Below are 57671 nucleotides of genomic sequence, written 5' to 3'. Positions count from 1 at the left end.
GGCCGTGTCGGCCCCGATCCGGAGGGTGCGGCCGATCTCGGTGAGCGCGGCGGTGAAACCGTGGCGCTCAAGGAATCTCGCGCCCGCGTCGGGGCGGCTCGGGCCGCCTTCGACCGCGGCCCAGACGGTGACGACGACCTCGCTGCGGCGCTCCTCACGGGCGAGCCGCAGCAGGTGCTCGAGGAGCGCGGTGCCGATCCCGCGGCGGCGCCGGCCGGGATCGACGGCGAGGTCGAGCTCGGCGTAGTGCGCGTTCTCCTTCTGCGGCAGGTAGACCCAGTGCTGGCCGAGGACTCTGCCGTCCTCGACCGCGGCGTAGCAGCGGAACTCGGAGTCCGGCGGCGGGTGCTCGAGCATCCCGGAGTAGCGGTCCTCGGGGACGGGCGGGTGCTCGGGGGTCTCGGCGGCGCGCACGGCCTCGAAGACCTCGTGGACCTGCCGCAGCAGGTCCCGGTCGGCGGGGAGGACGCGGCGGATCTCCGGCGTCACACGGCCTCCAGCTTGCGCTGGTACTCGGCGTTGGCATCGACCGTGGTGTAGTTCAGCAGCTCGTTGATGGCGATCATCGGGGCGTTGACGTCGGCGTTGTCGGTCCAGATGTACTCGACGTGCGGGAACCGCTCGCGGATCTGGCGCAGGTTCGCGAGCTTGAGGAGCAGGCCGAGGCGGTGGCCGCGGTGGGCCGGGTCGACGATCGTGATGGCCTGGTGGGCGTCGCGGTAGTCGCCCTCGTCGACGCCGACCTCGGTCCAGGCGACGATCTCGCCGGCGGCGTCGAGGGCGACGGAGTGGGCGATGACCCGGCCCTCGGCGGCGTAGACGGCTTCGCTGGCGCGCAGCTTCTCAGGGGTCACGTGCTCGATCTCCATCTCGATCTCGCCGAGGGGGATCTCGTTGATGATGGTGGTCTCCATGCGGCACATGGTGTCGAGGAGGTCGTCGGGGACGGGGCCGATCCACTGGCGCACCTCGTAGGCGTCGCCCGCGGCGGCCAAGGCCTTCGCGTACTCCTCGGCTTCGCGTTCGGCGCCGAGCGGGTCGACGGGGCTGCGGCGGTTGACCGTGGTGAGGGCCTTCTTGTAGCCGCGGTCCTCCAGGAGCCGCGCGAAGTCCTCGTGGCGCTCAGGACCGCCTTCCCAGTAGACGGGTGCGCCGGTGAGCACGGTGGTGCGCCCGTGCTCGGCGCAGGCGCGCTCGACATGGTCGAGGAGGGCGCTGCCGATGCCGCGGCCGCGGTGGTCGGGGTGGACGGCGCCGAAGCGGACGATCGCGAGTTCGCGGTTCTCGTCGGTGAAGAAGGTGGTCCGGGTGTGACCGAGCAGCGCACCGTCCTCGACGCACGCGTACCAGTGGTTCTCGCGGCCGGGGAGGGCGTGGGTGAAGAGGGTCTTGAAGAACCGCTCGACGGGGGCCGGGTTCTCCGGGGTGTCCGCATGGTGGGCGGCCGTGATGACGGCGAAGGCCTGTTCGATCAGATCGTGGTCTTCGGCGCTGAATTCGATGATTTTCACTGGGACAGTGTGCCCGGTGCGGTCCAGGGTCACAATCCGGTTTCGGTGGACGCATCGAACCTGTCTGTTCGGTCAGGTGTAGCCAACCGTTCGTACGATGCGGATCGCTGCCCGTTTTCCCGTCTTGACGGGTATCTCCACTCCACTGCCCGCTCCATCTAGAACGGAACCCATCGTGACCGGATCGTCCGTCCCCCCAGGGGAACCGCCCGGGCCTCCCCCGCCGCCGCCCACGCGGCAGAGCGAGTTCGAGGACTTCGTGCGGGCCCGGTCCGGGGCGCTGTGCGCCTCGGCGTACCTGCTGACCGGTGACCGGGGGCTCGCCGAGGACCTGGTGCAGGACGCGCTGGCGCGCACCTGGCGGTCGTGGAAACGCCTGCACCGCACCGCGAACGCCGAGGCGTACACCCGCCGCACCATGTACCACCTGCACGTGAGCCGCTGGCGGCGCACGAAGGTCGCCGAGGTCTCGACCGAGGCCGTCCCCGAGCGCCCCGGCGACGAACCGGACACGGCGCTGCGGCTGGCGGTGCACGCGGCCCTGCTCTCGCTGCCGGCGACGCAGCGCGCCGCGATCGTGCTGCGCTACTTCGAGGACCAGACCGAGGCGTCGGCCGCCGCGATCCTCGACTGCCCCGTGACCACCTTGCGCGCCCGCGTGCAGCGCGGCCTGCGGCGGCTGCGCAACGGCTTCCCCGAGCTCGTGCTCGGCGGGGACCCGGGGACCCATCTCGCGCGCTGGGAGACCGAGTTCGCGAACGTGAGGGGAGAGGCCAATGCCTGACTCGATCCGCGAAGTGCTGCAAGGCATCGCAGGGGACGGAGCGCCGGAGCGGGACCTCGCCGCGGGCGCGTACCGCAAGGCCCGGTCGATGGCGCGGCGGCGGCTCGCCGCGGTCGCGGTCGCCGCGATCGCCGGGCTGGCGATGGCGGGCGGCGCGACCGCCGCCCTCGTCGACCGCGACCGCGCGGACGAGCTGCCGCCGGCTGACGACCCGACCGTGAGCGGGACGGCGACGCCGTCCGATCCGGAGACGACGACGGAGACCGGGTCCGCCTGCGGTGTGCCCGAGGACTGGTCCGGTTGGGGCCCTTCCGGTTCGATGGGCGAGCTGACCGCGATTCCGGACGGGCTCGTGTTCGAGGTGAGCCAGGACGACGTCTCGTCCCAGCCGACGTTCTTCCGCTTCGAAGGCGAAGAGGGGAGCGAGGTCCTGCGGGACGGCGAGTACCACGTGGCGCCCGACGGGAACCGCTTCGCGGTCGGCGGCGCGGAGGAATGCGCCGGTTCGCTCGCGTCCCTCACCGGGGACAAGATCGACGAGCTCGGGATCTTCACGGTGCAGTGCGCCCCGTCCTGGTCCCCCGACTCGGACCGGGTGGTGCTCAACCTGGCCGACGCCGAGAGCACCGGCGCGTACCTGCTCGACGTCGCGACCGGCGAGGCCCTCTCCGACCTTCCCGAGGAGGTCGGCTGCTCGCCGCGCTGGTCCGCCGACGGCGAGTACCTGGTCAGTTCGGACGGCTCGGTCGCGATGCGGCCGGACGGCGGCGGCCGGGTCGAGCTCGCAGGGGCGGCGGTGTGGAGCGCCGACGACGGGTTCACGGGCCTGTCGTCGATCTCGGCCGATCTCAGCCGGGCGTGCCTGCAGTACGACGACGGCGAGACCGGCGCGGCCGGGCACACGCAGGCGGCCCGCTGCGACCGGTACGTGGACACCGCGACCGGCGAGGTCCTGGACCTCCCGGTGGACGCCGAACGCCCCAACGCGGTGTTCCTGGCGGACGGCTCGATGATCGTGTGCGACGACCGGTACGGCCAGATCGTCCTCACCCTCGTCGACGCGGACGGCACGGTCCTCGACACCCGGACGCTCCCGGGCCAGGGCACGGGCGGGACGATCCTGCGGGGCTACTTCACCACGCTGTAGGACCCCGGGACGCATAGAAGCCGCTGTCCTTCGCTCGGAAGGGCAGCGGCTTCGGCTAGTCGGTTAGAGCGCGCGCAGGTTGGCGGCCTGCGGGCCCTTCTTGCCCTGCTCCACCTCGAACTCCACGCGCTGGTTCTCCTCCAGCGAGCGGTAGCCGCTCCCGGTGATCGCGGTGAAGTGGACGAAGATGTCGGGGCCGTTGTCATCGGGAGCGATGAAGCCGAAGCCCTTTTCGGAGTTGAACCACTTAACAGTGCCTTGCGCCATTACTGCGTTTCCTTGCTTTGATTTCCAGGCCCGCCCTCCGCCCGCTCCGGAAACCCGGTGCGGCCTGCGGCGACGCGGCCTGTGTGTACTGCCATCGCTGGCCTTTCACCACTTCGGCGAAAAATACTCCGAACCGGCTTCTGCACCCTACAATACCCCGACCTCCTCGAACTGGGTCTTGTACAGCTCGGCGTACAGGCCCCCGCGGGCCACCAGTTCCTCGTGGGTGCCCGACTCGGCGACCTTCCCCTCCTCGAGGACCACGATCGTGTCCGCCCGGCGCACCGTCGAGAGGCGGTGGGCGATGACCAGGGAGGTGCGGCCCTCCAGGGCGGAATCGAGGGCGCGCTGGACTGCCGCCTCGGACTCGGAGTCCAGGTGGGCGGTGGCCTCGTCGAGGATGACGATCGGCGGGGCCTTGAGCAGGACCCGCGCGATCGCGAGGCGCTGCTTCTCGCCGCCGGAGAACCGGTAGCCGCGCTCGCCCACGACCGTGTCGAGCCCCGATTCGAGGCGGCGCACGGTGTCGCCGATCTGGGCCCGGTCCAGAGCCTCCCAGATCGCCGCGTCCGTCGCCTCGGGCCGGGCGTACTGGAGGTTCGCGCGCACCGTGTCGTGGAAGAGGTGCGCGTCCTGGGTGACCATGCCGATGTGCGCGGCGAGTGAGGCGGCCTTGAGGTCGCGCACATCCACGCCGCCGACCTCGACCGCGCCCTCGGTGACGTCGTACAGGCGCGGCACCAGGGTCGCCGTGGTCGTCTTGCCCGCGCCCGAGTGGCCGACGAGCGCCACGAGCTGCCCCGGCGCGACCTCGAAGGAGACGCCGTCGAGGATCTGGCGGCCGTTGTCCGACCGGTCGGGCCGGGCCAGGTCCTCCAGGCTCGCCAGGGAGACCTCGTCCGCGCCCGGGTAGCGGAACCGCACGTCGCGGAAGGCGATCGACGCCGCCTCGGCGGGGAGCTCCCGGGCGTCCTCCTTCTCGCGGATGAGCGGCTGCAGGTCGAGGACCTCGAACACGCGCTGGAAGCTCACGAGCGCGCTCATCACGTCCACGCGCACGTTCGACAGGGCGGTGAGCGGGCCGTACAGGCGCGTCAGCAGCAGTGCGAGGGTGACGACGGTGCCGGCGCTGAGCTGCCCGGCGAACACGAGCGCGCCGCCGAGGCCGTACGCGAGGGCCTGCGAGAGGCCCGCGACGAGGGTGAGCGCGACGATGAAGGTGCGGGCGTACATCGCGGTGGTGATGCCGATGCCGCGCACCCGGTCGGCCTTCTCTGCGAACTCCGAGGACTCGGTCGCCGGTCGGCCGAAGAGCTTCACGAGCATCGCGCCGCCCACGTTGAACCGCTCGGCCATCTGCGTGTTCATGGCCGCGTTCAGGTCGAAGCCCTCCTTCGTGAGCGCCGCGAGCTTGCGGCCGACCCACTTGGCGGGCACCAGGAACACCGGCACGAGCACGAGCGAGAGCAGCGTGATCTGCCAGGACTGGAAGAACATGACGCCGATGATGAGCGCGACCGCGATGCCGTTCGAGACCAGCCCGGAGAGGGTGCTCGTGAAGGCGCGCTGCGCGCCCATCACGTCGTTGTTCAGGCGGGAGACGAGCGCGCCGGTCTGGGAGCGGGTGAAGAACGCGACCGGCATCGACTGCACGTGGTCGAACACGACCCGCCGCAGATCGAAGATGATGCCCTCGCCGAGCTTCGCGCCGTACCAGCGCATGGCGAGGTTGAGGAGGCCTTCGACCGCGGCGAGGCCGGCGATGACCGCGGCGATCGTGACGACGCCGCGCTGCGTGCCGTCAGGGCCGGTGAGCTCGTTGACGATGTCGCCGGCGAGGACCGGGGTGGCGACGCCGATCGCGGCGATGAGCGTCACGAGCGCGATGAAGAGCCCGATGTCGCGCCGGTACGGCTTCGCGAAGCGGATGATGCGGCGCTTGACGCCGCGGGAGAGTTTGACGCCTTTGAGGTCGTCCGCGCGCCGCATGGAGCGCATCGCGTCCCATCCGGCGGGTCCCATCGATGACACCGGGCCTCCTGTGTTCAGGTGTGCCCAAGTGCGTCGTCGGCCGCGCTCGTCGTCCGCCTGCGAAGCGGAGAGCGGGGTGGGCTTGGGCTTGCTGCTGTCTCGTCGACACCGTCAACGCCCCGCCCGGCCCGGTTTATTTCCTCGGCCCCTTGCGGGCGCCTCCCCGGGTGCGCAGCTCGGTGCCGGACTCGGCCAGGAGCCGGTGCACGAAGCCGTAGGAACGCCCTATGGTGGAGGCGATGTCCCTGATGCTCTGCCCTTTCTCGTACTCGACGCTCACGAACTCGGTGAGCTCGCGGCGCTCGTCGCCTCTCACCTGGCGGTTCGGGTCGGTCCTGGCGGACTCGGCCGGGGGGAGGCCGGGAACACCACTGCTGCGGGGTGGAACCTCTGGTGCCATGTGTCCTTTCCTATGCACGGAGGGTAATGAAGGTGCGTTGTGAAGTTTGCCGGAGTTTTCTCGCCCGGCGGTCGCTTGTGTCGGATACCCGATAGTTTCGTAACGTGACCGCACCGCAGAGCTCGTACACCGACCGGGTCGACGCCGTCGACGCCCTCGCCCCGGCCCGGCAGCGCCATGGGCGGCTGCGCGACATCGGCATCTGGATCACGCTGCTGGTGGCGACCCTGACGCTCGCGTCGGTCGCGGTCGAGACCTCGTCCGAAGTGGTCGGACCCTCGACGCTGCCCTGGTGGCCCGCGCAGAACCTGACCTTCCACGTCACGGTCGGCATGGTGGTCGCCCCGCTGACGGCCGCCGCGGTCCTCGCGGTCGCCTCGCGGCCCGCGGCGGCGCGCATGTCCTGGAACACGCTCCTGGTGCTGTCCTACCTGGCCTCGATCACCTGGGCCGGGGCGCTGCACACCAATGTGGACCCCACGACGATGACGACGGCGACCGCCGGTGCGCGGCAGGCGATCGCGCTCCTCGTGTCGTACACCGGATCGCAGGCGGGCCTGGCGATCACGGTCGTCGCGATCTCGTGCCTCTCGGTGCCGCTGACGCTCGTCGCGGTCAAGTCCGTCGCCGGACCCGTTGCGGCGCGGGCGCTCTCGCCGGTGCTCATCCTCGGGCCGTGGGCGGCCTGGACGACACTCGGCATCGACGGGATCGCCGCGGCGGCGTGCGCGGCCGTGCTCGCGTGCGGCGCGATCGTCTCGGAGCGGAAGGTCCGGGGCACCGACGCGTTCTGGGGCGCTGCGGCCGCGGGCGGCCTGCTCGGGATCGCGGCGCTCTTGTCCTACGGGGCCGCGTGGTTCGCGGTCTCGCTGCTGGCCGTCTTCTTCGCGCGGCGGCGGTCCTCGCAGATCCTGGTCGCGGCCGGTGCGGCGCTGGCGGTCCTGGGATTCGCCGCGGCCCTGGGGAACTCGTGGCCGTACGGGCTCGTCGACACCTACAACGCGGCGATCGGCGAGATCGCGGCGCACCCGGGGCAGCTGTGGTGGCTCGCGCTCATGCCCGCGCTGGTGTGCGTGGCGTGCGGCCCGGCGATCATCGAGAGCCTGCGGCGCTTCGGGTCGAGCGCGGCGTGGCCGCTGATGATCGGGCCGCTCATGGCGCTGATGATCGCGCCGCTGAGCGGATCGAACCCCGAGCAGCCCGAGTACGGCTGGATCGCCTTGTGCCCCTGGCTCATCGTGGCCGCGACCGCCCCCCGCATCCACGGCCTGCGCGCCCCGCTCGGCTTCGAGCGCAGCAAGCGCTCCGTGCGGGTGCCGCTGGTGACCGCGGGAGCGGGCGCCTGCGCGGCGATCGTGCTCATGTATTCGGGATGAGCAGGGCCTCCGGCTGAGCGCGGCGCTCAGGCCAGCTCGACGAGCTCCATCAAGTCGTCGGACCACAGGTCCTCGTCGCCGTCGGGCAGCAGGATCGCGCGCTCGGGGCGCAGCGCCTCGACCGCGCCCGGGTCGTGCGTGACCATCACGATCGCGCCGCTGAACCCGTCGACCGCGTCGAGCACCTGCTGGCGGCTCGCCGGGTCGAGGTTGTTCGTGGGCTCGTCGAGCAGCAGCACGTTCGCGCCCGAGCACACCAGGCTCGCCAGCGCCAGCCGCGTCTTCTCACCGCCCGAGAGCACGTGCACGGGCTTGTGCACGTCGTCGCCGGGGAACAGGAACGCGCCCAGGATCTTCCGCAGGTCCGCGTCCGGCAGGTCCGCGCCCGAGTCGGAGGCGGCCGACTGCATCTGCTCGAGCACCGTGCCGGTGTGGTCGAGCGTGTCGTGCTCCTGCGCGAAGTAGCCGATGCGCAGGCCGTGGCCGGGCTCGACCTGGCCCGTGTCGGGTTCGAGTGTGCCGGCGAGCATGCGCAGCAGCGTGGTCTTGCCCGCGCCGTTGAGGCCGAGGATGACCACGCGGGAGCCGCGGTCGATGGCGAGGTCGACGCCGGTGAAGATCTCGAGTGAGCCGTAGGACTTCGACAGGCCCGTGGCGGTGAGCGGGACCTTGCCGCACGGGGCGGGCTGCGGGAGGCGCACGTCGGCGACCTTCTCCTGCAGCAGATCCTCTTCGAGGTTGTCGAGCATCTCCTCGGCGCGGCGCAGCATGCCCTTGGCCGCCTTGGCCTTCGTGGCCTTGGCGCCGAGCTTCGCGGCCTGCTTGGTGAGGGTCGCGGCCTTCTTCTCGGCGTTGGCGCGCTCGCGGCGGCGGCGCTCGGCGTCCTCGGCGCGCTGGCGCTGGTAGGCCTTCCAGCCGAGGTTGTACGCGTCGATGACCGAGCGGGTGGGGTCGAGGAACCACACCTTGTTGACGACCTCGTCGAGGAGGTCGACGTCGTGGGTGATGAGGACGAGGCCGCCCTTGTGCCCGGCGAGGAAGCCGCGGAGCCAGTTGATGGAGTCGGCGTCGAGGTGGTTGGTGGGCTCGTCGAGGAGGAGGATGCCGTCGCCGTCGTCGGAGAAGAGGATGCGGGCGAGCTCGACGCGGCGCCGCTGGCCGCCGGAGAGGGTGGAGAGCGGCTGGGCGAGGATGCGGTCCTCGAGGCCGAGGTTGGAGCAGATGCGGGCGGCCTCGGCTTCGGCGGCGTAGCCGCCGCGGGCGGAGAACTGCTCTTCGAGGCGGGAGTAGCGGTTGACGAGCTTGTCGCGCTTGGCGTCGTCGGCGACCTCGGCGAGGGCGGCCTCGGTCTTGGCGAGGTCGGCGAGGAGCTGGTCGAGGCCGCGGGCGGAGAGCACGCGGTTGGACGCGGTCTGGGTGAGGTCGGCGAAGCGCGGGTCCTGCGGGAGGTACCCGAACGGGCCGTTGCTCTCGATCTTGCCGGTGTACGGCTGGGTGAGGCCCGCGAGGACGTTCATGGTGGTGGTCTTGCCGGCGCCGTTGCGTCCGACGAGGCCGATCCTGTCGCCGGGCTGGATCCGCAGATCGGCCCCGGACAGGAGGATGCGCGAACCGGCGCGCAGCTCGAGACCGGTGGCGGTGATCATGGGGCACTCCTAAAACGGCGATGGCGGGCCGATTGGCCGCAGACCTACCAAGTTTAGGCGGAGTCGTGGGTCACGGTCGCGTTGATATCGGCCGAGCCGGATCGATTCGTAAGGAACCGACCACTTTGTGTGACCGCTCTCAGCCTTTCGGAGGAAGAGGCGCCGACGGCCGTGCACAATTCATCCGAAATGGAACCAGTTCGGGCGTTGTATCGCCTGGTCACAGCCCAATAGTCCAAATCATCCCATGTAGGTTTCCGGGCTTATGGAGACACCTCTTGAAACCACCGAGAACCAGGGCGGCTCGCTGACGGGCCGTCGACTGCAGTCGCTGATCCGCCGAAGCCGGAGCCTGGGCGAAGCACTGATCCGCCGAGCCCGTCGCGAAGCACTGGTCCAGTTCGCCCGGATCCGTCACGAACGTCATAACTCGCGTGTCGTGAAGGCGGGCCTCGGGCTGGCCGTCCTCGTGGGCGTGGGGCTCGCCTCCGCCACCGGGCAGCACGCCGCGGCGCAGGCCGCCGAGGCCCGGGCCGGCGAGAGCCAGACCGTGGTCCGAGACGACTGGGCGGTCGACACCGTGCTCGCGGACATGTCCGCCGCCAAGAAGGCCGAGGAGGAGAAGGCGGCGGCCGAGAAGGCCGCTGCGGAAGCGGCGGCGGCCGAAGAGGCGAGGCTGGCGGCCCTGCCGTGGACGCTCCCCTCCGACGCGCGCATCACCTCGTACTACGGGATGCGCGACGGCCGGCTGCACGGCGGCACCGACTTCGGCGACTTCGAGGGCGAGGAGATCTGGTCCGTCGGCGAAGGCACCGTGAGCTATGTCGGCTACGAGCCCGGCGGCTACGGCAACGTGGTGTACATCGACCACGGCGACGGCATCCAGACCCGGTACGCCCACGCGTCCAAGGTCCTCGTGAAGGTCGGCGACAAGGTCGCCAAGGGCGAGACCGTGATCCTCGCCGGCAACACCGGCGGCTCGCGGGGTCCGCACCTGCACTTCGAGGTGCTGATCGGCGGCAAGAAGGTCGACTCGCTCGCCTGGCTCGAGAAGCAGGGCCTCAACCCGGGCTGACACGGACTCGACACGACTGGGATGGGCGGCGGCCCCGGGGTTCCCCCGGGGCCGCCGTCGTGCCCGAGATGCCGGGTTCACAGCGGTTCATCCGTACTCACCTCACGTGAGAACATGAAAACTATCAGTGAGGCGCCTCCTCTTTTCGTAGGAGAAGCGGCTGACCCGAGGTGCCGACCTCTGCCGCAAGAGGACCACTTCGAGCGTTGTATCGCCTGGTCATGGGCTTGTTGTCCAATTCGGGTCTGTTAGGTTTCCCCGCGCTATGGGCAAACATGACGACACCAGCGAATCCGCTGGCAGAGAAATGACCAGCCGCCGGCTCAAGGCCATGCTTCGGAGCCGCCGCATCCGTCGCGAACGTCACAGCTGGCGTTTCGTGAACCTCGGGCTCGCCGCCGCGATCCTCGTCGGTTCCGGCCTCGCGGCCCTCTCCGGGCAGCACGCCGCGGCGCAGGCCGCCGACGCCGAGGCGGAGCAGAACGACACGGTCGTGCAAGCCGACTGGCAGGTCGACTCGGTCCTGGCCGGGATGCGGGCCGAGTGGGCTGCCGAGCAGGCGGCGCGCGAGAAGGCCGCCGAAGAGGCCGAGAAGCAGGCCGCCGAAGAGGCGGCGAAGAAGGCAGCCGAGGAGGAGGCCGCGCGCCTCGCCGCGGAAGAGGCCGAGCGGCTGGCCGCTGAAGAGGCCGAACGCGCCGCCGCCGAGGCGGAGGCGGCCGCGAACCCGTGGACGGCTCCCTCCACGGCCCCGATCACCTCGTACTACGGGATGCGCGACGGCCGGCTCCACGGCGGCACCGACTTCGGCAACTTCGAGGGCGACGAGATCAAGGTCGTCGGCGACGGCACCGTGACCTACGTCGGCTACGAGCCCGGCGGCTACGGCAACGTGGTCTACGTCGACCACGGCGACGGCGTCGAGACGCGCTATGCGCACGCCTCCGAGGTCCTGGTGAACGTCGGCGACGAGGTCGCCAAGGGCGACACGATCATCCTCGCGGGCACCACCGGCAACTCGACCGGCCCGCACCTCCACTTCGAGGTGCTCCTGAACGGCGAGAAGGTCGACTCCCTCGCGTGGCTCCAAGAGCAGGGCGTGGACGTCGGCTAGGCCGAACGACTTTTCTCTCTCCTATACAAGTGAATACAGTGCGGCGGCCCCGGGGTTTCATCTCCCCCGGGGCCGCCTTGCCGTTTCGCGCTAGCGCAGTGTCAGCTGCGGCTCGATGAGGGTCGACTCGGGGACGTCGAGGCCGTCGAGCTTGCGCATGAGGTGCCGCACGGCGGTCTCGGCCAGGGTCTCGGCCGGGACGAGCACCGAGGGCAACTGCGGGTGGGTCCGCTCGGCGACCTCGTCGGGGCCGATCACGACGACGTGGAAGTCCTCCCCCACGCGCTTGCCCGCGTCCGCCAAGGCGTGCATGACATGCCCGACCGCGGGCTCGTTGTGGACGGCGATGCCCGCGAGCTCCGGCTTGGACGTGAGCAGCTCCTTCACGGTGCGCTGCACGGAGGCCGGGTCGTCGGGGCAGGGCCAGACCTCGGCCCGGGGCCCGGCGCGGTGGAGGAAGCCCTCGCGCACCCGCTCGGCGAAGCCGGTGCGGCGGGCGTAGACCGCCTCGGAGGCGCCGAGCAGCGCGATGTCGTCGCAGCCGCGGTCCACGAGGTACCTCGCGCACACCCGGCCGGCCGCCTCGAAGTCGAGGTCGACGCAGGTGAGGCCTTCGGCGTCGGCGGGGAATCCGATGAGGACGCTTGGGAGTCCCAAGCGCCGCAGCGCCTCCACGCGCGGGTCGCGCACCTCGACGTCCATGAGGATCAGGCCGTCCACTATGGCCGAAGCGGCGACGCGGGCGAGCCCGGCCGGGCCTTCGTCGGCCGTCATGAGCAGCACGTCCTGGTCGTGGCGGCGGGCCTCGGTGACCGCGCCCGACGCGAACTGCATGAGCACCGGTAGGTGCATGCCGTCGCGCAGCGGGAGCATCATCGCCACGACCCCCGCCCGCCGCGAGGCGAGCGACCGCGCCCCGGCGTGCGGGTGGTAGCCGAGGTCGGCCACGGCCGCCATGACGCGGTCGGCCGTCTCCGGGGAGATCGACCGCTTCCCGCTCAGCACATAGGAGACGGTGCTGGCGGCGACGCCGGCCCGCGCCGCCACATCGGCGATCGTGACGCCCCGGCCTGCCATTACCGCTCCCCGCCGAAGGTCAGGGTCGCGAGGCGCACGGGCCCGGACTCGAACGTCACGTACAGGTCCTTGACGCCCTCGACGGCTCCGAGCTCGACCGTGACGTCCGCGTAGTCGTAGACGCCGGCGGTCGCCGGGGTGTCGATCTTGGCGAGCACGTCGCCGTCGAGCGGGTCGTCCACGCGCAGGGTCAGCTGCGAGGCCTGGCCCGCGACCCGCGCGGTCACCGTGGCGTAGCCCGGTTCGAAGTCGCAGTCGCCGAGCATGATCCAGCCGCCCGCCTCCTCGGCGGCGATCACGTCGCCGGAGGTGCGGTTCTCGTCGCGCCACAGCACGCCCTCGTAGAGGTCGTTCGCGGTGGCGGCCAAGGGCTGCGAGAGGTCGCGGGCGCCCACGATCTCGCCGTCGACGCGCACCGAGGCGGACAGGACGATGTCAGTGGCGGAGCGGCCGACCATGAGGCGCTGGCGGGACTTCTCGACGATCATGCGCCCGGTCACGTTGTCCCAGTGGGCGAGTTCGTCCACGGGCACGGTGAAGGCGACGGTGCGGGTCTCGCCCGCGGCGAGGCGGACCTTCTCGAAGCGGCGCAGCTGGCGCAGCGGCTGCTTCACGCGGGAGCCGCACTGGTGCGTGTAGAGCTGAACCACCTCGACGCCGTCGCGGTCGCCGGTGTTGGTGACCTCGACGGTCACGGCGAACTCGTCGCCCGCCCCGGCGTGCTCCTTGTCGGCCTTGAGGTTCGCGTACTTGAACTCGGTGTAGGACAGGCCGTGGCCGAACGGGTAGAGCGGCTGGCCGAGGTAGTAGAGGTAGGTCGCGTCGGAGGCCACGATGTCGTAGTCGAGCATCGCGGGCAGCTCGGCCGCGTCGGTGTACCAGGTCTGCGGGAGCCGGCCCTCGGGGTCGCGGTCGCCGTACAGGACGTCGGCGAGCGCGTTGCCCCACTCCTGGCCCCCGTGGCCCGACCACACCACCGCGGGCACGTGCTCGGCGGCCCAGTTCGCGGCGTAGGGGTACGAGGAGGACATGACCAGGATCGTATTCGGGTTGGCGGCGTGGACGTGGCGCAGGAGCCACTCCTGGGCGTCGGCGAGGCGGAGGTCCGTGCGGTCCTCGGTCTCGCGGCCGTTGACCAGCGGGTGGTCGCCGAGGACGGCGATCACGACGTCGGCGTCCCGGGCGGCCTCGACGGCGGCCTCGTGGCCCTTGACGACGAACTCGAAGTCGAACTCGGCGGCTTCGGCGCGGTCGGCGCTGAGGACGACGCGGCCGTCCTCGATGGCGAACCACTTGCCGGCCTCGGCGCCCTCGGCGCGGTGGATCTGCTGGACGGCGACCTTGCCGCCTTCGAGCTCGACGATGCGGAAGGTCTCGTGCACGTCGAACTCGTGCGGACCGACCGAGTCTGCGCCGACGGTGCCGTCCAGGCGGCCGTCCACGTACTTGCCGGTGGCGACGTTGCGGGCGGTGTAGGACCAGCCGCCCCAGTCGAACAGGTCGAACTGGGCGGCCGCGCCGGTGGTCTCGGTGATGTCGATGGCCTTGCCGTCCTCGACGGCGGTCGCGTAGCCGGTCTTGTGGCGCAGGCGGATGCGGGAGACGCCTTCGCAGTAGACGACCTCGGCGCGCTCGGCGAGGGCCTGGCGGGCGGTGACGGCGTACGGGAGCGTCCCGGAGTACCAGTCCTGCATCTGGGTGTCCGCGAGCGGGCCGATGACCGCGATCTTCTTGGGCGCCTTGAGCGGCAGGATGCCGTCGTTCTTGAGCAGGGTGATCGACTGCGCGGCGGCCTCGCGGGCGAGGGCCTGGTGCTCGGGCGAGTTGACGACCTCGTCGCCGATGTGCGCGTACGGGTCCTCGGGGTCGAACTCGCCGAGCCCGAAGCGCACGTGGAGGTTGCGGCGCACGGCCGTGTCGATGTCGGCCTCGTCGAGCAGGCCCCGCTCGAGGGCGGCCTCGACGTGGACGAGGACGTCGCCGGAGCGCTCGTCGTCCTGGGTGAACGAGTCGAGGCCGGCCTTGACGGCGGCGGCGTACGCGGTCGGGAGGTCCTCGAAGTAGCCCTGGAGGATGGCGAGGTTGTTGGGCGCGTAGGCGTCCGAGACGATGAAGACCTCTTCGTCGGTCCAGGTGCGCAGCTCGTCGTTCACCAGGGGCGTGACGTGCGCGGGGCGGCCGTTGACGAGGTTGTAGGAGAGCATGACAGCGACGGCGTCGCCGCTCGCCAGTGCCGGGCGGTGGGCGGCGAACTCGTATTCGCGGAGGACGCGCGGCGGCATGTTCGAAGAGGTCTCGCAGCGGTCGGCCTCGTTGCCGTACGCCAGGAAGTGCTTGACGGAGGGTGCGGTCTTCCACACGGCGCCGTTGTCGCCCTTGAGGCCCCGCGCGTAGGCGGCGCCCATGAGGCCGGTCATGCCGGCGTCCTCGGAGTAGCCCTCCTCGTTGCGGCCCCAGCGGGGGTCGCGCAGCGGGTTGACGGTGGGGGCCCACACGTTGCGGCCGACCTTGACCGGGTCGTTGTGGTTGAAGGCGAGCACCTCGTCGGCGACGGCGGCGCCGACCCGCTCCACGAGCTCCGGGTTCCAGGTCGCGCCCAGGGCGACCACCTGCGGGAAGACGGTGGCCTCGCCGAGCCACGCGAGGCCGTGGAGCGCTTCGGTCCCGGTCTTGAACGGGCCCATACCGAGGCGTTCGACCGGGCGGTGGTACTGGTGCAGGAGGCCGATCTTCTCGTCGAGCGTGAGGCGCGAGAGCAGGTCGGCGACGCGCTCGGCGCGCGGCAGGTTCGGGTCGCGGAAGGCGGGACGCAGGTCGGTGTCGCTCATGGGTGGACTTCCTTTTGGACGTCGCTGTCGTGTGAAGGGCCATGTCGTTGTAGAGCTCTGTCGAAGCGCTTCGATGACCAAGGCTTTGCGGCCGGGTTTCTGAAACAGGAAATGGTCTTGTCGAAGCGCTTCGATTGAGGATGCAAGATTTCTACACCTCGGCTTCGGCCCCAGTCAAGGCAGGTGGGGCCGCACGATGCGGAGTTTGACGGGTTTCACCCGTTCCGCAGGCTTTTAACCTGCGGAAACGGGCGGGGTAACAATCGTGAAACAGACGCTAGGAACCCAGCGGGGTGGGCATCTTCCCGGCGTCGATGTCGTTGAGGATGCCGGTCGCGGCACCGAGGGCAGGGGCTTCGTGTCCGAGGGCCGAGACCACGATCTCGGCGCCGCCGGCGCCGGAGGCGTGGGTGCGGGCGGCGAGCTCGCGTTCGGCGGCCGGGCCGATCCAGGGACTGAGGGCCTGGTAGTGGCCGCCGAGGACGACCGCTTCGGGGTTGAGGAGGTCGACGGCGAGCGCGATGCCCGCCCCGAGGGAGCGGCCGATGCGGTCCAGGGCCTCGAGCACGCGGGGCTCTTCGGCGCGGGCGCGGGTGACCACGTCCTCGACCTCGGCCTCGACTTCGGCGCCCGCGATGTCGTCGGATTCGGACAGCGCCTTGAGGACGGCGCTGATGCCGGCGAGGTCTTCGACCCGGCCGACCCTTCCGTCGACGTCGATGAGGAGGTTGCCGATCTCACCGGCGAATCCCGTTGCGCCCCTGCGCAGTTCGCCGTCGACGATGAGGCCGGCGCCGAGGCCGATCTCACCGGTCAGGTAGATCATGTTGGCCACGCCGGCCCAGGAGCCGAAGCGCTGCTCGGCGACCGCGCCGAGGTTGGCGTCGTTGTCGGCGGTCACGGCGTACTTGGGGTCGCGCATGGCCTGGCGGAGGCGGCCGGTGAGGTCGAACTCCTCCCAACCGAGCATCGGGGCGCGCTGGACGACGCCGTCGTTGTCGATCATGCCGGGGACGGCGACGGCGAGCCCGAGGATCTGGCGGCCCTCGGCGTCCATCTTGTCGACGGCGCGCTTGGCGAGGCCCGCGAGGGCCGAGACGGAGCGGCCGGGGGTCGATCCGCCGCCGTCGTGGGCGCGGCGCCAGGACAGGAGGCGGTTCCCGGCGAGGTCCACGGCGACGAGCGTCATGTAGTCCACATTGACTTCCACGCCGAGGGAGGCGTAGTAGCCGGTGTCCACACTGAGCAGCACCGCGGGGCGGCCGATGTTGCCGATGACCGAGCCGGACTCGCGCAGGACGCGGCGCTCGATGAGCTCGGCCACGAGCGAGGAGACCGTGGCCTTGTTGAGGCCGGTCTTGGCCGCGAGATCCGCACGGGAGCAACGGCCTTCGGCGCGGACCTGACGCAGCACGAAGCCGAGGTTGTTGGCCCGCACGTCCGTGAAGTCGGCGCGTCTGGCCCTTCCCCGCGCCTCCGCGCCGGCGGCCCCGGCCGACTTCGATGCGATGCGCATCGCCATGTCTCGTCCTCCTGCTTGTCTCTCGGCCCGCTTATGGCGCCGGGTGCGGGCCGTAATTGAGCATTGTCGTGGATCGCGACAACGGGTTGTCGGGCGGTCCCTGACGGTTGCGCAGCGAAGCGTTTCACCACAAGGGCCGTTCCCGAATCGTGACCAATCCGCGTCCGTATCGCCTGACCCCCGGCTTGTGTCGGGTGCCACCGTGCGCTACTTTAGTTTATCGAATAGCCGAACTAATTATCGGCCAGACCCCCTTAAGACCCTCACAACGCAGTACGACCGAAAGGACAGCAACGTGGCTACTCCCTCAGACGGGTCGGTCTTCCGCCGCCGCTCCCTGTTCAAGGCCGCCGGGCTCGGCGTCGCCGGTGCCGCGGGCCTTCCTGTCATCGCCGCCTGCGGCGACATCGAATCCGGCGGGGGCACCTCGCAGACGACCTCGGGCTTCGACTTCCTCCCCGAGTACAAGGAATGGCCGCTCCCGGTCCAGCCCGACCTGGTCGGCGAGCCGCCGAACCACCCCTCCGGCTTCACCACGTACCCCGAGCCGGTCCCGGCGATCGAGAACGTCCCCTCCAACAGCGGGACCTACGAGATCACCGTCCCGATCTGGGGCGAGGCCCCCTCGAACGACGACCCGTACTTCGCGGCCATCGCCGACGCCAGCGGCGGCACCACGGTCAACCTGCGCCAGGCCGACGGCAACACCTTCGCCGAGACCTCGGTCCAGTGGCTCAACGCCAACGAGTACGGCGACGGCATCATGCTCTTCAGCTGGATGCTCTTCGCCCACCCGAACTTCCAGGAGACGGTGGTCAACTCGTTCTACGACCTGACCGACATCGTCAAGGGCGACATCTCCGAGCGCTGGCCGCTCCTCGCGGGCCTCCCGACCGCCTCCTGGGGCCAGTCGGTGTGGTCCACCGACCCCGCGGACCCCGAGACCGCGCGCGTCTTCGGCATCCCCGGCTCGTTCTCCGGCGGCCCGGGCAACGCCATGTTCGCCCGCACCGACATCCTCGAGGAGCACGGCCAGGCCCTGCCGACCACGGTCGAGGAACTCCTCGAGGTCGCCCGCGCGGTCTCCGACGACGCCGGCGGCCGCTGGGCCTTCGGCGGCACCGACTACCTCACCCCGCAGTGGTTCGGCCTCGCCGGCGGCGACGGGTGGGCCTACATCGACGGCAAGCTCGTCCACAACTGCGAGCGCCCCGAGTACACCGAGTGGCTCGAGTTCCGCCGCACCATCTGGGACGAGAAGCTGGTCCACCCGGACCTCCCCTCGGGCACGCTCGACGGCCAGGCCCTGCACAAGGCCGGAACGATCGTCTTCCAGCTCGACGGCATGTCCTGGTGGCAGGGGTTCATCGACCAGTCCACCGCCGAGGGCACCGGCGGCACCATCGCCCCCCTCGGCGCGCTGTCCGCCAAGGGCCGCCAGCCGCTCGTGCACGTCAACACCGGCGTCGACTCCTGGACCTTCCTCAACAAGGACCTCACCAAGGAGCAGGTCGAGGAGTTCCTGGACTTCGCCAACTTCTGCTCGGCGCCGTACGGCACCACCGAGTACGAGCTCCTCAACTACGGCATCGAGGGCACGCACTTCACCTACGGCCCCGACGGCACCCCGGTCTACAACGAGGTCGGCACCAAGGTCGTCCAGGCCCCGGTGAACCACAAGACGATGTCCGGCCACGTGCAGCAGTTCCTGACCGGGACGCCGGACATGGTCCAGGCCCGCTTCGACTACAACGCCTCCGTCAAGGACTTCGCCGAGGTCAACATCTTCGAGGGCATGCGCGTCGAAGGTCCGTCCGAGTTCAAGTCCGCCGGCCAGGTCCTCATCGACCAGCAGAACGACATCGCGTTCGGCCGCGCCGACCTGTCCGCCATCCCGGACATGGTCGAGACCTGGAAGAACAACGGCGGCGAAGTCGGCCGCGAGCACTACACCGCGGCTTACGACAAGCTGCACGGCTAAGACGCCCGGCCGGGCCGCGACCCCTGTGGTCACGGTCCGGCCATGCCCGTCCCGCACAGGTACTCACTGACTGGATTTCACACAAGCGATGGCAGCTCTCCAGACCTCAGCGCCCCCGGCCCCGAGCCGCGGGCAGGCCCGCCCCCGCGCGAAAAACAAGCGGACCCTGGGCCAGCGGCTCCGGCACGACTGGCCCCTGCTGCTCCTGACCCTCCCGGCGCTGGCGCAGCTCGCGGTGTTCTTCTACTGGCCCTCGGCCTGGAACATCATCGCGTTCATGGACTACAGCCCCCACCGGCCCTTCTGGGAGAACCCGTTCGTGGGCTTCGCGTGGTTCGAGCGGCTGTTCGCCAACCCGTACTTCATGCCCGCCCTGCTCAACACCCTGAAGTACGCCTTCGCGAACCTGCTGTTCCTCTTCCCGCTCTCCATCGTGCTGGCGCTGGTCATGCACTCGGTCATCTCGACGAAGATCCGCAGCGCCTTCCAGTCGGTCGTGTACCTGCCCTACTTCTTCTCCTGGGTCCTGGTCGTCACCGTCTTCGTGCAGACGCTCGGCTCGGACGGCCTGGTCTCCAACTGGATCCTGGGCTTCGGCGGCGAGCGCCTGACCTTCATGTCCGATCCGGACTCGTTCCTGTTCCTCGCCTGGCTGCAGTGGGCGTGGAAGGACGCGGGCTGGGGCATGATCATCTTCCTCGCGGCCCTGGCCTCGATCAACCCGAGCCTCTACGAGGCCGCGGCCGTCGACGGCGCGAGCCGGTGGCGGCGCATGTGGCACATCACCCTCCCGGGCATCCGGCCGGTGATCGTACTGCTGCTGATCCTGCACATCGGCGGCATCCTCAACGTCGGCTTCGAGCAGTACCAGCTGCAGCGCAACGCCGTCGGCTACCAGACCACCGAAGTGCTCGACACCTTCGTCTACTACCGCAGCGTCATCGGCACCGAAGGGCCCTCCTTCGGCACCGCGGCGGGCCTGTTCAAGGGCGTGATCGGGCTGGTCCTGGTCCTCATCGCCAACAACGTCGCGCACCGCCTCGGAGAGCAAGGGATCTACCAGAAGTCATGACCGCCACCGACATCAAGCTCAAGCCCGCCAAGAAGAACGCGCGCCCGGTCTGGGACGAGGAGCCGTCCTTCGTCGGCAAGGCCGTCAAGGCCCTGTTCCTCATCTGCTACGCGGCGGCCATCGTCCTGCCGATCTGGGCGGTCGTGGCGACCAGCTTCGCCAGCGAGGAAGCCCTCGCCCGCGCCGGCGGCAACCTGCTGCTCATCCCGACCGACCTGAGCCTGCAGGCCTACCAGGAGATCTTCGACGGCGGCGCGCTCACCCGGTCGCTGATCCTCACGATCGGCCTCACCGCGGGCGGTACGGCGCTGTCGATGGTCCTGACCATCGGCGCGGCGTACGGTCTCTCGCGGCCCGGCTCGCTCCTGCACCGGCCGCTGCTCATGCTCGTGCTCTTCACGTTCCTGTTCGCGCCGGGCCTGTACCCGAGCTTCCTCGTCGTGCAGAAACTGGGCATGTTCGACAGCTACCTCTCCCTGGTGCTGCCGATGGCGCTCAACGCCTTCAACCTCATCGTGCTGCGCTCGTTCTTCATGAACTCGGTCCCGACCGAGCTCATCGACGCCGCCCGCATGGACGGCGCCGGCGAGTTCCGGACCCTGTTCAAGATCGTCCTGCCCATGTCCAAGGCGATCCTCGCGGTCATCGCCCTGTTCTACGCGGTCGGCTACTGGAACATCTACTTCTCGGCCGTGCTGTACATCCCGGGCCTGGAGACCCAGCCGATCCAGGTCGTCCTGCAGCGCATGCTCATGTCGACCCAGGGCCTGCCCGGCGCGGCCGCCGACGTCTCGCAGTACCAGACGCAGGCGCCCGACTCGGCTTTGAAGATGGCCGTGGTCGTCTGCACGATCGTCCCGATCGTCATCATGTACCCGTTCATCCAGAAGCACTTCACCAAGGCCGTCATCACCGGCGCCATCAAGGGCTAATTTACGGCTCGCAAGCTTCGCCGTGACCGGTTGATCACCTCCCCCGGTGAGAAGGGCCGTCTCCGCACTCGCGGAGGCGGCCCTTTCACGTGCGCGGCGTGAGTGAAAGCCCGGTGGGACCGGAGTGAAAGGCGGGGCGCGCACGCTGGGGGCACAGGAAGCCGATCAGGAAAGGCGCCCCCATGCGATACGCCATCGAAGTCCGGGGACTGAAGAAGTCCTTCGGCGAGGTCCACGCCCTCAGCGGCGTGGACCTCGCCGCGGCCCCCGGCACCGTGCTCGGCGTGCTCGGCCCGAACGGGGCCGGAAAGACCACCGCCGTCCGCGTCATGTCCACCCTCACCAAGCCCGACGCCGGGACCGCCCGCGTGCTCGGCCTCGACGTCGTCGCGCAGGCCGCCGAAGTGCGGAAGCGGATCGGCCTCACCGGCCAGTACGCCGGGCTCGACCCGAACCTCTCCGGAGAGCAGAACCTCGTGCTCGTGGCGCGGCTGCTCGGCGCGTCCCGCCGCCAGGCGAAGACCCGCGCGAACGAGCTGATCGAGCGGTTCGACCTCGCGCACGCCGCCACCCGCGCCGTGGGCAAGTACTCGGGCGGGATGCGGCGCCGCCTCGACCTCGCCGCCTCGATCGTGCGCCGGCCCGAGGTGCTGTTCCTCGACGAGCCGACGACCGGGCTCGATCCCCAGAGCCGCAACGGGTTGTGGGAGGTCGTGCGCGACCTCGTGGCGGCCGGGACCACGGTCCTGCTCACCACCCAGTACCTCGAGGAGGCCGACCAGCTCGCCGACACGATCGCGGTCATCGACACCGGCCGCGTCATCGCCTCGGGCACGTCCTCGCAGCTCAAGCAGGCCGTAGGCGGGCAAGTGCTGCGGCTGACCCCCGCCCGGCCGGACGCGGTCGAGCAGATCGTCCAGCTCGCCGAATGGGCCGCTGGCGCGCAGGCCCGCGCCCAGGACGGGGCCGTGACCGTGCCCGTCGCCCACGCGGGCGAGGCGCAGGCCGTCATGGCCCGCATCGGCCAGGCCGGGGTCGACCTGGCCGGGTTCGGGCTCCACGAGCCGACCCTCGACGAGGTCTTCCTCCAACTCACCGGCCACCGCACGAACACGACCGAGAAGGAGCCGGCGGCATGAGCGCCATGGCGACCGAGACCACGCGCCCGGAAACACGGCGCTGTGAAACGACGTGGACCTCCGAGCGCGGGACGCTCGCGCAGTCCGCCACCATGGCGGCCCGCTCCCTCGCCTCGATCCGGCACGCGCCCGCGCAGCTCGTCGACTTCTTCATGATCCCGCTGATGATCCTGCTGTCCATCACCTTCTTCATGGGCGGCCAGATGATGGGCTCGTGGCAGGACTTCCTGCAGTACGCGGGCCCGACCATCATTGCGATGGGCCTGTTCTTCGCCGTCACCGCGACGGGTCTGGGCCTGTACGGCGACATCAAGGAGGGCGTGTTCGACCGGCTCACCGCCATGCCGGTGTCGCGGTTCGCGCTGCTGGCCGGGCGGGTCGCGGCCGACATGGTGAAGTACGCGTGGGCGCTGCTCGTCGTCGGCGGGGTCGCGTTCGCGATCGGCTACCGCGCCGACGGCGGCGTCCTCGGCACGGCCGCGGCCGCCGGGGTGCTGCTGCTGTTCCTGTTCGCCGCCTCGTGGTCGATGGCGCTCGTGGGCCTCACCGCCAAGAGCGAGGAGCAGATCCAGACGTGGATGATCAGCCTGCTCATGCCGCTCGCCTACACCTCCACGATCTTCGTGGAGATCGACACGCTCCCCGGCGCGGTCCAGTGGTGGGCCGAGATCAACCCGCTCACCGCGCTCGCGGACTCCATGCGGGTGTTCCTCGACGGCGGGGACCCGGGCGGTGAAGTGCTCGCGCTCCTCGGCTGGTGCGCCGCACTCGTCGCGGTGTTCGTGCCGCTGTCGCTGCGGGCCTACCGGCGCAAGCTCGGCGACTAGGACGCCCTAGGAGCTGAACGGCCAGGTGCTCTGCTCGAGCATCGCGGCGGCCCGGGCCTCCAGGTCCGGGTCGCCCTTCTCGCGTGCGAGGGCCGCGAGCTGGCGGTAGAGCTGCATCGTGACCTCGGAGAAGCTGCGGTACTGCGGCAGGTCGGTCTCGGCGTCCAGCAGCTCGCGCAGGGCCTCGTCGAGCCTTCCCATGCGGCGCAGGCAGATCGCCGCCGCGTTCCGGGCTGCGAGGGCGTTCTCCTGGTTGCCGATCCGCTCGGCCCGCTCCCGGTAGGCCCGCATCCGCTCCAGCATCGCGGCGGGGTCGTCGCCGTGCTCGGCGTCGATGCGCCACAGGTGCTCGGCGATCACCGAGTCCGCGAGGTCCGCGCCGAACTCCGCTTCGGCCGCGATCGCCCGCAGCAGCAGGGTCTTCGCGCCCTGGTAGTCCCCGGCGGCCATGAGGTCGTTCGCGAGGCCCTGCCAGGAGAGGATGAGCCCGAAGCGCTCGCCGAGCGCCGCGAAGATCGCGTTCGACTCGGCCAGCTCCGCTGCCGCGTCCTCCGGACGGCCCGCCTGGTACGAGAGCTCGGAGATGAACAGCAGCCCGATCCCCCGCACCCAGGAGCTGCCGCTGATGCCGGCCCGCTCGATGATCTCGCCGAGGCGGTCCGCGTCCCCGGCGATCATCGCCCGGATCATCGGGATCATCTGCAGCAGCGGCTCGACCTCGTACAGGTCGTGCTCCTCGCTGATGCGCTGCGCCGCAGCGAACTCGGCGTCGATCGCGGCCGGGTCGAGCCGCCCCGACCACAGGCCCCAGCTGCCCGCCATCGCGACCTTCGCGCGGTGCAGCGGGTCCACGTCGTCATCGGCGCCGAGCGGCATCGCCCGCACCTGCCGGGCCAGTTCCATGCCCTCGTCGCGGTAGCCGCGCATCCACCAGTACCAGGAGAGCGGCGCGATCGCGCGGTAGGCGACGCGGGCGTTCCCGGCGGCGACCATCCGGCGGATCGCGGCGAAGAGGTTCGCGTGGTCGGTGGCGAGCCGGTCCAGCCACTCGACCTGCTCGGCGCGCATGAGATGCGGCTCGGCCTCCTCGGCGAGGGCCGTGTAGTGCTCGGCGTGCCGCTCGAACCGCTCGGCGGTCTCCCCGGCCTCGGCGAGCCGCGCGGCGGCGTACTCGCGCACGGTCTCCAGCAGCCGGTACCGGCCGCCGGGCAGGCGCTGCACCAGCGACTTCTCGACCAGGCCGGTGATCTCGTCGGCCGTCGCCGAGCAGACCTCGCACGCGGCGGCGAGGTCGGCGCTGCCGCTGAACACCGACATGCGCGCCAGGACCAGGCGCTCGGCCGGGTCGAGGAGGTCCCAGCTCCAGTCGACGACCGCGCGGAGCGTCCGCTGGCGCGGCTCGGCCGTGCGCGGGCCGCGCCCGAGCAGGCCGAACCGGTCGTCAAGGCGCGCAGCGAGATCCTGCAGGCTCATGGACTTGAGGCGGGCCGCCGCGAGCTCGATCGCGAGCGGCAGGCCGTCCAGAGCAGTGCAGACCTGGAGCACCAGGTCCGCGTTCGCCTCGTCGACGGTGAACGCGGGATCGCTCTGCCCCGCCCGCTCCTCGAACAGCGCCACGGCCGCGTGCGCGCGCAGGTCCGCCACGGACGCGACACCTGCGGGGAGCGGCAGCGGGCCGACGCCGAGCACGGCCTCGCCGGTGATGCCGAGCGCTTCGCGGCTCGTGGCGAGCACCCGCAGGCCCGGCACGCGGCCGAGCAGGTGCGCCAGCAGATCCGCGGCGTCCTCGATGAGGTGCTCGCAGTTGTCGACGGCGAGAAGCAGTTCGCGGCCCCACAGGGCTTCGGTGAGGCGGGTCCGCGGGTCCTCGCTGCGGCGGGCGAGGATCGACTCGCCCAGGCCGATCGTGTCGCCGACGACCTCGGGCAGCCGCTGCGGGTCGACGACCGGCGCGAGCTCGACGAGCCGCACGTCGCGTCCCTCGGCGGCCAGCCGGTGCGCGGTCTCGACCGCGAGCCGCGTCTTCCCGGTCCCACCCGGGCCGGTGAGGGTCACGAGACGGTTCGCGCCGAGGAGCCCGGTCACGGCCGCGATCTCGGACTCGCGGCCGATGCACGCGGTCAGCGGTTCAGGCAGGCGATGCGCTCGCTGTTGCGGCGCTTGCGGTTCGGTGCCGCGCAGCACGTCGAGGTGAGCGTCGCGCAGCACCCGGGACGGGTCGACGCCGAGTTCATCGGCAAGCTTTCCGCGCACGGCTTCGAACACGGCCAGGGCCTCGGCGCGGCGCCCGGCGGCTGCCAGCGCGAGCATGTAGCGGGCGGCGTCGGGTTCGTTGAGGGGGTCGGCGCCGTGGCGGGCGGCGAGGTCGGCGAGGACGGCGTCGGCGCCTTCGAGGCGAAGGCGGGCCTCGAGGTGGAGGGCGGCGACGGCGTCGCGGCGCATGGCGAGGCGGGTGCGGGCGGCGTCGGCGAAGGCGGGGCCGTCGAGGTCGGCGAGGGCGGGGCCGCGCCAGAGGGCGAGGGCGGCTTCGGCGGCGGCGCGGGCGGCGGCGGACGCGTCCTCTCTCGAGGCCGCTTCGGTTCGCGCGGCAAGGGTTTCGAAGGCGTCGACGTCGGTTTCGGCGGCGTCGAGGCGGTAGCCGCCGGGGCCGTGCTCGAGGCGGGGGCCGAGGAGTCCGCGAAGTCGGGAGAGCTGGGTGTGGAGGGCGCCGTTGGCGTTGGCGGGCGGGTGGTCGGGCCAGGCGGCGTCGATGAGGGCGGCGGCGGGGACGGGGCCGGTCGCGAGTGCGAGACGGGCGAGGAGGGCGCGCTGGCGGCCGGCGGGGACGGTGAGCTCGGTACCGTCCTCGTCGAGGAGTCGCAACGGCCCCAGGAGTTCCACTCGCATGCGGTCTATCTTGCCGGGCGGGGGCGGTGCGGGGGGAGCCGGTCCGGGAGGCGGGCGGGGCTCCCCATTGGAAACTGCTACTTGCATGAACAGGTTGTGACGGCATATCAGGGCGCTATCCGTGCATTTCTGTCGTGTTCCCGACTGAATCGAACATAGGGGCCGATCACGCCCGTACTGTCGTTCACAAAACCCCGGAACAGTACGACCCCATGTGAGGTGCGGTGTCCGCCATGGCGATCAGTCTCGATTTCCACCACGATTCCCAGTCCCGCATTGCCGAGTCCCGCGACCCGGAAGGAGAACCCCCCATGAGTCCTGGCCCCGCGGGCGCGCACATCGCCGGCTACTGCGTCGAGTTCCGCCTCCGGACCCGCGAGAACGGGACCCGGGTGCTCCTCGCCCACGACCCCGACGGCGTGGCCGCCGCGATCGCGACGATCGTCGCGGCCGACCTGGTCCAGACCGCCACCGCGCTCGTGCGCGACCGGCCCGGGTACGAGCCGGGCGGCCGGCCCGACCACGGCCTGAAGATCACCGCCGACAAGGCGGCCGAGGTCGGGGCGCTGGCGTATTACGGCCCGGGCGGCGAGGACTACGGTCCCGGCGCGTGGGTGACCTACTCGGACGAGCCGCAGGCCCCCCACTTGCGGCTCTACCGGGACATGGACACAGAGAGCACGTTCCCTCCGGACGCGCACATCGCGTTGAGCACGCTGGCGCGGGCGGTGGAGGACTTCCGTGCGACGGGCGGTCTGCGCCCGTCCGGCTGCATGTGGCGGCCGAGCACGGTGTGGTGAACGTCCGCTGCGGTGGTCTACCGCTTGGCGGGAACGTGGCCTGGCACCGCTCCCGTCGGCGGTTAACCTTGCCGATCATGAGCACCAGTGACGCCGTGGCCGTGCGCCTCGCGCAGGCCGGGGACGCGCCCGCTGCGAGCGCGATCCTCAACCACTACATCGCCGAGTCGGTGAGCAACTTCCGGACGGAGCCGTACGGCCCCGAGGAGTGGGCGGAGCAGTTCGCGGCGAACGCGGACCGCTTCCCGTATCTCGTCGCGGAGGTCGGCGGGGCCGTGGCCGGGCTGGCGTACGCGAGCGCGTGGCGGCCGAAGCAGGCGTACGCGTGGACCGCGGAGTCGACGGTGTACGTCTCCCCCGGCCACCAGGGGCTGGGCATCGGCTCGCTGCTGTACGGCGAGCTGCTCAAGCGCTTGGAGCAGCAGGGGTTCCGGAGTGTCATGGCGCAGGTCTCGCAGCCGAACCCGGGCAGCGAGGCGCTGCACGAGCGTTTCGGCTTCGAGCTGGTGGGCAGCATCCGCGACGCCGGGTTCAAGCACGGCGCGTGGATCGGCGTGGGGATCTGGCAGAAGACGCTCGCGGCGCTCGCGGACCCGCCCGCGCCGACGGCCCCGGTCGCGTGAGCCGCTGAGGTTCCAATGAACCTCTAATGGTTCTCGCGTGGAACGCAGAGCCGTGGTCCCTAATCTTCAGGGCAGGGGAAAGAAACCTCCTGAGGGGTGACAAGCCGCAAGGCGAGTCGAATCCAATTGATGGGTGTGGGGTAGCGATCGGGCCCGGAGCGGAAGCTCCGGGCCCGATCGCATTTCCGTGTGTCTAGCGCACGCCGTAGAGGTGCTCCAGGGCGAGCTGGTCGAGGCGCTCGAAGGCCATGCCCTTGGCGGCGAGGCCGTCGACGTCGACCTTGACGTCCTTGAGGTCGGCCCAGGTCTCGCCCTCGCCGAGGGTGGGGACGGCGAGCTGGTCGACGCGGGCGTCCTTGAGGGCCTGCTGGACCTCGGGGTCGGCGCGGAAGGCGCGGACCTTCTCCTGCAGGATCTTGTAGTTGCGCATGCAGGCGGCGGCCGAGACCCACACGCCGTTGTCGTCCTCGGTGCGCGGGGGCTTGAAGTCGAAGTGGACCGGGCCGTTGTACTGGCCCTTGGCGATGCCCTCTTCGACGGCGTCGACGGTCCAGAAGGCGCCGCCGACGTTGCCCGCGCCGAAGCGGAGGTCCTGGTCGTAACGCGGGCCGGTCTGGCCGTTGAGGTCGATGTGGTAGAGCTTGCCGTGCCACAGGGCCTGGCGGATGCCGGCGGCGTAGTCGAGGCCGGCCATCTCCTCGTGCCCGATCTCGGGGTTGAGGCCGACGAGTTCGGGCTGCTCGAGCTCGTTGATGAACGCGAGGGCGTGGCCGATGGTCGGCAGGAGGATGTTGCCGCGGGGCTCGTTCGGCTTGGGCTCGATGGCGAAGCGGATGGCGTAGCCCTGCTCGGTGACGTACGCGCCGAGGGTGTCGAAGGCTTCCTTCATGCGGGCGAGCGCGGACTGGATGTCCTTGGCGCCGCCGGACTCGGCGCCTTCGCGGCCGCCCCAGGCGACGTAGATCTCGGCGCCGAGCTCGGCGGCGAGGTCGATGTTGCGCATGACCTTCGAGATGGCGAAGCGGCGCACGTCGCGGTCGTTGTGGGTGAAGCCGCCGTCTTTGAAGATCGGGTGGCCGAACAGGTTGGTGGTGGCGGTGGTGACCTTGAGGCCGGTCTCGTCGAGGGCCTTGCGGAACGCGCCGACCTTGGCGTCGCGCTCGGCCTCGGAGGCGTCGAAGTCGAACACGTCGTTGTCGTGGAAGTTGACGCCGTAGGCGCCGATCTCGGCGAGCTTGCGCACGGCGCGGTCGGCGCTCATCGGGGCGCGGGTGGCCGAGCCGAAGACGTCCTGAGCCGCCCAGCCGACCGTCCAGATGCCGAAGGAGAACTTGTCCTCGGGCACCGGTGCGTACTTGTCGGTCATGATCTGTCCTTTTCTTAGTGATGTGCGGCCCAGGACGAAGTCTCGTCCCGGAGGGTCGCGTACTGCTCTGACACCTTCGCGGCGGCGCTGCCGGTGATCCGGGCGGTGTCGCCGGTCTTCCACTGTGGCGGGTTTTGCGAGCCGGTGAGGGCCCAAGCCGCTTGTTTGGCCGCCCCGAGGGCCACGTATTCGGCCGAGGGGGGCACTTCGACGTCGACGCCGAAGACGCTCGGGGCGATCTGGCGCACGGCCTCGGAGGCGGACGCGCCGCCGATGAGGAGCACGCGCTTCGCTTCGAGCCCTTGGGCGGCCATGGCGGCGAGCCCGTCGGCCTGGGCCGAGAGCATGCCTTCGACGGCGGCGCGGGCGAGGTCTTCGCGCGTCGCGCCGGTCGTGAGCCCGGCGATGACCCCGGTCGCGTCGGGACGCTTGGGGGTCCGCTCGCCGTCGAGGTACGGCAGGAGGGTGAGGCCTCCGGCGCCGGGGGCGGCCGCGAGCGCGAGCCGGTCGAACTCGGCGTGGTCCACGCCGAGGAGGGTCCGGAACGTGTCGAGGACGCGGGCGGCGTTGAGGGTGCAGACGAGCGGCAGGAACCGGCCGGTGGCGTCGGCGAACCCGGCCACGAGCCCGGAGGCGTCGGCGGCGGGGACGTCGGAGACGCCGAAGACGGTGCCCGAGGTGCCGAGCGAGACGGCGACGTCGCCGGGGCCGAGGCCCAGTCCGAGCGCGGCGCCGGCGTTGTCGCCGGTGCCGGGCGCGACGGCCGCGCCGGTCGCGGTGCGGCCGACGACCTCGTTCGGTGCGGCCACGCGCGGCAGGCGCAGTTCCCGGCCGAAGGCCTGGAGCAGGCGCTCGGCGACGTAGCTGCCGGTGCGCGGCGACCAGTAGCCGGTGCCGGAGGCGTCCGAGCGGTCGGTGGTCGCCTCGGCGGCGCTGACCCCGCGGAGCTTCATGGTGAGCCAGTCGTGCGGGAGCATCACTGAAACAGTTTTCGCCGCGTTCTCGGGCTCGTGCTCGGCGAGCCAGGCGAGTTTCGTGGCGGTGAAGGACGCGGCGAGGACCAGGCCGGTGTCGGCGGCCCAGGCCTCGGGACCGCCGTGGTCGGCGGTCAGCCGCTCGGCCTGGGGGGCCGAGCGGGTGTCGTTCCACAGCAGGGCGGGGCGCACGACCTCGTCGTCCGCGTCGAGCGCGACCATGCCGTGCTGCTGCCCGGCGACGGCCACGGCCTCGGCCCTGTCCAGGAGGCCTTTGCCGGCCTCCTGGAGGGCCTCCCACCACGCTTCGGGCGGGCACTCGGTCCCGTCCGGGTGGGAGGCGCGACCGGAGTCGACGATCTCGCCCGTTTCGGCTTCGACCAACAACACTTTCGTCGACTGCGTCGAGGAGTCGACTCCGGCCACCAGGGTCATCTACTTACGCTCCAGCTCCACTTTCGCGGGCTTGCCCGCAACGTCTACGACGCTCACATTAGCGATGTCCGCCGGGCCTGTCGACACCAGGGTCACAACAGTTTCTGAAACTGTTTCAATCTCGATCGCGGTGTCGCCGTCGACGTCGCTGATCACGATGCCGCGGTCGGGCGCGCCCCACACCTCGAGCGTGATGCCCTCGAACGCGCCGTCGCCGATCTGCAGGCCGGCCTCGACGCGCGGCAGGACCGCGCCGTAGCGCACGAACACCGGGAAGGTCTCCAGGCCGTGCTTGGTGTCGATGTAGCGCCCGCCCTCGAGGACCTCCTTGGTCCAGAAGTCGATCCAGCGGCCCTCGGGCAGATAGACCTTGCGCTCGCCCGACGGGTCGTTGACCGGCGCGACGAGGAGGTCCTTGCCGAGGCGGTACTCCTGGTCGGCGTTCCACGACACCGGGTCGGCCGGGTCGTCCACGTTCAGCGCGCGCAGCACCGGCTCGCCGGTGCGCGAGGCGTGCACCGCCGCGGAGTAGATGTACGGCATGAGCGAGTAGCGCAGCTTGAGCGACTCCACCGCGAGGCGCTCGGCCTCCTCGGAGAACTCCCACAGCTCGCGGGTGGTGGTGCCGTGGTAGCGCAGCAGCGGCGAGAGCGCGCCGAACTGGGCCCAGCGGATGTACAGGTCGTCGGTGGGCGTGCCGTTGAAGCCGCCGGTGTCGTGCGACCAGAACGGGATGCCCGACAGGCCGTGCGAGAGGCCGCCGCGGATGGTGCCCCCCAGGCCGGCCCAGGTGGTCTGCACGTCGCCCGACCACTGCGCCGAGTGGCGCTGCCCGCCGAGGAACGACGAGCGGGCCCACACCAGCTCGTGGCCGTTGACCTCGCGGGTCACCTCGACCACCGCGTCGTTGTAGAGCAGGGTGTACACGTTGTGCAGCTCGGTGCCCGTCATGCCGTTGTGCGCCACCGCGTCCGCGGGAACGCCCTCGGCGAAGTCGGTCTTGTACAGGGCCGCGCCGGCCTGCAGCGGGCCGCGCAGCAGCTCCTTCCACCACTCGACGGCGTCGGGGTTGGTGAAGTCGACGATGCCGCTGGCCTGGTGCGAGCCGTGCCAGACGTCCGCAACGTAGGTCTCGCCCTCGGCGGTCTTGAGGAAGTAGCCGCGCTCGTCGCCCTCGGCGAAGACCGGGGACTTCGCGGAGATGTACGAGTTCATCCAGAGGCAGACCTTGAAGCCCTGCTCGGCGAGGTCGGCGAGCATCCGCTCGGGCTCGGGGAAGTTCTCGCGGTCCCACTGCATGTCCGACCAGTGCGGCTCGTGCTGCCAGAACGTGTCCAGGTGCAGCACGTCGCACGGGATGCCGCGCTCGCGGATCTTCTTGGCCCGCTCCATGACCCGCTCCTCGGAGTCGACGAAGAAGCCCGAGGAGATCCAGGTGCCGAAGGCCCACTTCGGGGGCAGCGAGGGGCGGGAGGTGAGGCCGTCGAACCGGTCCAGGACCTCGACCGGGGTGCCGCCGAGCACGAAGTACTCGAGGGCGTCGTCGGGCACGAGGATCTCGACTGCCGCGTGGGTCTGCTGGGCCACGTCGAACTCGACGGGCGCGCCGGAGTTGACGACGATGCCGTAGCCGCGGTCCGAGACGTAGATCGGGGCGTTCTTGTACATGCGGATCGACTCGGAGCCGAACGCGTCGAAGTTCCACATCAGCGGACGCTGGCCGCGCGCGTTCAGCGGCGCGAAGCGCTCGCCGAAGCCGGCGAAGGCCTCGTCCGGTGCGGCCGTGAAGGACTCGTGGAACGCGACCGGCTCACCGTCGACGAGGGACCGGCCGAAGGGGAGGGTGCGCAGGCGGCCCGAGATGTCGGTCTCGCCCGGGTTCTGGGCGACGAGCGTCCGGCCCGCCGCGTCGGTGTACTTGAGCGACCAGGCGCCGAGGGTGGCGACGGCGCGGACCGATCCGGCGTCGACGACGACCGTGTCGCCCTCGACCGAGACCTTCGCGTCGGCATAGGCGCCGGCGTGGACCAGTTCGATGATCTTCTCGACGGCGGGGCGGGCGGCCGGGTCGGCCGCGAGGCGGGCGCGCACGACGCCCTCGGCGACGGCAGCGAGCTCCACGTAGAGCTCCTCCCCCGCGCTCGTCACGGCCTTCAGGAGCACCGAGGCGGGGCCGGTCTCGGCGACCTCCGCGCTCGTGACGGCCGACAGCCCCTGCTCACCGTTGGCGCGCTGGGGAAGCTCCGGGGGGTCGGCGACGAAGAACTCGCGGGCGACCAGCGGCGGGCGGTAAGGCATTCGAGGCTCCTGCCTGTTGAGGGTTGGGTACGGCGCTCGGGCCGGGGTGGGTCGGCACGACGTTCATTAGTTTATCGACTATCCGAACAAATAGCGACCGGGGGCGACGAGATTCCCGACGGCTTCCTTCATTTCCGACCGGTCTTCACGCTTGCGCCCCCTCCCGGTGCGCAGAGTCGCCAGCGCGGTGGGCGCGGGAAAGCTACCCTGGGGCGGTGCGGCCGCCCGAAGCCGCGCAGCGCTCACGAGGCAGCGCATGCAAGCACGACGTTCCACAGCGGCGCCGTTCCAGAAGCCCAGTCCGATGCGAGGTACCGAGATGTCCACCGTCCGCTCCAGCCTTTCCGACGAGAACCGCGACACGACCGCGAAGGCCCTGCAGGGCGCGCTCGTCGACCTCATCGACCTGTCCCTGGTCGGCAAGCAGGCGCACTGGAACGTCTACGGCAAGAACTTCCGCTCCCTCCACCTCCAGCTCGACGAGATCGTCGTGTCGGCGCGCAACGCCACCGACCTCGTCGCCGAGCGGGCCATCGCGATCGGGGTGAGCGCGGACGGTCGGGCGGGCACGGTCGCCGAGACCTCCTCGGTCCCCAAGATCCACGACGGGCAGATCAGCGACACGGAGGTCGTCTCGCTGTTCATCGAGGCCTACACGGCGATCATCGCGAACATGCGCGAGCGCATCGAGGTCACCGAGTCGGCCGACCCGGTCACGCAGGACCTGCTCATCGGCATCACCGCCGAGCTCGAGAAGCAGAGCTGGATGTTCCAGGCCGAGCTGGCCTGAAGGCGGGCAGCGGTGAGGGCCGGGACGCTTGCGGCGTCCCGGCCCTCACCTGTGCGAAGAGACGGGTCTAGGCGGGTGTGCAGGTGACGGTCGGGACCGAGGCGGTCGAGCCGTCGTTCTTGGTGATGTTGAAGCCGAACGTGGTCGACTGGCCCGCGGCGAGTGTGCCGTTGTAAGCGGCGTTGGCGCCGGTCACGGTCGCCCCGGTCAAGGTGCCGGTCACGCTCCAGGCGTTGGAGATCCGCTCCGATCCCGGCCAGGTCCAGGTGACCCGCCAGCCGGTGAGCGCCTGGTTGGCCTTCACGGTGGCGCTGTAGGTGGCGCCGGTGTTCCAGGGGCTCTGGACCGAGAGCGTCGCGGTGCAGCCGTCGCCGGGCGGGGGCGTGCTGGTCGCGGGGTCGGTGGTGGCAGGAGTGGTGGTGGGCTCGCCGGTGCCGCCGCCGCCGAGGGCGTTCAGCGTCGAGGTGTAGGCGGGCTTCTTGGAGAAGTCGTCGTTGAACAGCAGCGCCGCACCGGTGCCGGGGAAGGTGCCGGGCACCCACGAGTCGTTGTCGCGCAGGCCCCAGACGGTGATGCCGGAGCAGTCGGCGAGTTCGGCGCAGATCTCGGTAACGCGCCGGTAGTCCTCGGCCTGCTGCGCGAGTTCGTTCGCGTCGGCCGGCGTGTTGAGCCGGATGTCCAGCTCGGTGATGCGCACCTTCAGGCCCAGGTCCACGAACCGCTGCAGGTTCGCCTCCATCGTGGAGGGCACCTGGCCGAGGATGAGGTGGGACTGGAAGCCGACGCCGTCGAGGATGTTCTGCGACTTCAGGCCCTGCGCGAGCCGGTAGATCGTGTCGGACTTGGCGTTGTCGCCCTCGATCGAGTAGTCGTTGATGTAGAGGTCGGCGTTCGGGTCGGCCGCGCGGGCGGTCTGGAACGCGGTGGTGATGTACCCCTCGCCCATGGCGCGCAGCCAGAACGAGTCGCGCATGGCGCCGTTGTTGTCGCTGACGACCTCGTTCACGACGTCCCAGGAGTCGACCCGGCCCTCGTAGCGGTTGGCCACGGTGTTGATGTGGTCGACCATGGCCGAGCGCATGGCCGTGGCGTTGAGGCCCTGCACCCAGTTGGGGGTCTGGGCGTGCCACACGAAGGTGTGCCCGTGGACGGACTGGCCGTTGTCCTCCGCGAAGTTCACGAGGGTGTCGGCCTGGGAGAAGGTGTAGTTGCCGTCCTGTGGTTCGGTCGCGTCCCACTTCATCGCGTTCTCGGCGGTGAGGGAGTTGAACTCGGTGGCGATGGTGTTGCGGTACTGCGTGTTGCTCTGAAGCTTGTTGACGTCCACTGCGACGCCGATGTCCTTGCCGATGGCGTCCGCCGCGGCGCGCAGGGTAGTCGCCTGGGCGCCCGCGAACTGCGTCGAGAGCCCTATGCCGAGCGCCGCGGTCGCGAGGGTGACGGCCCCCGCGATCAGGGCGCGACGGCGTTGCCGGTTGTGCAGCACGTGAAACTCCTCAAGGTGGTGCCGCGCCGTGAGGGAACGAGGCTGTTCGAAAGATGGGGACCTCACCGGAGCGGAGCGCTCCCAATGAGGTGAGTGACAGCCTAGCGAATGCATAGACAGCGGTCAATACCACCGTTCGATGCCGCGGCACGGTCCGGCCCGAGGCACGACGAAGGGCGGGTCCGGACCGGACCCGCCCTCAGCGCAGTGGACTACTTGGCGACGATCGAGACCATCTTGCCGGCCACCACGATGACCTTCTTGACGTCCTTGCCCGCCAGGTTCGCGGCGACCTTCTCCTCGGCCAGCGCGGCGGCCTTCACCGTCTCCTCGTCGGCGCCCGCGGCGACCTCGATGCGGCCGCGCACCTTGCCGTTGATCTGCACCGGGTAGGTGACGGTGTCCTCGACCAGGTGCGACTCGTCGGCGACCGGGAAGTCCACATAGGCGATGCCGCCCTCGTGGCCCAGGCGCTCCCACAGCTCCTCGGCGATGTGCGGGGCGATCGGCGCGACCATGGCGACCAGGGCCTCGGCGACCTCGCGCGGCACCGGGTTCAGGCCGGTCACGTGGTTGTTCAGCGTGATCAGCTTGGCGACGGCGGTGTTCATGCGCAGGTGCTCGTAGTCGTCGCGGACCCCGGCGATGGCCTTGTGCAGCTCGCGCAGGGTCTCCGGCGCGGGCGCGACATCGGCGACGGTGACCTCGCCGGTCTCCTCGTCGACGATGTTGCGCCACAGGCGCTGCAGGAACCGCTGCGAGCCGACGATGGCGCGGGTCTCCCACGGCTTGGAGTCGGCCAGGGGGCCCATCGACATCTCGTAGACGCGGAAGGTGTCGGCGCCGTAGGAGGCGCAGACCTCGTCCGGGGTGACGACGTTCTTCAGGGACTTGCCCATCTTGCCGTACTCGCGGTTCACCTTCCGGCCGTTGTAGGTGAAGACGCCCTCGGCCTCCTCCCGCACCTCTTCGGCCGGGACGTAGACGCCGCGGTCGTCGGTGTAGGCGTAGGCCTGGATGTATCCCTGGTTGAACAGACGGCGGAACGGCTCGCGGCTGGAGACGTGGCCCAGGTCGAACAGGACCTTCTGCCAGAAGCGGGCGTACAGCAGGTGCAGGACGGCGTGCTCGACGCCGCCGATGTACAGGTCGACGCCGCCCACGTCCTCGGCGTCCTGCGGGCCCATCCAGTACGACTCGTTGGCCGGGTCGGCCAGCTTCTCGGCGGCCTTCGGGTCGGTGTAGCGCAGCTCGTACCAGGAGGAGCCGGCCCAGTTGGGCATGGTGTTCAGCTCGCGCGTGTAGGTCTTGGGGCCGTCGCCCAGGTCCAGCTCGACCTCGACCCAGTCCTTGGCGCGGCCCAGCGGCGGCTCCGGCGCGGAGTCGGCGTCCTCGGGGTCGAAGGTCTTGGGCGAGAAGTCGTCCATGTGCGGCAGCTCGACCGGCAGGTGCTCGTCGCTCAGCGCGACCGGCAGGCCGGTCTCGTCGTACACGATCGGGAAGGGCTCGCCCCAGTAGCGCTGGCGGCTGAACAGCCAGTCGCGCAGGCGGAACGTGGTCGCGCCCTCGCCGCGGCCGTGCTCGGCCAGCCACTCGACGATGCGCTCCTTGGCCTCCAGGACGCGCAGGCCGTCCAGGATCCCGGAGTTCACCGCGACGCCGTCGCTGGTGTAGGCGCCCTCGCCGTCCCAGGGGGCCTCACCGGAGATGACCTGGCGGATCGGCAGGTCGAAGGCCTTGGCGAACGCGAAGTCGCGCTCGTCGTGGGCGGGCACGGCCATGATCGCGCCGGTGCCGTAGCCGGCCAGCACGTAGTCGGCGATGAAGACCGGGACGGTCTCGCCATTGACCGGGTTGGTCGCGTAGCCGCCGGTGAAGACGCCGGTCTTCTCCTTGGCGTCGGCCTGGCGCTCCACGTCGGTCTTGGCGGCGGCGAACGCCCGGTAGGCGGCGACGGCGGCGGCCGGGGTGTCGTGGCCGCCCGTCCACGCGGCGGGGACGCCGGCGGGCCAGGACTCGGCGGTCAGGGCCTCCACCAGCGGGTGCTCGGGGGCCAGGACCATGTAGGTGGCGCCGAACAGCGTGTCGGGGCGGGTGGTGAACACGCGGATGTCGCCCGCGTAGGTCCCGAAGTCGACGTACGCGCCGGTGGACTTGCCGATCCAGTTGCGCTGCATGGACTTCAGCGAGTCGGACCAGTCCAGGCCGTCCAGGTCGGACAGCAGTCGGTCGGCGTACGCGGTGATGCGCATCATCCACTGCTTCAGGGTGCGCGTGTACACCGGGAAGTTGCCGCGCTCGGAGCGCCCCTCGGAGGTGACCTCCTCGTTCGACAGCACCGTCCCCAGGCCCGGGCACCAGTTCACGGGGGCCTCGGTGACGTACGCCAGGCGGTGGCCGTCGATGACGCGGCGGCGCTCGACCGCGCCCAGCTCCGCCCACGGGCGCCCGTCGGGGGTGGCCCGCTCACCGGACTCGAACGCGGCGATCAGCTCGTCGATCGGCCGGGCCCTGTCCGCCTCGGTGTCGTACCAGGAGTTGAAGATCTGCAGGAAGATCCACTGCGTCCACTTGAAGTAGTCCGGGTCGGTCGTGGCGAACGCGCGGCGATTGTCGTAGCCCATGCCCACCAGGCGCAGCTGGCGCCGGTACCGGTCGATGTTCTCGGCGGTGATCTCGGCGGGCTGGCGGCCCGTGGCGATCGCGTACTGCTCGGTCGGCAGGCCGAACGCGTCGAAGCCCATCGGGTGCAGCACGTTGTACCCGGCCATGCGCAGGTAGCGCGAGTACGCGTCCGTGGCGATGAAGCCCAGAGGATGGCCCACGTGCAGCCCCGCCCCCGAGGGGTACGGGAACATGTCCATGACGAACTTCTTGGGCGCCCCGGCGCGCGGATGGCCGGGCTCGGCCAGCGGCCCGGCCGGGTTCGGGGCGCGGAAGGTCTGCTCGGCCTCCCAGCGCTCCTGCCAGCGCGGTTCGATCTCGTTGGCCAGCTTGGCGTCGTAGCGGTGTGCGGGTTCGGTCATGGCTCGTCCTGTGGTCCGGTGGTGGCTCTGGGTTCGGGCTCGGGTTTCCGGGTTAGACCCTAGACAGCAAAAAACCCCTGGCATGCAGGGGTGGCCGTGCTGGTTCTCTCCAGCACGGCTATCTAAGGAGCGCGATCGCCCGGGACATGCCCCCAGTGTAGCGGAGGCCCCTACGGCGGCGCATGACATGGTCACTGGGCGCGTCCGAGTAGGATGGCGGACAGGCGACCGTAACGTGCAACGGCGTGTCAGGTCGCGCAATCCCACAGACCTTCCCGGGAGGACCATTGACCTTCGAGTCGTCCCCAGGCCAGCCGCCTCAGGCTCCCGCGCCGCTCTCGCCCCAGGAGTTCAAGGCGACGGCCGAGGGCATCCTGACGAACGTCGAGTGGGTGATCGAGGGCAAGTCCCACACGATCAAGCTCGCGATCGCGGTGATGCTCGCGGAGGGCCACCTGCTGCTGGAGGACGTGCCGGGGGTCGGCAAGACCCAGCTGGCGAAGGCGCTGGCCCGCTCGGTGGACTGCTCGGTGCGGCGCATCCAGTTCACGCCGGACCTGCTGCCCTCGGACGTCACCGGGGTGAGCATCTTCGACCCCGAGAAGCGCGACTTCGTGTTCAAGCCGGGCGCGATCTTCGGGAACCTGATCCTGGGCGACGAGATCAACCGCGCCAGCCCCAAGACGCAGGCCGCGCTCCTGGAGTGCATGGAGGAGCGGCAGGTCACCGTCGACGGGAACACGTACAAGCTGCGCAGCCCGTTCATGGTCATCGCCACCCAGAACCCGGTGGAGATGGAGGGCACCTACCCGCTGCCCGAGGCCCAGCGCGACCGGTTCGCGGCGCGGCTGGCCATCGGCTACCCGGACATCAACGCGGAGCTGGCGCTGCTGGACCGCCGCGAGGAGTACAACCCGCTGGACGCGCTGCGGCCGGTGGCGGACGCGGAGATGATCGTGCGGATGATCGCCGCGGCCCGCGCGGTGCACCTGGCGCCGGAGCTGAAGCGGTACGTCGTCGACCTGGTCGCGGCCACGCGGCAGAACGCGCAGGTCCGCCTGGGCGCGAGCCCGCGCGCGACACTGCAGCTGCTGCGGTGCACCCAGGTGCTCGCGGCGATGGACGGCCGCGACTTCGCGCTGCCGGACGACGTCCAGCAGCTGGCCGTGCCGGTGCTCGCCCACCGCCTCATCCCGACCACGGAGACGACGATGGGCGGCGGCGACACGAAGGCGATCGTCTCGGACATCCTGCGGCACGTCCCGGTGGTGTCCCACCCGGGGAGGTATTAGGCGTGGAGCTCACCGGGCGCGGCAAGACGCTGCTGGCGGTGAGCGTGGTGGTCGGACTCGTCGCACTGGTGGTGGGCGAGGGCGACCTGCTGCGCGCGGCGGTGCTCGCGCTCATCGCGCCGCTGGGCGGGCTCGTGATGCTGCGCTGGACGCGGCCCTCGCTCGAGTCGAACCGGGTGCTCAACCCGGCGCAGGTCGAGGCCGGGCAGCCCACGCAGGTGCGCCTGGGCATCCAGAACACCGGTCGGGGCCGGCCCCCGGCGCTCATGCTCGAGGACCGCATCCCCTACCGGCTCGGGAACCGCCCGCGCCTGGTGCTGGAGCGGCTCGCCCCGGGCGCGCGCAGCGTCGTGAACTACACGATCACGCCGGGCGCGCGCGGCGCGTACGAGCTGGGGCCGCTGACGGTGCGGACCTCGGACCCGTTCGGCCTGGCCGTCTCGGTGCAGGAGTTCCCGCTCACGACCGAGCTCATCGTGACCCCGCGCATCCAGCCGCTGCGCAGCCTTCTGCTGCCGGGCGGCGCCGGGATGTCCTCCGGGGAGTCCGCCGCGCACGCGGTCGCGATCACCGGCAACGACGACATCGCCGTGCGCGAGTACCGCAGCGGCGACGACATGCGGCGCGTCCACTGGAAGGCCAGCGCCCACCGCGGGCAGCTCATGGTGCGCCGCGAGGAGCAGCCGTGGGAGAACAACGCGGCGGTCCTGCTCGACGTGCGCCGCGGCGCGCACCGCGGGGAGCTCTCCAGCTTCGAGTGGATGGTCGACGCGGCCGCTTCGGCCACGGTGCGGCTCTCGCGGGACGGCATCGACCCGTGGCTCATCACCGCGCATCACGACTTCGAATGCCGCCAAGGCGATTACAGTCAGGCCATGCGGTACCTGGCGACCGTGGCCGCCGCGCCCGAGGCGCCGATCGGGCACATGGTCGAGAAGGCGCAGCGGCCCCGCTCCGTCTCCGGCATCGTCGCGTTTCTCGGCCACCTGAACCCCGACGACGCCGCGACCCTGGCGCGGCTCGCCAAACGCGGCGGCGCGTGCACGGCACTGGTCGTCGACCCGGTGCGGTGGATCCCGAAGGCGCAGTCGAGCCGCATCGACCCGCGCGAGCGGGCGTTCGCCGAGCAGCACACCGCGGCCGTCGCCACGCTCGCGAACGCGGGCTGGCAGGTCATCCCGGTGATCGCCGGGACCGAACTGCGCCGGGTGTGGACCCGCCTGGGCGCGTGGAGGACTCTCGCATGAGCGGACAGCGGCACGCCACCATGGTCGCGGCGGCGACGCTCGCGCTGACGCTGACGCCGCTCATCGGCATCTTCGAAGGCGTCGGCTGGATCGTCCCGGTGCTGTTCACCATCGCGGTGATCGCCACCGCCGCGTCGCTCACGCGCGCCGCCGGACGCGGCCAGGGCCTCCAGACCCTCGCCATGTGCGCCGGGCTCCTCATCGTCCTCACCGCCGGATTCAGCGGCGGCACCGCGATCCTGTTCGTCATCCCCACGCCCGACACGTTCTCGCACTTCGGGCTGCTCGCGGGCGAAGGCGTCGCCGGGATCGTCAGGGAGGCCCCGCCGGTCCCCGCCGAGGGCGGCATCCTCTTCCTGACGCTCTTCGGGATCGGGCTCGTCGCGATCCTCCACGACATGTTCGTGGTCGGGCTGCGCACCCCGGCGCTCGCCGGACTCACGCTCCTCACCATGTACCTCGTGCCGGTCTCGGTCGCGCCCGACGCGACCGCCTGGTTCTGGTTCATCCTCCCCGCCGTCTCCTACCTGTGGCTCCTCGCCGACGACAACCTGCGGCGCGTCTCCGCGTTCGGGCACCGCTTCACCGGCGCCGGGCAGCTCGTGTCGCAGCGGTTCCCGTCCCCGATGGCGCGCACCGCCCGCTGGTCGGCGCTCGGGTTCATCCTCGTCACGCTCCTGTCCCTGACCGTGGTGCCCACCAACACCTCCGGGTTCATCGACCGCATCGCCGAGGGCTACCAGGGCGGCGGCGACGCCGGCCTCGGCGACGTCAACCCCTGGGCGCAGCTCTCCGGCTCGCTCAACCAGCCTGAGCCGGTCGACGTCCTCCGCGTCTCGACCACCGACCCCGACCCCCGCTACCTGCGCATGCACGTCCTCGACGAGCTCACCTCGGACGGGTTCGCGCCCAACGACTACGACGACCGCGAAGCCCTCGTGCTCGACGACGCCCAAGGCGAGACCTTCACCGCCGAGATCGAGAACCTCCGGATGGAGGCCCCGGTCCTGCCCGTCTACGGGACCCCCGTGGAGCTCGCGATCGACGGGAACTGGGAACGCGACAGCGCCACCGACGTCATCGTCGGCAACAGCAGCGACATGGGCGACGTCGAGAGCTACACCCTCACCTACACCGACAGCGCGCCCGACGCCGAGGAGCTCGCCGCCGCCGACGGCATGGACCCCGACGACGAGCGGTGGGCGGCCAACACCGAGCACCCCGACGTGCCCGAGCTGACCGGGATCGTCGACCAGGCGCTCGGCGAGGCGACCACCGTCCACGAGAAGGTCATCGCCGTCAAGGACTTCCTCTCGGTCGCCAACGGCTTCCGCTACACCCTCGAGACCGCCGACGCGGGCAATGACGAGGCCATCCTCGACTTCCTCGAAACCCGGCAGGGCTACTGCCAGCAGTACGCCGCCGCCATGGCGTGGATGCTCCGCGAAGCCGACGTCGCCGCCCGCGTCATCATCGGCATGTCCAGGGGAACCCGCGACGGCCAGGAATGGGTCCTCACCAGCCGCGACTACCACGCCTGGGTCGAGGTCTACTACCACGGCGTCGGCTGGGTCACCTACGACCCGACCCCGACCTCAGGCGTGCCCGGCGCGGTCTCGTTCCCGTGGGCCACCGAGCCCTCGCCCGAGGACGACGCGACCCCCGACCCCGGCGAGAGCGCGAACCCGAGCACCGACCCCAGCGAAGCGCCCAGCACCGATACCGCCGACCCGTCCCCGGGCGCCGAAGCGCCCACCGACGGCCCCACCGGCCAGGCCGCCGACAACGGCGCCGGCGGCGGCCCCGCCTTCAACCCCGCGTGGCTGCTCCTGCTGCTCCTCGCCGCCCTGCCGTTCGCACCGGCCACCTGGCGCATACTCCTGCGCCGCTCCCGGCTCGGCCCCGCCCGACTCAGCGCCAAGACCGCCTGGGACGAAGTGCTCGACCTCGCCCTCGACTACGGCGTGGGCCTCAGCGACTCGCTCACGCCCCGCCAGGCCGCCGGGGTCCTCGCACAGGCCGCCCCCGGCGCCCGCGAGGCCGCCACCGCGCTCGGCTCGGCCATGGCCCGCCACCGCTACTCCCCCAGGGGCGCCGACCCGACCGGCCTCGCCGACGCCGTGCACGACCTCCGCTCCGAACTGGACCAGCGGGCCGCGCGCGGCCGCCGCGTCCAGGCCCGGTTCTGGCCCGCGTCGCTCCTCGTGAAGCTCAGCGCGAAGCAGGCCGAAGAGAGCGCCCGCCTCGCGCGGCGCTCCGCCCGCGCCGCCGACCGGGTGCGCACGGCGGTGCGGCGCCCGCGACGTTCGAACAGCCGCAAGGACCGGGCTGTCACACGCCGCCCTTAGGGTGGCGTACATGTACAGAAGCGGCGCTGCCGAGAGCGAAGGCGGGCTCACCGACACCGGCTACACCCAGCCGACCCTCGACAGCCTGGGGACCCCGCTGGCCGAGGTGACGTTCTGCGTGGTCGACCTCGAGACCACCGGGCTCGCCGCCGACGCCTGCGGCATCACCGAGATCGGCGCCGTCAAGGTCAAGGGCGGCGAGGTCATCGGCGAGTTCGGGACCCTCGTCAACCCCGGCGAGGCCATCGACCCGCGCGTCACCCGCCTCACGGGCATCACCGACGCGATGGTCGCCGACGCGCCCGGCATCGAATCGGTCCTCCCCGCGTTCCTCGAGTTCGCTCGCGGCGCCACCCTCGTCGCCCACAACGCCGGCTTCGACATCGGGTTCCTGCGCCACGCCTGCGAACTCACCGACACGCGCTGGCCCCGCCCGCCGGTGGTCGACACGGTCGTCCTGGCCCGGCGCCTCACCGAGAAGAGCGAGGTCCCCAACCGGCGGCTCGGCACCCTCGCGCGGCTCTTCGGCTCCCCGGTCACCCCGAACCACCGGGCGCTCGACGACGCCCGCGCCACGGTCACGGTCCTGCACGGCCTCATCGAGCGCGCCTCCGGGCACGGGGTGACCACCGACGCCGACCTCGTCGAGTTCTGCCGCGCCATTCCCTCTGAGCTGCAACGCCGCAAGCGCCACCTGGCGGACGGGCTCCCGCAGGGCCCGGGGGTCTACATCTTCCGCGACGCCGACGACCGGGCGCTCTACATCGGCGTCTCCGTCAACGTGGCCGCCCGGGTCCGCAGCTACTTCTCGGCGGCCGAGCAGCGCCGGCGGCTGCGCGACATGCTCGCCTCGGCCGAGCGCGTCGAGGTCGTCGAGTGCGCGCACCGGCTCGAAGCGGGTGTCGCGGAGCTGCGGCTCATCTCCGGCGGGAAGCCGCCCTACAACCGGGCCGCGAAGTTCCCCGAGCACCGCTCGTGGGTGCGGCTGACCGACGAGCCGTACCCGCGCCTGCAGATCTCGCGCACCCCGCCGGGGCCCGGCACGCCGCGGCTCGGCCCGACCTCGGGCACGCAGGCGCAGGCCGCGATCGGCGCGATCGAGGCGGCCCTGCCGATCCGGTCGTGCCGGACCCGCTTGTCCCCCAAGCGGATGTCGCCCTCGTGCGTGCTCGGCGAGATCGGCAAGTGCGTCGAGCCGTGCCGCCACAGCGTGACCACCGAGGAGTACGCGGCGGTCGCCGAGCGCGCCGCCCGCGCCATGGACGGCGACCCCACGCCGATCGCCGCGGCCGTCTCCGAGCGCCTGACCGAGCTCGCGGAGGCCGAGCGGTTCGAGACCGCCGCCGAGCGCCGCGACGAACTCGGGGCGTACCTCCAACTCGCCGCCGCGACGGAGCGCACCAGGAGCCTCGTGGCGGCCGGAGAGATCGTCGCCGCGGGTCGGGCCAAGGGCGGCGGCTGGGAGGTCGCCGTGATCCGCCACGGGCTGCTCGCCGGGGCCGTCCGCACCCCGCCCCGCGCCGACCCCATGCCGCACATCGCGAAGCTGCGCGAGACCGCCCGCGTCGTCGACCCGCTCGACGACGTCGCCGACGCCGCCCACGCCGCCGAGACCCGCCTCCTCCTCGAATGGCTCGCCCGACCCGACGTCCGCCTTGTCACCGTAGAACGCCCCTGGGCCAGCCGCCTCGACGGCGCCGTGCGCTGGGACGGCGCCATCCCCCACGACCCCTCCCCCTGGCGCCGCCCCAACGGCGAACGCTGACCGCCCCCGCCTCTCCGAACCCGTCCCGCCCCCGGGTCACACCCTTGAGCCACCATCGAGACCGGGGCGCTCGCGTCTCGACACACCCGACCCCGGGGCACGCGATGCCGACGCCCTGTCACACTCCTGGGCACCATAGAAACCGGGGGCGATCCATCGCCGACACACCCGACCTCGGGGGCCGCGCCATTCCACATCATGGGACACTTCTCCGAACCCTCCGCTGTCCCAACGGAACCCACCGTGCCATCCGCCGAGATCCGCGCAATCCGGCGAATCGGACGTGAGTCGTCTCGCATTCATTTGCGGCGCTTGGGGTTTCCACGCACCGGTCCGCGCGGGTACTGTGTGTCATCCGCCGATGGCGGCGGCCCTGCCGAAATCCGACAGTGTCTAGTGTCGATTCTCTCCAAGAATCGTTGTACATCTAGAATGCGGTCAACCTTGGGCATCGGAGGCTTTCATGTTGCGCGCATTGCTTTCGGCTACTCGGTCTGCCAAACCTGAAGACCCGTGGGACCTCGCGGGCAAGGTGGCGCAGCTCGAAGCGGCCCACCGTGCGCACTGCGAGCAGCCCGACATGCTCCTCGTCCGCCGCGCCTACCGCATCGCCGAGCAGATGCACCGCGGCCAGGCCCGCCGCTCGGGCGAGCCCTACATCACCCACCCGATCGCCGTCTCCACCATCCTCGCCGAACTCGGCGTCGACACCGCCACGATCGCGGCCGGGCTCCTCCACGACACCGTCGAGGACACCAGCTACTCCCTCGAAGCCCTCCGCAGCGACTTCGGCGACGAGATCGCCGTCATGGTCGACGGCGTCACCAAGCTCGACAAGATCCACCTCGGCACCGCCGCCGAGGCCGAGACGTTCCGCAAGCTGGTCCTCACCGCCGGGCGCGACATCCGCGTCATGGTCATCAAGCTCGCCGACCGCCTCCACAACATGCGGACCATCAAGTTCAAGAAGCGCCCCAGCCAGATCCGCATCGCCGAGGCCACCAAGGACGTCCTCATCCCCCTCGCCGACCGCCTCGGCCTCTACGTCATCAAGCGCGAACTCGAGGACATCGTCCTCGAGACCCTCGAACCCGAGGTCTTCCAGCGCATCCACGAGCACCTCGGCTCCGACACCGACCGCAAGCGCCAGGTCGCCGTCATCGCCCCGCAGGTGCGCCGCGCCCTGCGCGAGTTCAAGGTCGCCGCGCGCCTGCTCGACCGGCCCCGGCACCCGTACTCGATCTACCGCGAGATGCAGAAGCACCCCGGCACCGGCCCCGCCGACCCGCCGCGCCTGGTCATCGTCGTCGACGGCCCCGCCACCGACTGCTACGCCGCCCTCGGCGCGATCCACAAGCTCTGGAAGCCCATCGGCGGCAAGTTCCGCGACCTCATCGCCGCCAAGAAGTTCAACCTGTACCAGTCGATCCACACCGCGGTCGCCGGCCCCGGCGGCGTCCCGATCGAGTTCCTCATCCGCACCAAGGAGATGCACGAGACCGCCGAGGTCGGCATCGTCGCAGGGCTCCGCCAGACCGGCTCCAACCCGGTCGAAATCCAGCTCCCCTGGCTCCAGCGCCTCCTCGACTGGCAGCACGAGGTCGCCGACTCCGGCCAGTTCCTCGACTCGCTCCGCTGCGACCTCGCCGACCAGGACATCCTCGTCTTCACCCGCGACGGCGGGCAGCTCACGGTCCCCAAGGCCTCCACCCCGGTCGACGTCGCCTACTGCTCCGGCCCGGCCAAGGGCCACCGCCTCATCGCCGCCTACGTCAACGGCGAGATCGCCCCCCTCGCCCAGAGCTTGAAGGACGGCGACACCGTCGAACTCGTCCTCACCAACGAGCAGCCGTACGGCCCGTCGAAGCAATGGCTCGAGCACGCCAAGACCCCCGAGGCGCAACTGCACATTAACGACTGGTTCGGCTCGATCGAGGACGTCGACTCCACCGGCGAGCTCCCCGTCATCCCGATGCAGCGCTTCGAGGACGAACTCAAGGCCGGAAAGAACCGCCTGTGGCGCTCGCTGATCGCCCGCGGGCGCGGCCTGGCGGGGGAACAGCCGCTCCACGGCGTCGCGTCGTCCCTGGGCTTCCCCGACCTCGATTCGCTGTACCTCGCGCTCGCCCGCGAGAAGCTCGACCCGGACGAGCTCGCTGACAAGCTCATCACCACCGTCGACCGCTACTGACGCATCGATCAACGAACGCCGCCGCGCTCTGGGAGCGCGGCGGCGTTCGCCGTTTCCCCTTGACTCCCGCCCGGCGGGCTGCTGGAATACATGGCGGTGAAACTTCCATGGAAAGTAGCAATCAAATGACCGAAACTTTCAGTGACGATCGCATCCGGCGCCACCGCAGCGCGGACGCGACGGTCACCCTCACCGCCGACGGCGCGCCCCTCGCCGGACGCGAGGTCACCCTCGAGCAGACCCGCCACAAGTTCCTGTTCGGCTGCACCGGGTTCGAGCTCATCGGCCACGCCAACGGCACCAGCGAGGACCCCGAGGGGGACGCCCGCAACGCCGAGCTCTGGGAAGGCCTGTTCAACTTCGCGACCCTCCCGTTCTACTGGGGCCGTTACGAACCCGAGCGCGGCAACCCCGACGCCGCGCGCCTGCGCAAGGTCGCCCAGTGGTTCGCCGACCGCGGCCACCCGGTCAAGGGCCACCCGCTCGCCTGGCACACCGTCAGCGCCGACTGGCTGCTCGACCTCGACAACGAGGAGATCGCCCGCGTCCAGGTCGAGCGCATCAAGCGCGAGGTGAGCGAGTTCGCGGGCGTCATCGACATGTGGGACGTCATCAACGAGGTCGTCATCATGCCGATCTTCGACAAGTACGACAACGGCATCACCCGCGTCTGCCGCGACATCGGCCGCATCCCCATGGTGCGCATGGTCTTCGACGCCGCCCGCGAGGCCGGCCCGAACGCCGTGCTCCTGCTCAACGACTTCGACATGTCGGCCGCCTACGAGTGCCTCATCGAAGGCGTCCTCGAAGCGGGCGTCAAGATCGACGTCCTGGGCCTGCAGAGCCACATGCACCAGGGCTACTGGGGCGAGGAGAAGACCGAGGCGATCCTCGACCGCTTCTCCCGCTACGGGCTGCCGATCCACTTCACCGAGACCACCATCGTCTCCGGCGACCTCATGCCGCCCGAGATCGAGGACCTCAACGACCACCAGGTTCCCTCCTGGCCCTCGACCCCCGAAGGCGAAGCGCGCCAAGCGGACGAGATCGAGCGCCACTACCGCACGCTCCTGGCGCACCCGTCGGTCGAGGCCGTCACCTACTGGGGCATGAACGACGCGGGCATGTGGCTGGGCGCCCCGGGCGGCTTCGTGCGCCTCGACGGCTCCCCCAAGCCCGCGTACGACCGCCTCCACCACCTCGTCAACGAGGAGTGGGGCACCCCGGCCACGACCCTCACCACCGACGAGGAGGGCCGCCTGCGGTTCAGGGGCTTCCTCGGCGACTACCTCGTCACCAGCGGGGGCCGCGACGCCGCGTTCACCCTGGACGCGGCCGGCGAGGCGCACCTCGCCGCCGAACTCAAGTAGCGCAAGCGGAACGGGGCCGCACCTTCCGGTGCGGCCCCGTGCTCATGCCTTGCTAGTGCCTGCCCGACTCGATCTCGTCGCGCCGCTCGGCGCGGCCGTCCTCGGACGGCTCCTCGATCGACTTGAAGAAGCCCTTGTCGGCGGGCGGCAGCGCGCCGATGCGGTTCATCTTCTTCGGGACCACCCAGCCGTTGTACTCCAGCTCGGTGTGGCCGTGCTCGTCCGGCTCGGCGAGCGGCTGGTGCACCTCGTAGAAGCGGCCGTTCGGGTCGCGCATCAGGATGCCCGTCTCCAGGCCGTGCGCGAGCACCTCGCGGTCGTGCTGCTGCAGGCCCAGGCAGATCCGGTACGTCACGTAGTACGCGATGATCGGCAGGACCACGAGGCCGATGCGGCCCGCCCAGGTCATGGCGTTCAGGCTGATGTCGAACTTCTCGGCGAACACGTCGTTGCCGCCGGAGATCACGCCGATGATCCAGAAGACCACGACCATGACGCCGAGGCTGGTGCGGCCCGCGTTGTCGCGCGGACGCTGCAGCAGGTTGTGGTGGCCGCGGTCCTTGGTGAACCGCCGCTCCAGCGCCGGGTACAGCAGCGGCAGCATGACCGAGAGCCCCATGCCCACGATGCCCGGCCAGAACACCGGCGGCAGCGTGAAGTACGGCGGGATGCGCAGCTCCCAGGCCGGGAAGAGGCGGATCAGGCCGTCGAGGTACATGACGTAGAAGTCGGGCTGCGAGGCCGAGGACACGACCGAGACCTCGTAGGGGCCGAAGAGCCAGATCGGGTTGATCTGGAACAGGCCCGCCATCGCGCCGAGGACGCCCCAGATGAACAGCATGAAGCCGACCTGCTTCATGACGTAGTTCGGGAACATCCGGAAGCCGACCACGTTGTGCTCGGTGCGGCCCGGGCCGGGCCACTGCGTGTGCTTCTGCACGAACACGAGACCGACGTGGACCGTGATGAGCGCGAGCAGGAGCAGCGGGAACACGAACACGTGGATGATGTACAGCATCGAGATGACGCTGGTGCCCGGGAACTGCCCGCCGAACAGCGCCGCGGAGGCCCACGGGCCGATGAACGGGATCGACTCGGTCATGCCCTCCATGATGCGCAGGCCCGTGCCCGAGAGGCCGTCGTCCGGCAGCGAGTAGCCGAAGAAGCCCTCGAAGAAGCCGAGCCAGAACAGCACGATGCCGATCATCCAGTTCGTCTCGCGCGGCGCGCGGAATGCGCCGGTGAAGAAGATCCGGAGCATGTGGACCAGGATCGACGCCATGAACAGCAGCGTCGACCAGTGGTGCATCTGCCTCATGAACAGGCCGCCGCGCACCTCGAAGGAGAGGTCCAGCGCCGAGTGGTAGGCCTGCGACATCTCGATGCCCTGCAGCGGCACGTACACGCCGTTGTAGGTCACCTCGACCATCGAGGGCTCGAAGAACAGCGCCAGGAACGTGCCCGAGAGCAGCAGCAGGATGAACGAGAACAGCGCGATCTCGCCCAGGAGGAAGGACCAGTGGTCGGGGAAGACCTTGTTGAACAGGATCCGGGAGGGCAGTGCGAGCTTGAAGCGGTCGTCGAGCTCGCCGCCCGCCTTCGTCAGCAGGCTTTCACTCGTGCCTTTGCGGCGTTTCACTTCTCATCCTCCTCGGGGAGGGACGGGCGGTTCCAGAACGCCGGCCCCGGGGGCACCAGGAAGTCCGACTTCGCGATGAAGAAGCCCTCGTCGTCCACGGTGAACGGCAGCATCGGCAGGTGCCGGGTGGCCGGGCCGAAGACGGGAGCGGCGTTGTCCACCACGTTGAACTGGGACTGGTGGCACGGGCACAGCAGACGCTGGGACTGCTGCTCGTAGAGGCTGGTCGGGCAGCCGACGTGGGTGCAGATCTTCGAGTACGCCACGAAGTTGCCCCACAGCGCCTCGGCGTCCACGTACATCGGGTAGAGGTTGCCGCGCAGCTTCTCGGCGTCCTCGTCCCGCAGGTGGATCAGCAGGACCGGCGAGGTCGGGTGCTGGTTGGTCGCGCCGTGGTCGATGGCCGGGTAGACGGTGATCTGACCGCCGACCGAGACCATGTCGGGGCGCACCAGGGCGCCGTCCTTCATCATGAAGCGGATCGGCTCGCCGTCGTTGTGCTTCTCGGCGTTCCAGCCGGTGACGGTGAGCATGTCGCCCGGGTCCTTGATGAGCGCGCCGAGCGGCGCGATCGCGGCCAGGCCCAGCGGCGCGGCGCCCAGGAGGGCGGCCTTCACCAGGAACGGGCGGCGCTTGATCCCGAGGTCCTCAACCATGTTGTCGACGGTGGCCTCGGCGATCTTGCGGTCGTCCGAAGTGGACCCGCCGTCGTGGCGCTCCTGCACCAGCTCCTCGATCGGGAGCAGCTTCTTCGCCCAGGTGAGGACGCCGACGGCGAAGAACAGCAGCGAGAACCCGAGAGTGAAGCCCAGCACCGGCGTGTACCAGGTCTGGAGGTCGCGCCAGGACGCGGCGCCTTCATACTCCCAGGGCCACCAGATGTAGGCCGCCACGAACGCGGTCGCGAACAGGCCCGAGACGAGGAACAGGCCGCCGACGATGCGCTCCATGCGCTTCTCGGCCTTCGTCCCCGGCTTCGCGAAGCGCGGCTCGTAGTGAATGATCTCGATGTCGTCGCGACGCAGGCCCTCTTTGTAGACCTCGAAGCGGCTGAGCTTCGGGTTGCTCAGGTCCACCGGTTCGGGCGGGTTGCTGTCGTTGTGCGCACTCACGATTTACCTGCAATCCAGAGCGTGGTCAGCAGGAGCGCGGTCATGCCGACCAGGAAGATGGCCAGTCCTTCGGTGGCCGGTCCGAACCGGCCCAGAGTGAAGACGCCGCCCGGGTCCCTGTCCTCGTTCACGAGGTACTGGACGTAGGCGATGAGCTCGGCCTTCTGCTCGGGGGTGAGCTCGTTGTCGGCGAAGACCGGCATGTTCTGCGGGCCGGTGAGCATCGCCTGGTAGATCTCCTCGTTGCTGACGCCCTCGAGCGAAGGCGCGTGCGCGCCCGAGGAGAGGGCGCCGCCGCCGCCGGCGTAGCCGTGGCAGGAGGAGCAGTTGACGCGGTAGAGATCGCCGCCCGCGGCCACGTCGGCCTCGTCGACCATCGCGTCGAGGTCTTCGGGAGTCCCGGCGCCGCCGCCCAGGTACTCGATGTACGCCCCGAGCCACTCGGCCTCTTCTTCGGTGAAGACCGGGTAGTCCGTGCTGGGGGCCTGCGCGCCCTGCGCCGCCATCGGCATGCGGCCGGTGTTCACCTGGAACTCGACGGCGGCGGAGCCGACGCCGATGAGGCTCGGTCCGCGCCCTTCGACGCCCTCGCCGTTATCGCCGTGGCAGGAGATGCAGCTGGTGTCGTAGAGCTCCTGGCCCTTGACGGCCTCGGAGTCGATCGCGTTGGCCTCGGACTCCTGGGCGTACAGGCTCGGGGAGAACGCCGAGTAGAGCCCTCCGACGATGACCAGTGCGCCGGTGAACCTGGCCAGCGCGCCGAGGCGCTTGCGCCAGCCTCGCCGGCGTTTCGCTGATGCAGCCACGGTTGTTGCCTCACCTTTATCTAGCTCTCGGACCGGACCGGGCCCTGTTCGGTCCCGATTCGGCCGGCGGCCGCCTCCGGGCGGCGGCCGTCGCAATTCTCGGATACGGCTCCGGCGCGGGGGCCGGGGCCTGACTTGCTGTGGACCGGAACTAAAAGCCGGCCGAGGTGTTTCAGTACTGGGCCATCGGAAGGAAGTAGATCACGGCGAAGAGCGCGATCCAGACCACGTCGACGAAGTGCCAGTAGTAGGACACCACGATGGACGCGGTGGCCTGGGCGGGGCTGAAGCGGCCCATCGTCGTCCGGATGAGGTAGACGATGAACGCGACGAGGCCGCCGGTCACGTGGAGGCCGTGGAACCCGGTGGTCAGGTAGAACATCGTCCAGTAGCCGTCGGCCGAGATGGAGTGGCCTTCGGAGACCAGGTTCCGGTACTCGTTCACCTGGCCGAGGACGAAGACGAGGCCCATCACGAACGTGACCGCGAACCAGAGGCGCAGCTTGTAGACGTCGCCCTTCTCGGCGGCGAAGACGCCGAGCTGGCAGGTGATGGACGAGGCCACGAGGATCACGGTGAACACGAGCGCGTACGGGATCTCGAGGTGGTGGTAGCCGGCCTCGTACATCGCGGGCGCGGCGGCCTGGATGGAGAAGTACATCGCGAACAGGCCCGCAAAGAACATCAGTTCGCTGCTCAACCACACGATGGTGCCGACACTGACGACGTTGGGCCGCGTCAGTGAGTGGATACGGCTGGGGTCGATAGTTGCTTCGGCGGCAGTCACGCGCACATTATTACGGCCCGGCGGGCTCAAGCTGCGCATGGGGTGTGTTTTTCGCGCGTGTCGAGCGGCGGTAGGCTCCCAGGCTCTTCACATCGTGTGCCCAGGTCATTCCCGGTTCGGCCAATGTGGGCACTCGGTCGGCCGGAAGTGGCCGCGCCGGTCTTCCCATTTCAGTGTGGCCGGTTTAATATGCGAAGCGTGACTACCTCAACGTCTGAGTACGCGGTCCTGCTGTACAGCCATCGACCCGCGGTCATCGAGCAGATGCGCTCGGCGATCGGCGAGGAGCCGGTGGAGGGGGTGAGGATCGAGTACGCCGTCGCGGGCGGGTACGACGAGGCGGTGTCGCTCATCGACAAGTACGCCGTGGACCTGGTCCTGCTCGACGGCGAGGCGCAGCCCGCCGGCGGGCTGGGGATCGCCCGGCAGCTGCGGGACGAGTTCGACGAGCCGCCGACGCTGGCGGTCGTGGTGGCCCGGGCCGCGGACCGGTGGCTGGCGGCGTGGTCGCGGGCGGACGCGGTGCTCATGCACCCGCTTAACCCCGTGACAACCGGCCAGACGGTAGTAGACTTGCTGGTCAGCCGCGCACAAGGCGTGGCGCCGGCGCAGCGCGCCGCCTGACGACCCCCTTTTCAGGAGACCTCATGTCCAGCCCGACCTGGCCCGATGTTCTCGGCCGTCTCTCGAACGGCGACCACCTCGACGAAGCCAGCGCGGACTGGGCGATGGCCGAGATCATGGCGGGCAACGCCGATCCGGCCCAGCTCGCGGCGTTCGCGGTGCTGCTGCGCTCAAAGGGTGAGACGCCCGAGGAGATCGGTGCGATCGCGGGCCGGATGCTGGCGGAGACGACCCGGCTGGACCTGTCGGACCTGGGCGTCGCGGTGGACATCGTGGGGACCGGCGGCGACGGCTCGAACTCGGTGAACATCTCGACGATGGCGGCGATCACGGTCGCCGCGACGGGCGTGCCGGTGATCAAGCACGGGAACCGCTCGGCGTCGTCGAGCGTGGGCTCGGCGGACCTGCTGGAGGCGCTGGGCGTCGACCTGGAGGCGACCGCGGAGCGCGTCGAGGCGTCGGTGCGCGAGGTCGGGATCGGCTTCGCGTTCGCCCGGACCTTCCACCCGGGGATGCGGCACGCGGGCCCGGTGCGCGCGGCGCTCGGCATTCCCACCGTATTCAATCTGCTCGGGCCGCTGACGAACCCGGGCCAGCCCGCGGCGGGCCTGATCGGCTGCGCGGACCCGGTGAAGGCGCCGCTCATGGCGCAGGTGTTCGCGGCTCGGGGCGCTTCGGTGTTCGTGGTGCGCGGCAACGACGGCCTGGACGAGATCTCGACCTCCGACACGACCTCGGAGTGGATCGCCTCGGGCGGTCGCGTCTCGCAGGGGTTCATCGACATCACCGAGTGGGGCCTGGAGCGGGCCGGCGCGGAGGCGCTGCGCGGCGGCGACCTCGAGTTCAACACGAACGTGGCGCGCGAGGTGTTCGCGGGCGGGAACCGGCCGGTGCGGGACGCGGTCCTCATCAACGCGGCGGCGGCGCTGGCGTCGCGGCAGGGGCTGATCGACGGCGTCGACCTCCACGACGTGAAGACCCGCAAGGGCCTCATCGAGTCGAACCTCGAAGTGGCGGCCAAGGCCATCGACGACGGCAAGGCGACCGACCTGATCGAGCGCTGGGCCGCGTTCAGCAGGAAGTAAGAGCGGGTCGCCCCGAAAGCGGGAGGCGACACGCCGATGAGTTGTCGGAGCCCGGTCGTAGGTTTGCGCCCCTGCCAATGCCCGGCTCGCAAGCTTCGCCGAGACCGGGTCCGCCCGGGCGGACATATCGCATGAGTCGGTCATATACGAAATGTCAAGGGCGGGAGGCGCGATGCGCCTCCCGCCCTTGCACTTATTCGTCTACGTGTACTTCTTGAGTTCGTCCTCGGAGGCGAGCGACGTCGGCTTCGACTGCGGCAGTTCGGTTCTGATGAGGATGCTGCCGCATTCCTCGCAGCGCAGGACCTCGTCGATCGGGGCGGCCTTGATCGGCTGCATGTCGGCCGGGGACTTCTCGATCCGGCACGAGCCGCAGCGGCGGCCGACGAGCTCGGCGGCGGCGATGGGCTGCTTGGCGTGGATGCGCTCGTAGAGCTCCACGAGCCGGTCGGGGATGTTGATGACGAGCGCTTCGCGGGTCGAGGTCGCGTCGGCGGTCTCGGTGTCGATCTCGCCGAGCTGGCGGCCGCGGTCGGCCTCGGCGTCGGCGAGGACCTGGCGGGACTCCTCGACCTGGCGGCGGATCTCGGTGAGCTCGGCGTCGAGCGCTTCGCGGCGCTCCATCAGCTCGATCTCGTCGTCCTCGAGGGTGCCCTGGCGGCGGGCGAGGGACTCGAGTTCGCTCTGCAGCCCTTCGAGTTCCTTCGCGGTGGCGGCGCCGGAGGCCATCCGGGCGCGGTCGGCGTCGGCGCGCTTGGTGACGAGCTCGACCTCCCGCTCGACGCGTTCGATGTCGCGGTCGAGGTCGGCGAGGTCGCCGGTGAGGTTCGCGGCCTTGTCGGCGAGGGCGCGCTGGCGCTGGACGGCCGTGGCGTACGCCGGGTCGGCGTCGAGCTTCTTGCGGCGCTGGCCCAGCTGGGTGAGCTGGGTGTCGACCGCCTGGAGTTCGAGCAGTCGGCGCTGATCGAAAAGGTCGGCTTTCAACCTAGTTCACCCCGGTTCTCTGGTGGATGGTCCACGGATCGGTGTCGAGGTCGGAGACGAGGACGTCGTCGACCAGACGGGACAGTTGCTCGCCAACGATATCGAGCCACGGTCGCTCGGTGGCCCAGTGGGCGGCGTCGATGAGGGCCGGGCCGCTCCGGGCGGTGTGCTCGCTGGCCGGGTGGTGGCGGAGGTCGGCGGTGAGGTAGGCGTTCGCCCCGGCCGCGGTGGCGTCCGCGAGATAGGAGTCGCCCGCGCCGCCGCAGACGGCGACGGTGCTGATCTGGCGGTCGGGGTCGCCGGCGGCGCGCACGCCGCTCACGGTGGGCGGGAGGGCCTTGGCGGCGCGTTCGAGGAGGGCGGCGAGGGTGAGGGGCGCGGGGAGGCGGCCGATGCGGCCGATGCCGCGGCCGGAGCCGTGGTGCTCGGGGTCGGTGAGGGGCCGCAGCGGCCGGAGGTCGACGAGGCCGAGCCGGTCGGCGAGGGCGTCGGAGACGCCGGGGTTGGCGACGTCGGCGTTGGTGTGGGCGACGTAGAGGCCCATGCCGGATTCGATGAGGGTGTGGACGAGGTCGCCCTTGTAGTCGGCGGCGGGGTCGAGGCTGGAGACGCCGCGCAGGAGGAGGGGGTGGTGGGCGACTATGAGGTCGCAGTCGTTCTCGATCGCCTCGATGACGGTGGCGGGCACGACGTCGACGACGCAGAGGACCTTGCGGACGGCGTTGCCGCCGCGGCCGCAGACGAGGCCGACCCGGTCCCAATCCTCTGCCCAGCGGCGCGGGTACAGGTCGTCGAGGGCAGCGGTGATCTCGCTGAGCGTGCGCATCACTGGAGTTTAGGGCCTGGCCGCAGCGATCGGGAGAGCGCTAGGGGTGCCCGGAGCTCGAGCAGCATGGCTCCGGGCACCCCTCATACGCACCGTGCCGGTGCAGCCGATGGCGGTTAGTTCAGGGCGCCGACCTCTTCGGCGAGGCGGCGCAGCTCCTGACCGGGTTCACCCTTGGTCCGGTGCAGGATCTGGTCGATGAGCTCGATCGCGACGGGTCGGCAGCGCACCTCGGCCGGGGCGTGCCGGTCGGCCGTGACGAGGTGGCGGCTGGCCCGCTCCATGTCCCCCACCTGGACGCAGGCGCGCGTCATGTCGAGGTGGTGGTGCGCGCGCCGTTCGGCGACGAGGTCGGCGAGCGCGGCGGGCGAGATGCGGTCGTGGACGGCGAGGGCGTCGCCGCCTTCGCCGAGTTCCACGAACACGGCGGCCCGGTGCAGCATGACGTTGGTCGGCCCGAAGGACGTGTAGTAGTAGTTCGCGTCCCGGCCGAGGATGTTGGCGGCGCGGGTGGCGCTGTCGAGCAGGTCGTCGCTGGTGGTGCTGTCCCCGGCGAGCGCGGCGGCCATGGCCCCCTGCAGGAGCAGCGCGCCGTAGACGCTGATCTGGGCCGGGGTGGAGCGCTCGCCGCCGGTCTCGGAGATGAGGCCGTGGGCGACCTGGACGTTGAGGTCGAGTGCGGCCTGGTGGCGTCCGAGTGCCCTGAGCGCGTTGGCGACCCGCGTGGTGGCGATGCCGGCGAGCAGCGGGTCGTTGCCGCGGTTGGCGGCGGAGATCGCGCGGTCGGCGGCGAGCCAGGCGAGCTGGGCCTCCCCGAGTTTGCGCAGGACCGTGGAGGCGATCTGGTAGACCTGCGTCATGAGTTCGGCGGCGTCGGCGCTCGTGCCGCCGACGGGCCGGTCCTCGGCGACGGGCGTGTCGCGCAGCAGCTGGATGAGCGAGCGCGCGACGACCGGGTAGTGGCCCTTCTCGAAGGCGAGCCAGCAGTAGTTGACCGATCCGCGGAGCTCGGGGATCGGGGTCGATTCGATCGGGGCGGCTTCGAGGAACCGGCCGAGGCGCTCGTAGCGTTCGAGGGACTGGCGGATGGACTCGACCTCCACCTGGTCGAGGCAGCCGCCCATGCCGGGCCGGCGCTTGGGCTCGCGGCCGAGCAGCTGCCCGGCGTCGATGCTCAAGGCTTCGGCGAGTTCGGTGATGACGGAATACTTGTCGAGGCGGCGGACGCCGCGCTCGATCTTGTCGACCCAGCTCTTGGACTTGCCGATGCGGTCGGCGAAGACCTGCTGGGACATGCCGCGGCGTTGTCGCCAATAGGCGACGCGCCGCCCCATCGGTTGCGTTTCGGACTCCATGTCAGACCCCACCGTCTATAGGAGTTGGTTTGCGGACTACGGGACGTGCGTTGCGGTGTTCGGTTGTGGCGGCCGTTCCTCCGGCCATGAGTCACGGCCGCCTCGTCGGGGCGCCGGGCGGTTGTCAGCTGTGCCCGGTTGTCTTGACCCGCACGGGCCGGCGTCCTTCGCGGCATTGCCCTTTGGGGACGCCGGGTGTGTCGCCTTTGGCGCTCCGACACTAACTGTTTACCGTCTTTTCCCTTCCTGCACAACGGCCGCCAACTGCCAATATCACGCTGTGCTTGAAGCCGCTTACAGTCTTGCTCGGCCGCAGCACCAAGTGGCGGCTTATCTGGGGTTATGCCGGGTTTCGGTCGCCCGTTCGCGGGAAATCTGCACATGCAACGTGTCGATTCAAGCCCCTGCGTCGTTGTGTCAGATATGAGACACAACCGAGTCGTCGCGCGCCGCGAACATCGGCGCGCCTTCCGCAGGGCGTTCCTGACGGCCGCCATCGCCACCGCGGCAGCGACCGCATTGGGCTTCGCCGTCGCCTTCTCCCCGCTCGCCGGGTGGGTGACCATGGGCCTCGCGGCCGCAGCGGCCGCCACCCTCTGGATCGAGGCGCGCAGCGGCCGCGCCGCCTCGGGACCGCCGGTCACGCAGGTTTACTTCCTGGGCCAGCCGGGCGACGACTGAACCAGCGCCATCTCAGGCGCGCAAGGACTTCCGCAGGGCCGGGTACAGGGACGCGGCGGCCGCTCCAACAGGCGGCCGCCGCGTCCCGTTCCGAAGCGGGGGGGGGGGAGGCAACGTTTATGGGGGCCACCAGGCACATTCCGCCCGGG

At 70.6% G+C, this 57671-nt stretch carries 44 protein-coding genes (1 of these 44 cut by a window edge); 22 read left to right on the top strand and 22 right to left on the bottom strand.

Annotated features, from left to right (window positions below; translation table 11 throughout):
* Together J5V16_RS18650 and J5V16_RS18645 are read right to left on the bottom strand one after the other, a co-directional pair.
* On the bottom strand, positions 1–489 hold the beginning of the coding sequence (locus J5V16_RS18650) for a GNAT family N-acetyltransferase (protein WP_208498331.1). 531 nt of this gene lie to the left of the window's left edge; only the first 489 of its 1020 coding nucleotides appear in the window; its start codon is at positions 487–489; its stop codon lies off the left edge, out of view.
* Positions 486–1511, bottom strand: a complete 1026-nt coding sequence (locus J5V16_RS18645) for a GNAT family N-acetyltransferase (protein WP_332842095.1) — start codon at positions 1509–1511, stop codon at positions 486–488. Before J5V16_RS18645 ends, J5V16_RS18650 begins: the two co-directional genes overlap by 4 nt.
* Before the next feature lie 175 nt (positions 1512–1686).
* On the opposite strand from J5V16_RS18645, the gene J5V16_RS18640 reads away from it, so the two are divergent.
* Positions 1687–2295, top strand: coding sequence for a SigE family RNA polymerase sigma factor (locus J5V16_RS18640; protein WP_307793013.1), 609 nt, complete (start codon positions 1687–1689; stop codon positions 2293–2295).
* Positions 2288–3442, top strand: coding sequence for a TolB family protein (locus tag J5V16_RS18635; protein ID WP_208498325.1), 1155 nt, complete (start codon positions 2288–2290; stop codon positions 3440–3442). Before J5V16_RS18640 ends, J5V16_RS18635 begins: the two co-directional genes overlap by 8 nt.
* 63 nt (positions 3443–3505) lie before the next feature.
* Here the strand turns inward: J5V16_RS18635 and J5V16_RS18630 are convergent, their stop codons facing one another.
* The 3 genes from J5V16_RS18630 to J5V16_RS18620 form a co-directional block, all read right to left on the bottom strand.
* Positions 3506–3709, bottom strand: coding sequence for a cold-shock protein (locus J5V16_RS18630; RefSeq protein WP_208498324.1), 204 nt, complete (start codon positions 3707–3709; stop codon positions 3506–3508).
* A 147-nt stretch (positions 3710–3856) separates the two neighbouring features.
* Complete coding sequence (locus J5V16_RS18625; protein ID WP_408612497.1) at positions 3857–5758, bottom strand: ABC transporter ATP-binding protein; 1902 nt, start codon at positions 5756–5758, stop codon at positions 3857–3859.
* Between the two features lie 115 nt (positions 5759–5873).
* Entirely contained in the window at positions 5874–6140 is a 267-nt protein-coding gene (locus tag J5V16_RS18620; RefSeq protein ID WP_243901416.1) for a helix-turn-helix domain-containing protein, read from the bottom strand.
* A 104-nt stretch (positions 6141–6244) separates the two neighbouring features.
* On the opposite strand from J5V16_RS18620, the gene J5V16_RS18615 reads away from it, so the two are divergent.
* Positions 6245–7516, top strand: a complete 1272-nt coding sequence (locus J5V16_RS18615; protein WP_208498322.1) for a hypothetical protein — start codon at positions 6245–6247, stop codon at positions 7514–7516.
* 26 nt (positions 7517–7542) lie between these two features.
* Here the strand turns inward: J5V16_RS18615 and J5V16_RS18610 are convergent, their stop codons facing one another.
* On the bottom strand, positions 7543–9162 hold the full coding sequence (locus tag J5V16_RS18610) for an ABC-F family ATP-binding cassette domain-containing protein (protein ID WP_208498320.1): 1620 nt from the start codon (positions 9160–9162) through the stop codon (positions 7543–7545).
* A gap of 439 nt (positions 9163–9601) precedes the next feature.
* Between J5V16_RS18610 and J5V16_RS25595 the strand changes: the two genes are divergently transcribed.
* Both J5V16_RS25595 and J5V16_RS18600 read left to right on the top strand, forming a co-directional pair.
* Positions 9602–10237, top strand: coding sequence for a M23 family metallopeptidase (locus J5V16_RS25595; RefSeq protein ID WP_208498318.1), 636 nt, complete (start codon positions 9602–9604; stop codon positions 10235–10237).
* A gap of 265 nt (positions 10238–10502) precedes the next feature.
* The gene (locus tag J5V16_RS18600) at positions 10503–11348 is read left to right on the top strand and encodes a M23 family metallopeptidase (protein WP_208498316.1); all 846 of its coding nucleotides are present in this window, start codon (positions 10503–10505) and stop codon (positions 11346–11348) included.
* A 90-nt stretch (positions 11349–11438) separates the two neighbouring features.
* Here J5V16_RS18600 and J5V16_RS18595 read toward each other — a convergent pair whose 3' ends face one another.
* From J5V16_RS18595 to J5V16_RS18585, 3 genes are all read right to left on the bottom strand, one after another.
* Positions 11439–12425: a LacI family DNA-binding transcriptional regulator gene (locus J5V16_RS18595; RefSeq protein WP_208498314.1), complete on the bottom strand. Its 987-nt coding sequence runs from the start codon at positions 12423–12425 to the stop codon at positions 11439–11441.
* Positions 12425–15253 carry a glycoside hydrolase family 3 protein gene (locus J5V16_RS18590; RefSeq protein ID WP_208498312.1) on the bottom strand — a complete coding sequence of 943 codons (2829 nt, stop codon included), beginning with the start codon at positions 15251–15253 and terminating at the stop codon, positions 12425–12427. Before J5V16_RS18590 ends, J5V16_RS18595 begins: the two co-directional genes overlap by 1 nt.
* Before the next feature lie 277 nt (positions 15254–15530).
* On the bottom strand, positions 15531–16775 hold the full coding sequence (locus J5V16_RS18585) for an ROK family transcriptional regulator (protein ID WP_208498310.1): 1245 nt from the start codon (positions 16773–16775) through the stop codon (positions 15531–15533).
* Positions 16776–17070: 295 nt separating this feature from the next.
* Between J5V16_RS18585 and J5V16_RS18580 the strand changes: the two genes are divergently transcribed.
* The 5 genes from J5V16_RS18580 (at position 17071) to J5V16_RS18560 (ending at position 22726) form a co-directional block, all read left to right on the top strand.
* On the top strand, positions 17071–18756 hold the full coding sequence (locus J5V16_RS18580) for a type 2 periplasmic-binding domain-containing protein (protein WP_208498308.1): 1686 nt from the start codon (positions 17071–17073) through the stop codon (positions 18754–18756).
* 88 nt (positions 18757–18844) lie between these two features.
* Positions 18845–19828: an ABC transporter permease gene (locus J5V16_RS18575; protein WP_208498301.1), complete on the top strand. Its 984-nt coding sequence runs from the start codon at positions 18845–18847 to the stop codon at positions 19826–19828.
* Entirely contained in the window at positions 19825–20760 is a 936-nt protein-coding gene (locus J5V16_RS18570) for a carbohydrate ABC transporter permease (RefSeq protein WP_208498299.1), read from the top strand. The genes J5V16_RS18575 and J5V16_RS18570 overlap by 4 nt, the downstream gene beginning before the upstream one ends.
* A gap of 182 nt (positions 20761–20942) precedes the next feature.
* Positions 20943–21899, top strand: coding sequence for an ATP-binding cassette domain-containing protein (locus tag J5V16_RS18565; protein ID WP_208498297.1), 957 nt, complete (start codon positions 20943–20945; stop codon positions 21897–21899).
* Complete coding sequence (locus J5V16_RS18560) at positions 21896–22726, top strand: ABC transporter permease (protein WP_208498290.1); 831 nt, start codon at positions 21896–21898, stop codon at positions 22724–22726. Before J5V16_RS18565 ends, J5V16_RS18560 begins: the two co-directional genes overlap by 4 nt.
* 6 nt (positions 22727–22732) lie before the next feature.
* Here the strand turns inward: J5V16_RS18560 and J5V16_RS18555 are convergent, their stop codons facing one another.
* Positions 22733–25612 (bottom strand): ATP-binding protein, encoded by a 2880-nt coding sequence (locus J5V16_RS18555; protein WP_208498288.1) that lies wholly within the window; start codon positions 25610–25612, stop codon positions 22733–22735.
* Between the two features lie 311 nt (positions 25613–25923).
* Between J5V16_RS18555 and J5V16_RS18550 the strand changes: the two genes are divergently transcribed.
* Entirely contained in the window at positions 25924–26412 is a 489-nt protein-coding gene (locus J5V16_RS18550) for an Imm1 family immunity protein (protein WP_208498286.1), read from the top strand.
* Positions 26413–26489: 77 nt separating this feature from the next.
* Entirely contained in the window at positions 26490–27035 is a 546-nt protein-coding gene (locus J5V16_RS18545) for a GNAT family N-acetyltransferase (RefSeq protein ID WP_208498284.1), read from the top strand.
* 193 nt (positions 27036–27228) lie between these two features.
* Here J5V16_RS18545 and xylA read toward each other — a convergent pair whose 3' ends face one another.
* The 3 genes from xylA to J5V16_RS18530 are packed head-to-tail and all read right to left on the bottom strand — an operon-like array spanning position 27229 to position 32108.
* Entirely contained in the window at positions 27229–28401 is a 1173-nt protein-coding gene (xylA, locus tag J5V16_RS18540; protein WP_208498282.1) for a xylose isomerase, read from the bottom strand.
* 14 nt (positions 28402–28415) lie between these two features.
* Entirely contained in the window at positions 28416–29810 is a 1395-nt protein-coding gene (gene xylB / locus J5V16_RS18535; protein WP_208498280.1) for a xylulokinase, read from the bottom strand.
* Positions 29811–32108 carry a TIM-barrel domain-containing protein gene (locus J5V16_RS18530; RefSeq protein ID WP_208498279.1) on the bottom strand — a complete coding sequence of 766 codons (2298 nt, stop codon included), beginning with the start codon at positions 32106–32108 and terminating at the stop codon, positions 29811–29813.
* Between the two features lie 319 nt (positions 32109–32427).
* Here J5V16_RS18530 and J5V16_RS18525 point away from each other — a divergent pair, with 319 nt between their 5' ends.
* Complete coding sequence (locus J5V16_RS18525; protein WP_208498276.1) at positions 32428–32898, top strand: Dps family protein; 471 nt, start codon at positions 32428–32430, stop codon at positions 32896–32898.
* A gap of 67 nt (positions 32899–32965) precedes the next feature.
* On the opposite strand, the gene J5V16_RS18520 is transcribed toward J5V16_RS18525, so the two are convergent.
* Both J5V16_RS18520 and leuS read right to left on the bottom strand, forming a co-directional pair.
* Complete coding sequence (locus J5V16_RS18520; RefSeq protein WP_208498274.1) at positions 32966–34384, bottom strand: endo-1,4-beta-xylanase; 1419 nt, start codon at positions 34382–34384, stop codon at positions 32966–32968.
* Between the two features lie 212 nt (positions 34385–34596).
* Positions 34597–37410 (bottom strand): leucine--tRNA ligase, encoded by a 2814-nt coding sequence (gene leuS / locus J5V16_RS18515; RefSeq protein ID WP_208498272.1) that lies wholly within the window; start codon positions 37408–37410, stop codon positions 34597–34599.
* A 287-nt stretch (positions 37411–37697) separates the two neighbouring features.
* Between leuS and J5V16_RS18510 the strand changes: the two genes are divergently transcribed.
* The 6 genes from J5V16_RS18510 to J5V16_RS18485 all read left to right on the top strand — a co-directional run bounded on the left by J5V16_RS18510 (position 37698) and on the right by J5V16_RS18485 (position 47623).
* Positions 37698–38702 carry an AAA family ATPase gene (locus tag J5V16_RS18510; RefSeq protein WP_243901415.1) on the top strand — a complete coding sequence of 335 codons (1005 nt, stop codon included), beginning with the start codon at positions 37698–37700 and terminating at the stop codon, positions 38700–38702.
* Between the two features lie 2 nt (positions 38703–38704).
* A complete protein-coding gene (locus tag J5V16_RS25590) occupies positions 38705–39949 on the top strand; it encodes a DUF58 domain-containing protein (protein ID WP_208498266.1) in 1245 nt (414 codons plus the stop codon).
* Complete coding sequence (locus J5V16_RS18500; protein WP_208498264.1) at positions 39946–42297, top strand: transglutaminaseTgpA domain-containing protein; 2352 nt, start codon at positions 39946–39948, stop codon at positions 42295–42297. Before J5V16_RS25590 ends, J5V16_RS18500 begins: the two co-directional genes overlap by 4 nt.
* A 10-nt stretch (positions 42298–42307) precedes the next feature.
* Positions 42308–44062 (top strand): DEDD exonuclease domain-containing protein, encoded by a 1755-nt coding sequence (locus J5V16_RS18495; RefSeq protein WP_208498263.1) that lies wholly within the window; start codon positions 42308–42310, stop codon positions 44060–44062.
* Between the two features lie 463 nt (positions 44063–44525).
* Positions 44526–46253: a RelA/SpoT family protein gene (locus tag J5V16_RS18490; RefSeq protein ID WP_208498260.1), complete on the top strand. Its 1728-nt coding sequence runs from the start codon at positions 44526–44528 to the stop codon at positions 46251–46253.
* Positions 46254–46378: 125 nt separating this feature from the next.
* Complete coding sequence (locus J5V16_RS18485; protein WP_208498258.1) at positions 46379–47623, top strand: endo-1,4-beta-xylanase; 1245 nt, start codon at positions 46379–46381, stop codon at positions 47621–47623.
* Between the two features lie 52 nt (positions 47624–47675).
* On the opposite strand, the gene qcrB is transcribed toward J5V16_RS18485, so the two are convergent.
* The 4 genes from qcrB to ctaE all read right to left on the bottom strand — a co-directional run bounded on the left by qcrB (position 47676) and on the right by ctaE (position 51967).
* A complete protein-coding gene (gene qcrB / locus J5V16_RS18480) occupies positions 47676–49262 on the bottom strand; it encodes a cytochrome bc1 complex cytochrome b subunit (protein WP_208498257.1) in 1587 nt (528 codons plus the stop codon).
* Entirely contained in the window at positions 49259–50374 is a 1116-nt protein-coding gene (gene qcrA / locus J5V16_RS18475; protein WP_208498255.1) for a cytochrome bc1 complex Rieske iron-sulfur subunit, read from the bottom strand. The genes qcrB and qcrA overlap by 4 nt, the downstream gene beginning before the upstream one ends.
* Positions 50371–51180: a cytochrome bc1 complex diheme cytochrome c subunit gene (qcrC, locus tag J5V16_RS18470; RefSeq protein WP_208498247.1), complete on the bottom strand. Its 810-nt coding sequence runs from the start codon at positions 51178–51180 to the stop codon at positions 50371–50373. The genes qcrA and qcrC overlap by 4 nt, the downstream gene beginning before the upstream one ends.
* A 172-nt stretch (positions 51181–51352) precedes the next feature.
* Complete coding sequence (gene ctaE / locus J5V16_RS18465) at positions 51353–51967, bottom strand: aa3-type cytochrome oxidase subunit III (protein ID WP_307793012.1); 615 nt, start codon at positions 51965–51967, stop codon at positions 51353–51355.
* A gap of 264 nt (positions 51968–52231) precedes the next feature.
* On the opposite strand from ctaE, the gene J5V16_RS18460 reads away from it, so the two are divergent.
* Both J5V16_RS18460 and trpD read left to right on the top strand, forming a co-directional pair.
* Entirely contained in the window at positions 52232–52591 is a 360-nt protein-coding gene (locus tag J5V16_RS18460; RefSeq protein ID WP_243901438.1) for a hypothetical protein, read from the top strand.
* Positions 52592–52614: 23 nt separating this feature from the next.
* Complete coding sequence (trpD, locus tag J5V16_RS18455; RefSeq protein WP_208498242.1) at positions 52615–53676, top strand: anthranilate phosphoribosyltransferase; 1062 nt, start codon at positions 52615–52617, stop codon at positions 53674–53676.
* A 201-nt stretch (positions 53677–53877) separates the two neighbouring features.
* Here trpD and J5V16_RS18450 read toward each other — a convergent pair whose 3' ends face one another.
* The 3 genes from J5V16_RS18450 to J5V16_RS18440 all read right to left on the bottom strand — a co-directional run bounded on the left by J5V16_RS18450 (position 53878) and on the right by J5V16_RS18440 (position 56841).
* Positions 53878–54660 carry a zinc ribbon domain-containing protein gene (locus J5V16_RS18450; RefSeq protein ID WP_208498240.1) on the bottom strand — a complete coding sequence of 261 codons (783 nt, stop codon included), beginning with the start codon at positions 54658–54660 and terminating at the stop codon, positions 53878–53880.
* Position 54661: 1 nt separating this feature from the next.
* On the bottom strand, positions 54662–55486 hold the full coding sequence (locus J5V16_RS18445) for a Nif3-like dinuclear metal center hexameric protein (RefSeq protein WP_208498238.1): 825 nt from the start codon (positions 55484–55486) through the stop codon (positions 54662–54664).
* Positions 55487–55602: 116 nt separating this feature from the next.
* On the bottom strand, positions 55603–56841 hold the full coding sequence (locus J5V16_RS18440) for a helix-turn-helix domain-containing protein (RefSeq protein ID WP_408612490.1): 1239 nt from the start codon (positions 56839–56841) through the stop codon (positions 55603–55605).
* A gap of 423 nt (positions 56842–57264) precedes the next feature.
* Between J5V16_RS18440 and J5V16_RS18435 the strand changes: the two genes are divergently transcribed.
* A complete protein-coding gene (locus tag J5V16_RS18435) occupies positions 57265–57522 on the top strand; it encodes a hypothetical protein (protein ID WP_208498230.1) in 258 nt (85 codons plus the stop codon).
* Positions 57523–57671 lie beyond the last annotated feature (149 nt).

The sequence above is a fragment of the Glycomyces niveus genome (assembly GCF_017592475.1).
Classification (GTDB): domain Bacteria; phylum Actinomycetota; class Actinomycetes; order Mycobacteriales; family Micromonosporaceae; genus Glycomyces; species Glycomyces niveus.
Note: the sequence above shows the minus strand (reverse complement) of the source record. Positions and strands in the feature narration are given on the sequence as shown.

Bases quoted from the DNA above. Each gene is read 5' to 3' on its own strand.
- J5V16_RS18525 (WP_208498276.1), top strand. From the start codon at position 32,428: ATGTCCACCGTCCGCTCCAGCCTTTCCGACGAGAACCGCGACACGACC.
- J5V16_RS18500 (WP_208498264.1), top strand. From the start codon at position 39,946: ATGAGCGGACAGCGGCACGCCACCATGGTCGCGGCGGCGACGCTCGCG.
- J5V16_RS18570 (WP_208498299.1), top strand. From the start codon at position 19,825: ATGACCGCCACCGACATCAAGCTCAAGCCCGCCAAGAAGAACGCGCGC.
- J5V16_RS18630 (WP_208498324.1), bottom strand. From the start codon at position 3,709: ATGGCGCAAGGCACTGTTAAGTGGTTCAACTCCGAAAAGGGCTTCGGC.
- J5V16_RS18495 (WP_208498263.1), top strand. From the start codon at position 42,308: ATGTACAGAAGCGGCGCTGCCGAGAGCGAAGGCGGGCTCACCGACACC.
- J5V16_RS18530 (WP_208498279.1), bottom strand. From the start codon at position 32,108: ATGCCTTACCGCCCGCCGCTGGTCGCCCGCGAGTTCTTCGTCGCCGAC.
- J5V16_RS18585 (WP_208498310.1), bottom strand. From the start codon at position 16,775: ATGGCGATGCGCATCGCATCGAAGTCGGCCGGGGCCGCCGGCGCGGAG.
- trpD (WP_208498242.1), top strand. From the start codon at position 52,615: ATGTCCAGCCCGACCTGGCCCGATGTTCTCGGCCGTCTCTCGAACGGC.
- J5V16_RS18575 (WP_208498301.1), top strand. From the start codon at position 18,845: ATGGCAGCTCTCCAGACCTCAGCGCCCCCGGCCCCGAGCCGCGGGCAG.
- leuS (WP_208498272.1), bottom strand. From the start codon at position 37,410: ATGACCGAACCCGCACACCGCTACGACGCCAAGCTGGCCAACGAGATC.
- J5V16_RS18610 (WP_208498320.1), bottom strand. From the start codon at position 9,162: ATGATCACCGCCACCGGTCTCGAGCTGCGCGCCGGTTCGCGCATCCTC.
- J5V16_RS18565 (WP_208498297.1), top strand. From the start codon at position 20,943: ATGCGATACGCCATCGAAGTCCGGGGACTGAAGAAGTCCTTCGGCGAG.
- J5V16_RS18550 (WP_208498286.1), top strand. From the start codon at position 25,924: ATGAGTCCTGGCCCCGCGGGCGCGCACATCGCCGGCTACTGCGTCGAG.
- J5V16_RS18460 (WP_243901438.1), top strand. From the start codon at position 52,232: ATGCGCTCGGCGATCGGCGAGGAGCCGGTGGAGGGGGTGAGGATCGAG.
- J5V16_RS18445 (WP_208498238.1), bottom strand. From the start codon at position 55,486: ATGCGCACGCTCAGCGAGATCACCGCTGCCCTCGACGACCTGTACCCG.
- J5V16_RS18555 (WP_208498288.1), bottom strand. From the start codon at position 25,612: ATGCGAGTGGAACTCCTGGGGCCGTTGCGACTCCTCGACGAGGACGGT.
- J5V16_RS18490 (WP_208498260.1), top strand. From the start codon at position 44,526: ATGTTGCGCGCATTGCTTTCGGCTACTCGGTCTGCCAAACCTGAAGAC.
- xylB (WP_208498280.1), bottom strand. From the start codon at position 29,810: ATGACCCTGGTGGCCGGAGTCGACTCCTCGACGCAGTCGACGAAAGTG.
- J5V16_RS18590 (WP_208498312.1), bottom strand. From the start codon at position 15,253: ATGAGCGACACCGACCTGCGTCCCGCCTTCCGCGACCCGAACCTGCCG.
- xylA (WP_208498282.1), bottom strand. From the start codon at position 28,401: ATGACCGACAAGTACGCACCGGTGCCCGAGGACAAGTTCTCCTTCGGC.
- J5V16_RS18435 (WP_208498230.1), top strand. From the start codon at position 57,265: ATGAGACACAACCGAGTCGTCGCGCGCCGCGAACATCGGCGCGCCTTC.
- J5V16_RS18635 (WP_208498325.1), top strand. From the start codon at position 2,288: ATGCCTGACTCGATCCGCGAAGTGCTGCAAGGCATCGCAGGGGACGGA.
- J5V16_RS18440 (WP_408612490.1), bottom strand. From the start codon at position 56,841: ATGGAGTCCGAAACGCAACCGATGGGGCGGCGCGTCGCCTATTGGCGA.
- J5V16_RS18560 (WP_208498290.1), top strand. From the start codon at position 21,896: ATGAGCGCCATGGCGACCGAGACCACGCGCCCGGAAACACGGCGCTGT.
- J5V16_RS18545 (WP_208498284.1), top strand. From the start codon at position 26,490: ATGAGCACCAGTGACGCCGTGGCCGTGCGCCTCGCGCAGGCCGGGGAC.
- J5V16_RS18600 (WP_208498316.1), top strand. From the start codon at position 10,503: ATGGGCAAACATGACGACACCAGCGAATCCGCTGGCAGAGAAATGACC.
- J5V16_RS18595 (WP_208498314.1), bottom strand. From the start codon at position 12,425: ATGGCAGGCCGGGGCGTCACGATCGCCGATGTGGCGGCGCGGGCCGGC.
- J5V16_RS18485 (WP_208498258.1), top strand. From the start codon at position 46,379: ATGACCGAAACTTTCAGTGACGATCGCATCCGGCGCCACCGCAGCGCG.
- J5V16_RS18620 (WP_243901416.1), bottom strand. From the start codon at position 6,140: ATGGCACCAGAGGTTCCACCCCGCAGCAGTGGTGTTCCCGGCCTCCCC.